A 55,771-nucleotide genomic window follows, 5' to 3' on the forward strand; every position below is an offset into this window, starting at 1 on the left:
CCCGCCGGCAGCGCCCGCCCCCGGGACGTCCCGTACGTCCCGGCCCAACTGCCGCCGCGCCGTCTCGGCATAATGCGCCAGCGCGGCGTCAAGCTGCGCCGCCATCACGGCGGTGGCGCCCTTCTGCGGCCCGAACACGCGGGACGCCCCGCGCTCGCCGCAGAGCGGGTTGTCGACGTCGCAGGCCACGATCAGGCGCGTCTGCTGCAGCCGGGGATCCAGGGCGGATACGTCGATCCGCGCCAGCTCCCCGAGGCAGCCCCCGCCGCGCGGCAGCGGTCGGCCCGACGCGTCCAGGAACCGCGCCCCCAGCGCCTCGGCCATCCCCGCACCGCCGTCGTTCGTGGCGCTGCCGCCAATGCCGACGATGATGCGCCGGACGCCCCGGTCCAGACTGGCGCGGATCAGCTCGCCGGTGCCATACGTCGTGGCCAGCAGCGGGTTGCGCCGTTCCGGCGGCACCTGCTGGAGCCCGCTCGCCGAAGCCATTTCGATGGCTGCCGTCTCCCCGTCGCCCAGCAGCCCGTACTGTGCCGTAACCGGTTCCCCGAGCGGTCCCGTCACCTCCAGCGAGAACAACCGCCCGCCCGTGGCGTCAACCAAGGCTTGAACGGTTCCTTCGCCGCCGTCGGCCATCGGAACATGAATATAACGCGCCTCCGGGAACGCTTTACGCAGTCCCTTTTCCATCGCCAGACAAACTTCCTTGGCGGTCATGCTCTCTTTAAACGAATCCGGTGCCAACACGAACGTGGGTGGAGAGACTGCCGAGTTCATCAGAACGATCCGCCTACCCCTGCATCCGCTTCGCGGCCGCTTCCATCGCCCCGACAACCCGGTCGCACCAGGCATCGAACTCCGGATCCGTCACTTGAAGCTCAGGATGTGCAAGGATATGCTCCACCGTCTGCCGGATACCTTGATCCACGCGCACCGTCGCCGTAAAGCCAGGTACCAGCCGCTTCAGCTTGCTGTTGTCGAAGACGACCGTATTCGCCTTGTCCCCTAGCAGCCCGCCGCGGAAATCGTACGGTCCGTGATCGGCAAGAAAGTCGGATGCAACATGCACTGCACGTAGCTTCACACCCAGAGCATCCGCAATGATTTCGTAAATTTGGTTCCAAGTCACACTTTCGTCCGACGTAATATGGACCGATTCGCCGATGGCATGAATATTGCCCATCAGCCCGATAAATCCTTTTGCAAAATCGCTGTTATGCGTCAAAGTCCACAACGATGTCCCGTCGCCATGGATCAGAACCGGCTTGTTCTCCAGCATCCGCTGAGCCACCTGCCAGGATCCCTTGCTGCCATGAACGCCCAGCGGAATCGAACGCTCGTCATAAGTGTGGCTTGGCCGCACAATCGTAATCGGAAACCCCTGCTCGCGGTACTCCTTCATCAGATATTCTTCGCAGGCGATTTTGTTGCGGGAATAAGCCCAATAAGGGTTGGACAACGGTGTCCCTTCGGTGATTCGGTAATCCGACAGAGGGGTTTGATACGCCGAAGCCGAGCTGATGAAGATAAACTGCTTCGTCTTCCCGGCAAACAGCCGAACATCCCGTTCCAGCTGCGTCGGCTCAAAAGCGATAAAATCCGCCACCACATCGAAGGTATGACCTTCGAGCTTCGCAGCCACTTCGGCTTCCTGATGAATATCCGCCTCAATCACCTGTACGCCGGGCGGTAACTCCCCGCTGCGGGTTCCCCGGTTCAACAGGTATAGCTCCCAGGAGCTGTCTTCCGCCAACTGACGGGTAATGGCAGAACTGATCGTCCCCGTACCTCCGATAAATAGCGCTTTCATAACAATCCCCTCCCAAGTCCATTTGGCCTAATCCCCTTCATCGTAACATCTCCCACCGCATTTTCCAAATGGCCCACCGAGCCCCTGTCTCCCGCAGTTTGGTTGCTTAAACGCATTGACATCGTTCCTTAGAAAGTGGTATCTTCAACCCTGCCCGCCCCCTGCTCTGCAGCCGGGGTTGCTCAATTGCTTTAGCCTCGCGACATAATGTCCGATAATAAGGTTAATGCGTTCCCTAACTATATGGAAAAGAATGTGATGACGATTGAAACCGATTTTCGCACGTCTGCAAAATAACGCCTTTCTGGATAAGCATCTGTCCGGCGAATCCATGGATTACCGGCAGATCTTCGCCTTGTTTCTGCCGATCCTGATCGACCAGGCGTTTATCATCGGGCTGAACCTGGTGAATACCGCCATGATCAGCTCATCCGGCGTCGCCGCCGTCAGTGCGGTCAACATCGTGGACTCGCTGAATATCTTCTTGATCAGCGTGTTTGTCGCAGTCGCGACCGGGGGGACCGTGGTGGTCGCACAATACAAAGGCAGCCGCAATGACCGCAACGTCTCCCGCGCTTCGGCGGCGACCGTTACCGCGGTGTCCTTGCTTGCCGTTGGGATGGCTCTGCTTCTGATCGGGTTTCACAATCCGCTTCTGAAGCTGTTGTTCGGCGCCGCATCCGTCGACGTGTTGGACAACGCCCGCATTTATCTGATCGGCAGCAGCATCTCCTACACCGGGCTGGCTGTAGTCCAGGCCGTCTGCTCCGCACTGCGGGGAATCGGTAAAACGAGAGCCTCGCTGACCTTATCGCTGATCATGAACCTGTTGTACGTACTGCTGAACATCCTGTTTATCACCTTATTGGATATGGGCGTCTTCGGCATGACGCTGGCGATCAATATCGCACGATTTGCAGGTGCCGGCTGCGCGCTCTATTATCTGTTCAAAATGGAAGCGACCTTACATCTGCAACTGCGGGACTTGTTCCACTTCCCGCTGGAGATGCTGCGGAAAATTATGTTCATCGGGATTCCGTTTGCAGCCGAGCAGCTGTTCTTCAACGGCGGCAAGCTGCTGACCCAGGTATTCATCGTCAGCTTGGGCACGTACGCGATTGCAACCAATGCGATCAGCGGCTCGCTCGCCGGAGTGTTCCAAATCCCCGCCAGCGCCCTGTCGCTGACCATTGTCACCGTCGTCGGTCAATGTATCGGCAGCGGCAGTGTGAGCGACGCGCGGAAATTTATCAAGTCTTTCCTCTGGTTGGGTTCGGGTTCGCTGGCGATCATCAGCCTGATCTTGCTGCCGTTGTTCCGGCCGCTCGTGAGCATCTTTGCTCCGCCGGGTGAAATTGTCGGCGACATCTTCCTTGTGCTTCTGGTCAGCTCGATCGCCCAGGTGCCGCTCTGGCCCATCAGCTTCATCTTGCCGTCCGCGCTGCGGGCTGCGGGCGACTCGCGCTTCACGTCGATGACCTCTATGCTGACGATGTGGCTGTTCCGAGTGATTCTCGGCTACATTCTCGGCATCGTGTGTGGCCTTGGCATCCTGGGCGTCTGGCTGGCGATGTGCAGCGAATGGGGCGTACGCGGGGCCCTCTTCCTCTGGCGATTCCGCGGGAAGAAGTGGTACGCGCATAAATTGATTTAGCGCGCTCACCGAACCAGCGGCACAGAGTCCGAATGGAAGCCAGAAGGTACAGCGGCTCCGTCGACTTCCCTGATAGAAGCAGAAGGCGTCTCCATGCCGAAAATCACGGCGGAGACGCCTTCTTGTACTTATCCTACAACATTTAGCCGATATACCCTTTTTCCTTCATGGCCTCATATGCGGCTTGTTCGTTCTCATCCTTAATTTGATACTCCAGCGTTCCGTCTACGATTTTCGCGCAGCGTCCGCCAAACGGCTTGAGGGATTCCTTGATATCCTTGAGATCGGCGTTCCCCTTCAATGGATAATTGACCTTCATTTGTCATCCACCTCCTAAGGTACAATTAGCAAAAGCGGAAGCTTGGACGATATGACAAACCTCACATCAAGGAGATCCCTCTGCGACCTGAGTGCATTCACCCCAAAATACAGGATTTACCCGCTGGTTCCATAATATTGGTCTAATATCTTTAGCACAGACTTTACCGCTTTTTTCGTAGTACTCATATCGGCTTTTGTTTTTGCATTTTGCGTAACGGTAACGATTAGATTTCTAGAAGCGCCAAGAAATCATGCAAAAAACCCCTGCGCCATATTCCAGGCACAGGGGTGATGTAGAAGCGCGGGATGAATCTTAACGCAGCGTTTTGAGTGCGCCGCTCCAAGCGAGCACTTGATCCAGCATGTCGTTCAAGTTCGTCAGGTGCAGGTCGGCTGGTTTGAAGACACTGAAGTTCTCGAAGTCGGTGAACAGCGACAGCGCAACATGCACGCGCACGTCCGCTACCATCAGTTCGCCGAGGATGCCGCGCAGATGCTCGGCTGCACGGGCGCCGCCGACGGAACCGTAGCTGACGATCCCGGCTGCTTTGTTATTCCACGCTTCACGCGCATAGTCGAGCGCGTTCTTCAAGGCGCCAGTGATGCTGTGGTTATATTCCTGAACGATGAACACGAAGCCGTCCAAGCCGTTCAGCTTGTTATTCCAAGCGGCTGCTTGCTCGCTTGCATCGGCTTCGCCCAGCAACGGCAGTTTGAAGTCGGCGATATCGATGATTTCATAGTTCGCGTCGCCGCGAGCGTCCGCATGTTTCTTCACCCATTCGCCGACTTGCGGGCTGACACGGCCATCGCGCGTGCTTCCCAAGATAATCCCAATGTTCAATTTAGACATCGTATTTTCCTCCTCAATTGGTTTAGATGATCTACCTAATAATTTGCCCCAAAAACCCATCTGTCACACCACCAAGCCTCATTCCCGAACTTCTCCAATCCGCTAACTTTGGATGATTCGAACTAGAATTAATGATATCCGTCTTGGTTCCCTTTGTCAAGTAGCTTACAAAAAGTTTGTGAGGTATGTCCTCCCCCGCAAACTTGATAAAGGCTGCCGAATCCGGCAGCCTTCAGGTGGGGCAGCATCGCCGCCCGAATATTTAGTGGGTTCAGCTCTCCCCGGTTCGCACCGCGGTCTGCGATCCCCGAACCGCAGATACCATGGCATACATGAAGTAGCCCAGCAGGGCTCCTCCCGTATTGAGCAGCAGGTCATCCACATCAAACTGCCCGATCGCGAACAGCAGCTGGGCGCATTCCAGACTCAAACTGAACCCAAACGCATAGAGAATCGTCTCTATGCCGCGGGTGCCTTTTTGCCGGAACATGATCCCCAGCAGCATCCCGAACGGAATAAAGAGGAGGATATTGCCGAAGACGTTGACCAAGTCATGGGGGGTCATGGCCTCCAGACTCCGGGTGATTTCCTTGAAGGGCACCAAATTGCCCGCCTGTAGCCGCCCGTATACCCGGCGGGGAGAATCCAGGCTGAACTGCAATTGCCTCCAGAGAACCCCCGGTTCGATCGTGTGAAACTTGAACAGGATGATTTTTACCAAGAGACCTAGATAGATGACAAACAGCAATCGAATACTCGTATATTTCAGCCAGTTTTCCGGTGGCACGCTTCTCCCCTCGCTTCCCTGATGTCCTGTCTTGCTGCCTGGCTACTCACGCACGGTGACGATAATGCCATCCATGTTGTTCCCGGAGATTTCGTATTCCCCCCGCGCAGGCACTTGAATCGTCTGATCCTTCGATACCGGATAGTAGAACACGCGATAGGGATGTCCCTGCACCGTCAAGCTCACCGACCCCTGTTCTCTCAAATAATCCATATACTGCTCCAGCACGAACCCATTTTCTTGGATGATCGCGCTGTGCGGCAGACCGACATACCGGAAATGCCACGGTTCAAATTGAATGCCCGTAATCGCCGTTTTGTCGTCCGGATACCGCAGGATAAACCCATACTTCCACGCATTCTCCTTCAACCACTGGCCTTCGGGAGCCTGATTCATCTCCGCCTGAGATGATCCGATGTCCAGCGACAGGCCCAGGTTATGCTCACTGTATCCGGCCGGCAAAGCCAGCTTTGAACCCATTTGACGGTAAAGCTCGTCCTGCTTCTGCTTATCCCGGTACCCGCTGCTGATCAGAAAATGAGTGATTCCTTCCTCCCCGGCGGCCTTGACCATCGTTGCAAACCGTTCCGCCATCTGCGGTGACAACGACACTTTATTGTCCAGCACTCCGAACCCGTCGATCAGCTCAGCATTCCGAATCAGGCTGACCGCCTCGGCTTCAGGATGCAGTCCTTTGGGGACAGGATAGTCTTTATTCACCAGCAGCAGGTCGCCTTGATACACCATATCCTTAGTGACGTTGATCGCTATGCCCTCGATCGCCGCATCTGACTCCTCCGGAGCGCTGTCACGTTCATCAATCTGGACTTGCGATCCTGTGTCCTGCAGCGTCCGGGCTATATTCGCTTTAAATTTCGCAACTCCAAACCCCAGCAATGCCAGGATCATCAGACTAATTACCCACTTCTTCACGTTTGGTTCCTCCCAGCTCTTCTTCCTCTTTAGGATAGGAAACATTGTTTAAGAAGAACGGTGGCTAAAAATAAAATTTTTCTTAAATCGATAAGTCGCATCCCCTGCGCACGAACTTTTCTTGTGGAAGATCATGTCCTAGCATAGAATAGGGGTACATTCCAAGAGGGGAGGCCAAGCCATGGAAGGTCATCTGCTTATGATTGAGGACGATCCCGCCATCAGCGTGATGGTCAAGGATTACCTGGCCAAAGAGGGCTACAAGATTACCATAGTTCAGGATGGCGAGGAGGCGCTCCGTCAATTCGCATCCAGCAGCTATGATCTGATATTACTGGATCTCATGTTACCCAAGCGGAGCGGTCTCGACATTCTAGAGCATATTCGAAAAGAGAGCCGCATCCCCATTCTGATCTTGTCCGCGAAGGACAGCGAAGTCGAGAAGGCGCTGGGCCTGCGGCTGGGTGCGGATGATTATATCGCGAAACCTTTTTCGCTCATCGAGTTGGCGGCCCGGGTGCAAGCCTCCATCCGCCGGGCTACTTTATATTCGAACCCGGATGAAGCCGGGCAGACGTCGAACGTCAAGCTATTGTCCATCGGCGACCTAACGGTTGACCCCGGTAATTTCACGGTCACCAAGCGAGGCAAGGAGATCCAGCTGACGCCAAAGGAGTTTCATATTCTAAGGCTGTTCCTTCAACATCCGACACGGGTGTACACCAAGGCCATGCTCTATCAACAGGTCTGGAACGAAGAATATTTCAATGATGATAACGTCATTAACGTACATATGAGAAGGCTGCGAGAGAAGATCGAGGATGATCCGTCAACCCCCCGGTATATTCGCACACTTTGGGGAATCGGGTACCGTCTGGGGGAAGGGTAAATGGCGGGTTACGGGTGGTTGCTGCTGCTAATCCCCATCGCCGTACTGGCGATATTGTACCTTCATCAATATAGAACAAACCTGGCGCTTCGCAAGGAGCTTGCTTATATCAATCGAAAGCTCACGCCCTTCCTGGATTCCCGGTATCCCCTAACGCAGGAACGTATCCTTACCCACACTTCCCTTCCCGAACTGCGGGAGTTGCTGCAAGCCATCAACGGCCTGCTTGACCGAGCAGGTCAATCGGCAACGGATTATGCCGGTACGGAACGGGCGATGCGGATGATGTTATCCAATGTCTCGCATGATCTGAAGACGCCGTTGACCGTCATCATGGGTTATGCCGAAATCCTCTCCCAGCAGACGGACCTGACGGCGGAAGAACGCCAAAGGATGCTAGGGGAGGTCTATAAGAAGACCGCTCTGGTCCAGGAGCTCATCAACACCTTCTTCGATTTGGCCAGACTGGAATCGGGGGATATGGATCTCCCCCTGTCGGTGATCGATGCCGGGGAGATGGGTCGCCAGCGGATCCTGGCTTATTTCGACCTCCTCTCCGAGCAGGGTTTTCAGGTCGATATCGATTTGCCGGAGAGCCCCGTATGGGTGTACGCCAATGAAGAAGCATTATCCCGTATTCTGGACAACTTGTTGTCCAACGCGATGCGGTACGGAGCGGAAGGCCGCTATTTAGGGTTATCGCTTCGGTCTTCGGAGAACCAAGTTGCCCTCCAGGTGATCGATCGGGGGCGTGGCATCTCGAAGGCCGAACAAGCTCGGGTGTTTGAGCGGATGTATACCATGGAAGACTCGCGCAACCGGAATATGCAGGGCAGCGGGCTTGGCCTCACCATCGCCAAGCGGCTTGCCGAGCGGTTGAACGGGACCCTCGAGCTGGAGAGCACGCCGGGTGTACGCACTTGCTTCACCGTTACCCTTCCTCGATCCAAGCGAACTTGAAGGAGAAGCTCCCGTTCCAAAGTAAGAAATAAGTAAGATCTTCGACAGAGAAAAGAGAGTTTCCCCCAGTACGCTAAGAGTAAGGGTACAGAAACAAGGGAGTGAGAGTATGAATGAAATTGTAAGAACGCGCCAACTCGTCAAAAGCTACGGGGCGGCGGAAGTGATATCCGGCGTAAATATGACCCTGCGCCGGGGCGAGATCTATGGATTTCTTGGACCTAACGGGGCCGGCAAATCAACCGTCATGAAGATGCTGCTGGGGCTGGTCAGACCCACCGGCGGCGAAATTGAGCTGTTCGGCGAGAAGCTCATACCTGGAGCTACAGAGCATCTGAAGCGCATCGGCCATCTGATTGAAACGCCGGTGTTCTACGAGAAGCTGACGGCAGAGCAAAATCTGGAGCTGCATGTCGAATATATGGGTTACTACAAGAAAGACGCCATTCGCGAGGCACTGGAGATGGTGCAGTTGATCGGCACCCAGGATAAGCCGGTCAAGCAGTTCTCTCTCGGAATGAAGCAGCGGCTGGGGATCGCGCGCGCGATCTGTACCCGGCCGGAGCTGCTGCTCCTGGATGAACCGATCAACGGTCTAGATCCCGAAGGCATTCAGCTGATGCGCCAATTATTTCGTCGGCTGCGCGACGATTGGGGAATCGCGTTGCTCATCTCCAGCCATCTGCTCGGGGAAATTGAACAAGTCGCCGACACCATCAGCGTCATCGACGGGGGGAGACTGCTTCACGAAGTCTCGATGGAATCCGTGCATGCCTCCACAACCGAATACGTGGAAATTGTGACCTCGAACGTGAATCTGGCCGCCTTTGTCCTCGTGGATACCTTGGAGGTTGAGAATATCAAGCAAATCGGCGACAACGTTATCCGCATTTATGATACGAGGCTGTCTCAAGAGGCGTTGGCCAAAGGGCTTATTGCCCACGATGTGCCGATTCAATCGATCAACCGCAAGCACCACAGCCTGGAGGAGTATTTCTTCGATCTGCTCAAAGGAGGGGAACACCATGCTCCAACTTATTAAACTGGAACTCAAGAAGGGGCGTCTGACCAGCTACCTTTGGGGGGCGCTCCTCGCTTACCTGTGCATTGCGGGAGCCATGGCGGTCATTTATTTTGCTGACTCCATGAATATCGAAGATCCTCCATTTCGGAATCAAGCCGAATTGCTGTCCATGATTGATCTGCTCGTTCGGGCAACCTTCATCATTTATGCCTCCGTGCTCTTATCGAAGCTGATTATCAGTGAATTCAAAGACAAGACGATCGCCCTGTTGTTCGCCTATCCCGTTAACCGTAAAAAGTTGATTTTCGCTAAACTGGCGATGGTGTTTGTCTGGACCTTTGTCAATGTGATTGTAGCGAACCTGTTGGTTGACGCTATCTTTCTCGGGATCAATTCAATCACAGGTTATTTGTCGGATCCGCTGCAAACGGAAATGATCCTCAACCATGGCCTCAACGTGTTGATGCAAGCTTTCGGGGCCGCCGGGATGTGCTTATTGCCTCTGGCCATCGGCCTGCGAAACAAGTCCGTTCCCGCCACAATTGTATCGTCGATTCTGATCGTCTTGATCGTATGCTCCAGCAATCTCGGCTTCAGCCTCAGTTCCATCATTGCGGTTCCGCTGTCCCTGTCGGTGTTGGGGATCATCATCACTTACCTCAGCTTCCGCCATATCGACCGGATGGATGTGGGCTAAGCCCAATCAGATGAATGAAGTGGCCGCAGCGCATACAACAAGCGCAAGTACCCGGGATCCCCTCCCTCGTACTTGCGCTTGTTGGATTGTGGGCTTGTTACATCCTGCCGTTGTCAATAACCCTCCGCTGGCAGCTTCACTTGGATGCGGTACGTCTTGCCCGGCTGCACCTCCCGCAGCACGCCATCCGGCAACCGCTTGCCTTCCGCATACACTTCCGTCTGCTTCGCTGCCGCATCCCGGCGGATGTCGACCTGCAGCGTGGCCCCGCGGAATTCGCGCGTGACCGCCGCTTCGTTCCAATGGCCCGGCAGCTGCGGATTCACGCGGATGCCGTCCTTCGTTCCCTGCAAGCCGAACAGCCCGTCGATCAGGCAGCGGTATACCCACGGCACCGTCCCCGTGTTGAACAGATGGCTGGAACGCCCCGCTGTGCGCGGGAATTGCCGATAGGCCCCCCGGTAGTAGTTCGGGATGAACACAGGCAGCTGCCCGCGTTGCACGATGTCCCGGGCATCCGGGCCGGGCAGCATTTTGCGCAGCAGCCGGAACGCATCCTCGCGCTCACCTACAGCATATAGGGCATAGATGTAGAAGGCGGCGGCATGATTGTACACCGCGCCGTTCTCCGCCGAGCCCGGGTGCTTCTGCGTCACCCGGCCGACGTCCTCGCGCATCGCCGTGTAGGAAGGGGCGAGCTTCTCCACGCCGTACGGCGTCTCGAGCTGCTCGCGCACCGCCTGCATCAGCTTCGCCCGCTTCTCGTCATCGGCCGCACCGCTCAGCATCGACCAGCCCTGCGGGTTGATGAAGATTCGGCCCTCCCGGTCCGCGCTGACCCCAAACACGACGTTATCGTCCGTGATGCCCCGCGCGTACCACTCGCCGTCCCAGAGGTAGCGGTTCACCGCGTCGTTCGTCTCTTCGGCAGCCGCGCGGTACTCCCGCGCCACTTCCGGTCGGCCGCTGTTGTCGCAAATGTCCGCCCACACCTGGAAGGCGTAAGCTGTGGCGATCGTCAGCCAGCCGGATACGCCCTTGCCCTTGTAGCCGACCATATTCATCGGGTCGCACCAGTCACCCTGATTGATATAGTTAAGCCCCCGCTCGTCGCGGTCGTTCATCAGCCAGCGCATCGCTTTGTCCACATGGACATACACGGGTTCGACCTGCTCGCTGTCGGCGTAGGCTGCCTGCTCCTGCAATATCGAGTCATCTCCCGTTTCATCCAAATACGTGCTGAGGCAGATCGGAAGCCAGACGCAGTGATCCGTATGCGGCACTTGGTTGATATATTTCAGCTCGGCGTCCGGGTGCAGGACAATGCCGTCCGGCATGGAGCCGTTCGCCTTCTGCTGACTGAGCGCCGTCAGGAACGAGGCCCGGGCCACCTCCGGCTTGATATAACTCATGCCCATGTGATCTTGCAAATAATTGCGGGTTTGCGGATCCGTGGTCAGACGGTTCGTCTGCCCGTGGTAATAGATCTGCCGCGGCAGCCAGCGATTGACGAACAGATCAAGATCCTTGTCGGGCGTCGCGATCGTCAGGCAGCCCCGTCCTTCCCGGATATACCGGTCGTATTCGCGTTCGGCCGCCGCGAACCCGTCTTCTCCTGCCCCATCAGCCTTGCCGAAGTAGGTCTCCCGGATCTGCGCAATTTCCTGCTCATCCCGAGCCGGTCCGAACAGGAAGCGGTATTCCCGCGTTTCGCCGGCCGCCAGCTCCATCCGGTATTGCATGACCGCTACCGGCGTCTCGTAACGCGCGTCCCCCTTCGCCAGCTCCGGCAGGTCCAGGGCAGACGGGCGGGTGATGCCGCCTTCGCCCTCGAAGGCCTCCTGGTTCACCTCCCAGGAAACGGGCGGCTGTTCGGCAATCAGGAACGTTTTGTCGCGGAAAAATTTGATTTTATCGTAATCCTGGTATTTCTGGTACGGCGTCACCGAAGAGCAGACAATCGCCTGCAAATCCTCAAGATATTCGCCGGATTGGTTCATCCAGGACATATAGCCGACGGTAAAATAAGGATAGACGCACAGCTTCCGCGCCCGCTGCGACACGTTCGTCACCTTGACACGCCACAGCTCCAGCGGATCCTCCTTCGGCAAGCCGAGGCTCATCTCGATTAATACGCCCTCGTGTTCTACCTTCCATCCGATCCGGCTCTGTCCTAACGCAAAAGAGTAGCTGTCGGTCTTCACCCGCATCGGTTCATACGGAGCCGAAAACGCGCTGCCCTTCTCCTCGTCCTTCACAAACACGAAACGGCCCGGGTGGTGCGCATAATACGGCTGTTCCGGCTGCATGAACGTCTTCGCTTCCAGGTTCGGCGCATGCGAATATTTCGCCGGCTCCGGCTGCATGAACTGGGCGATCGCATATCCGCGGCAGTTCATGTGGATCATCATCGTTTCGTTCCATAGGAATCCCGACGCCTTGGGCAAGAGCGTAGGGCTCAGCAATTCGTAGAATTCCTGGTCCTCCGTGGCTCTGAACATGGTTTAACCTCTTTTCCGCGTGATCTTGTCTACTTGTCTACAACTAAGTCCATTATACAATGGAACGCCCTCCTTTGAAGCGTTTTCTTCCATCTCGCGCAAAAAAAAGAGCCGAATTTCGCCGAAACGAAATTTGACTCTGAGAGCCTGAGGGCCGCAAACCCCGCATCTTTATGCTGTGTGAGTTTTGGAGCTAGATGAAGAAAAACGGGATCAGGAACAGCAAAGCCAGCGCTGCCCAATCCAACGCATAGTCGCCGTAACCATACCCGTAACCCGGAACCCCCGGCCCGTAGCCAAACGCTTTCGTATGCACCGGGGCATCGGATTTGACGGCGGCTTTATGGCCTTTGGATTTGGACTTGAGCTGTTGGAGCTGCTTCTTGGCTTTGGCGGGCTGGGTGGAGAGAACCGTGGCTTCCGGAGCGTATCCCCCGTTCAGTTGGATGCCGTTCTCGTTCACGTCGGTGATCGTGCCGATGTAATAACGGCCGTCCCGAAGTACGGCGCAAACGGTCTTGCCGATGTGCGGTTTGCAGGCCTCTACGCCAAGCGGATAAATCTGCTGCATGGACTCGTGCCTCCCCTCTCGAATGCTCATTTATCCTATTCATCTCGCCGGTGATTTGCACAGGGCGAATGCCCGATCCTGGAAGAATGGAAGAAGCCGCCGTCCTCTCCCGGGGTGAAAGCCTATCTTAAGCGCACCGGAGATGCGGCGGCATATTCTGCTGTTGAGAGGAGTGGCGGAGCTTCATAAAGGAGGGGCAACCAAGGGATGAATTATCACGAAATCATCGCCGCCGTCGGAGAAGGCTCGGCGCATCCGGGGGGCTATCAGGGCACGGTCGATTTTATCCGAGAGGCCGGTATTTCCCCCGGTCTGCGAGTGCTGGAAGTGGGCTGCGGCACAGGCAGAACCGCCTGCCTGCTGGCGCAGCTGGGGGCACATGTTACCGCGATGGATCAAAGCGTCGCCATGCTGGAGAAGGCCGGGCAGCGGGCCCAGCGTCAACAGTTGCAAATCGAGTGGATTCAAGGCGATATTACCGCGATCCCGCTCAGATCGGACACCTACGAGGCGGTCCTTGCCGAGTCGGTGACGGTGTTCGCCGCTGATCCGGTTAAGGCGTTCCGCGAATATCACCGTGTTCTGCGCAAGGGCGGGCAGGTGTGGGACCGCGAGCTGTTCCGGACGCAGCCCCATCCGGCGCTGGAGCGGGAAATGCGCGAGCTGTACGGCAACCCGTACTTGCCTGATGCTGGCGCCTGGATGCGAATGCTGCAGGACGCCGGCTTCCGGAGCGTTCGGCAGTGGGAGCCGGGGACCGGAACGAGCGGAGTTTCCTCCTTCGATTGGCAGAACGCCTGGGACCCGCATCGCATCCTGGACCTGGAGGCGCTGCAGGATCCCGCCGTCCGGACGTTCTTCAAAGAGAACGAGCGCTTCCTGCAGCGTTACCAGGCGCATCTGTCCTACGGCGTATTTATGGCCGAGAAATAATACTCCCTTCCGCAGCGCGGCTTCTCGCTTTCAGAAAGACGTTCAGTCGTTCGGAGAACAACCACATCGCTGCAGCCGACAACACGATATACAACGGGAAGACGCCGATCGACGTGTGAGAGGCCAGGAACCCGAGCAGCGGCGGCATAAACGTACTGCCGGTATAGGCCACGGCCATCTGATAACCCATGATGGTCTGGGATGACTGCTTCCCGAAGCGAACCGGGGTTTCATGCAGCATGCACGGATAGATTGGGGCCAGACCCAGTCCGATGACCAGAAGCCCGATCAGCGACAGGACCGCAGGCAGCGGCAGAATCAGCAACACCGCGCCAACCAGCGCCGTGATTTGACCGGTGCGGATCATGACGCGGTTGCTTACTTTAAACGTCACGAATCCTGCGATGAAGCGCCCGACGGTGATGCCGGCGAAATACATCGACACCCAGCTGGCAGCGGTTCCCGCATCGATCCCTTTGATCCCCACGAGATAGCTGCTGCCCCATAGACCCACCGTCGCTTCCACCCCGCAATAGAATAGGAAAGAAACCAGCGCCAGCTTGACGCCGGGGATGCGCAGCGGTCTTACCGGGCCCGCGTCCGACTGGGCCGCTTCCTGTTCGCTGAGCTCTTCCTTCCGGGAATCGCCGGCGGCTTGTGCCACTCGGTCCCATAACGGGAGGGTGAAGAACAAGATCACGACCAGGGCGAATTGAATGATCGACACGGTGAAATAACCGTTGCGCCAGTGACCCCCGCCGGAGATGAACCCGGCCATAATGACCGGCCCCAGCGTCGCGCCGACGCCCCAGAAGCAGTGCAGCCAGCTCATATGATGCGCTTTATAATGCGCGGCCACGTAATTGTTGAGGCCGGCGTCAACCGATCCGGCGCCCAATCCAAGCGGGATCGCGCAGACGCCCAGCCAGAACACCGAGGGCGACGCCGAATAACCGAGCAGGGCCGCGGCCGTCATCAGACAGCTGATCAGAGTCACCTTCCCGATGCCAAACCGGCGCAGCACGGCACCGCTGGCCAAGCTCGATACGATCGTACCGGCGGCGACGATCATGTACAATACGCCGGCGGTTCCAAGCGGCGCTCCCAGGTCGCCCTGCATGATCGGCCAAGCCGAGCCCAGCAGCGAGTCGGGCAGCCCCAAACTGATGAAAGCCAAATAGATAATCAATAAAAAGAATGTCACCATGTTTTCGATCTCCTTCTTCCTTCTCCTATCCGATGCTTGTAATTAAGAGCTGAAGCCCCAGATGCGTAAGGCCGTTCAAATAATCGCGCCGCCAGTCGCTCATCATCAGCCGCGGGAGATGCTCGGCCGGAACGTAAAACGCGCTCCTTGCCTTGATGTCGTTCAACAAGGACACGCTGACTTCATCCTCGCAAAACACGATCGTATGCGGGTTAATCAGTGCAGTACAAGCCGCCACCAGCCGGCTGACCGCATCCGTTCCAGCGCCGCCAACCCTGGGCCGACCGCCCCCGATCAACGGCCCCGGCGCCAATGCCTGCCCGAAGTTCCGGTCTTCGTATTGAGGGAGGTAAGAGACCTCTCCCGAGAAGAACGTGCTGCCTCGAACGACATCGCCATTGATCAGGATCCCTGCCCCCGGGCCGTTCTGACCGAAATAGAGGTAGACCAGCGACGGGTTCTCGCTTGGATCCAGGTTGTTGTAATATCCCAACACCGCGGCGTTCATATCGTTCTCCACCACGGTTGGAAGCCCAAACCGCTTCTCCAGGGACCCCTTCAGGTCGAAGTTCTGGAACGCCTCGTGCTCAGGGATATGAATGACTCGCCCTTGATTAACTGACCCGGGGACCCCTACTGCCAGTGAACGGATCTTCGGATACCGCCTGATCTGCTCCTCGATCAATGCAGCCAGGCCGTGCCCCGCATCTCCCAACAGGCTAGCGGCTCGGCCTTCTTCCTTCACATCGCCGGAGCAGTTGTAGATGACGTAATTCGTTTCCGTCCGCTCCAGGAATACGGCAAGCCCCAGCATCACATCCGGATTATACACATACCGCTCCGCCCGTCTGCCGCCGCTCGAATCGTCCATTCCGATGGCCGTGATCTCCCCAGCCTCCTTCATCTCGGTCAAAAACTTGCTCACCGTCGGAAAGCTGACGCCCAGCTTCCCGCTCAGCTCCGCCTTCGTCGCGCTGCCCATCGTCAGCAAGGCGGAGCGGATTCCGCTGCGAATCACCTGCTTCATCTCTTTAGGGGTAGCCGGCATATCGGTCATCAAGACACCTCCGCCCACTTTTTAAACATCTTTAATAAGTCACCATCAGGGTACCACAACCCCCCGGGAAGAGGAAGGGGGTGGAAGAAATTTTCTGCCCCCTACGGCTCGTATTCGCTTAGCTTCCCTTCATAAACGAGCTGCAGCCGCTCGCATTGCCGGAAATCCTCCGGCGTCACCAGCGCAGGCAGCTTGTTCCACAGTTTAATGCCCGATCGCTCCAGGATCTCGGCCACGAACTGCGAGCAGAAATACGAGTTGCTGAATTCGATCGGCTCTTTCAAGGCGATGCCGATCACGCCGAGGATGTTGTACAAGAACTTCTGCCGTTTGCGGATGAACAGCTGAAGCACACGCTCCATTTTCTCCACCTCGCGCGGGCTGACTTTCAACTCGTAAATGACGCACGTCGTATTCGGATATTTGCTGAACGTGCCGGTCTTGATGTCCTCCTTCACAAATCCGCCGTTCAGCGGGTTGTTCGGATGCTTCCGCCCGAAGCTGTACAGCTCTGACAGCTCCCGGTTAAACGAGATCGAGGCATGATTGTAGGGGGCTCTGGTGTATCCCTTGATCACCTTGGTAAAGAGCGTACCCGTATTCGTGAGTAAAATAAACACCGAGCGATCCGCAGCCATCGACATCGACTTCCATTCCCCTTTATCCACAGTAGACTATTTGTAGACTATTGCTCCATAATAACATATGATTCCTTTGGCGGAATCTACCTCCTGAGGAAGTTGGGATTTAACATGTTGAACAACCTGCAATGGACGATGATCGTGATTTTCGTAGTCCTAGCTGTCATTCATATCATCTGTTTCATGCAAGACCGGAAGCACCCCGGCGAGGGGTATCCGGCCTTTCGGCAACGCCTGCGCACCTGGTGGGGCATGTGGCTGATCCTCTGCCTGGCGACCTTGTTTAATCCGGTCGTCTCGCTGCTGGCGGTGATGCTGCTGTCTTTTTTTGCGCTGAAAGAATACTTCTCCATGATCCGCTCCCGCAAATCCGAACGTCGGCTTTTCCTGTGGGCGTATCTGGCGATTCCGGTCCAATTTTACTGGATCCTGATCGAGTGGTACGGCATGTTTATCGTCTTCATTCCGGTGTACGTATTCCTGTTCCTGCCGCTTCCCCGCATGATCAATAAAGGAACGGCCGGGTTCCTGCGCAGCGTGAGCCGGGTCCAGTGGGGACTGATGCTGATGGTGTTCGGTCTGAGCCATCTCGCGTATTTTCCGTTCGCTACGCCGCCGTATGGTGCAGGGCTGGTGCTCTATCTGGTCGTGCTGACTCAGTTAAACGATATCGTCCATTATGCGGCTTCGTCGTACCTCGGCAAACGCAAGGTGGTGCCAACGGCCAATCCGTTCGTGACCTGGGAGGGATTCCTCTGTTCCTTTGCAGTGACGTCCATCGCGGCTTACTTCCTGGCTCCGGTCCTAACGCCGCTGGGCTCCTCGTTTGGCCTGTTCGCCGGCATGCTGATCGGGCTGGGCGGCTTTATCGGCAGCACCACCGTCTCCGTCCTGAAGCGAGATCTGCTCATTGGGGATGACGACAAGGCGCAGGCCTTGAGGAAGAGCTACCTGAGCCTGGTCGACGGTTTGACGTATACGTCGCCGGTCTTTTTTCACGTGACGCGGTATTTCTTTGATTTCATGTAGGGGGGATCGCCAGGGACCTTCGGACCCTCAACTCGTGGAATCTCCGCTGTTCAAGCTCCTCAAGCCCCGACGCATTCCCTATCTAAGTTTGCGCTGCTATCCGATCACCGAATCACTGCCAATTATTTAAACTGAAATTGCGCTTCAAGCGCGGCGCTCGCCGGGGGCAGCTCGATCCCTTGCTCCCAGAGCAGGATCGGCTCTTCCGGTGGCCCGTAATAGATCGCCCGAACGTCCGGGGACTTGCCCATCGCCTTCCGGTTCGCGCGGATCTGCTCAAGATTGAGGGTGTCGTACGTATTGGCAAGGGAAATGTCGGCGAATTTCCGCGTTTTGATCAGTGGACGCATCGGAACCAAGTATAAACGGTCGGCAGCCCATACCCCTTTGACCTGGTTAACCGTGTACCCGTCTGTCATTTTGACGTGATAGGCAATGTTTCCGTTCTGCAGTCGGCTTACCTCCGTGATCTGAATGACTTTCGAAGGAACCCGCGTGACATTCCATTCGGTTAAGCCGAGGTACCCCAGATAGAGCAAGGCGCAAGCGGCGGCGGCCAGAACAAAACCTTTGACGAAGGCAAACATCTTGGAGCGTTTCCAGGAGGCTTGAATTCGGCGCAACCCGTTTTCTTCCATTTGACGCGTACTTAGGCTCACCTCGGTATCCGGCAGGGTCAACGCGATATCCCGGTTCATTTGGTCCAGCCATTCCCGGCAATCGGCACATTCGGAAAGATGCTCCTCTACCAGGACACGAGAAGCCGGACTGCAGACCTTATCGTAATAGAGCGGCAGCAAATCCTGAATGACCTCGCAAGAGATCTGAGTCATGCTTCTTCCTCCCTCCATAATTCTCTGATTTTGTGCTTGGCGCGGTGAAAGGTCACCCGGGCCCAGCTCTCCGTTCTTCCGAAGATTTGAGCGATCTGATCGAACGATAATTCCCCGAAAACCCTCAGCATGAACACCTCCTTATAGGGCTCGTCCAAGCTATGCAGCAGCTTATGCAAACGAAGGGCATCCGCTTTGTCAACTAGCCGCTCCTCGAAGCTGCTCCCTCCATCTGCCCATTCCTGCCCGCCCTCTGGTTCCAGCCTTCGCTGCTTGTCCAAATAAGTGAAATAGGTGTTCTTCGCAATTTGGCACAGCCATACGCTGATTTTGCTGGCTCTTTGGAACCGGTCAAGCTGCTGGAGCGCTTTGAAGAACGTCTCCTGCGTAATCTCCTCCGCCACCTGTTCATTTCGACTTAACGACAAGACAAATCGGTATACGTCCCGGAAATAGGCATCATAAATTTGTTCAAGTTCAATTTCAAGTTCGTCCAAGGATTCACCACCTTACCTAACATAAGACTCGCGGATTGCGATTTCGTTACAAGCTAGGGGGCGATTCTGTTCGTGCCTTTGGTGTCTCTCAGGCTGCCTTTGCACGATTATCCCCTTCATTCAGGGGCAGGGTGGGCAGGAGGGGCAGGGGACTGGAGGGGCAAGGTCCGGAGGGCAAGGGGCCGGAGTTAGGCGAGTTCTTCTCCAGTTCTCGCAACCTGATCAAGGGGGATAATCATGCAAAGTGTCCCCCTCAAATTACTTTCTGACATCAAAAAGCAGCCCCCTTCGAACGTAAATCGTCCTCAGGGAAGCTGCTTTGAGGCCCATGCTTGCGACTACGGGTTGATAATTCACTAATCTGGTCGTCCGTCAGACCCACCAGGTCTCCTTCGGGTAGGTCGGGTCCCCGATATAGACCGGTTCGCCGATCTTCGGCGTGGTGACAGACACGCCCTGGCGTTCGGCCTCCGCGGTCGCGCGGCGGACCGGATCATTCCAATCGTGCAGCGACAAGGTGAATGCCCCCCAATGAATCGGCAGAAGCAAGCTGCCTTGAACGTCCCTATGGGCCTGGACGGTCTGTTCCGGCAGCATATGGATGTCGCTCCAGCGCGGGTCATATTGACCGCATTCCATCAAGGTCAGATCAAAGGGGCCATACTTCCCGCCGATCTGCTTGAAATGCGGACCATACCCGCTGTCCCCGCTGAAGAAGACCTTCCGCTCCGGCGAGGCGATCACCCAGGAGCACCATAAGGTGCCGTCCCGGTTCGTGAGCCCTCGGCCCGAGAAGTGTCGGGCCGGCGTGCAAGCCAGCCGCAAGCCGTTCCATTCGAGTTCCTCTCCCCAGTCATGCTCGCTGATCCGCTCCGGCGCCACGCCCCACCGCTCAAGGTGACTCCCCACGCCCAACGGGACGAAAAACCGCCCCACCTTATCCTTCAGCTTCTTGATCGTGCCGTAGTCCAAGTGATCGTAATGGTCGTGGGACAGCAGCACGGCATCGATCACCGGCAGGTCTTCCAGATCGAGCGGCAGTTGCCGGTTATACCGCTTGCCGCCAAAGGGAGGGACCGGCGTGGGCGAAGGTCCCAGCATCGGATCAAGCAAGAGGCGCTTCCCCCCAAGGTACAGCAGCAGCGCCGAGTGGCCCAGCCAAGCCACCCTGTCGCGGTCCCGATTCTCCAGCGCCTCGCGCCCCAACTGTTCAACCGGCAGCGTCCGATCCGGCCGGACCCGCGGATTGCCGCGCAGGTAATCCCGCAGCAATGACACCATATTGCCCGACGAAGGTTGGAACGAAGATGTCGGCTCCGTGTAGGCAAACTTTTTGCCTTGCCACTGAGGGGACTGCGCGTACCGCGCCCGGCGCGCGGGCGAAGCTTTCCCGCCGAAGGCCGGGTAGAACCTTAGAAACAGTATAATGCCAATGAGGGCAACCAAAACGATACCTAATGCTATATACATGTACAATACCGCCTTTTCCTGTATGAAGAGTGGATAATGGATGGATTCAATTCAATGAGAGTATACTGCAAGGCGAGGGGCATTGCCAAATAGGGTTGGATTGTGATGTGATTTCAATGGGTAGTGTGATCCAAGTAGAAAACGAAATAGACCGCCCCTTCACACCCAAGGAAGCGGTCTATTTCTGATCATTCAGCCCCAAGAATGGAGCCGAACGCCTATAGGCCTTATCTCGGATGCAGTGCCGAGGAGGTTAGCCGCATCCTGCCGAACTTATAATAGGCATAGTCGAAAGTTAGGCGGTTCACCGCACCCAGGTCACGATATCGTCCAGCGCTTGCCGCGATTTCGGACGCGGGTCTTTCACGCGGTAGCCAAAAGCAGCGAAGCAAGCGATGCCGAAGCGGTCATCTTCCAGCAAACCTTCTTCCCGAAGAATGTGCTCTGCCTTCTCCCGGTCAAACCCTTCGATCGGACAGGAGTCTACACCGATCAGAGCTGCGGCCGTCAGCATGTTGCCAAGTGCGATATACGCCTGTTTGCAAGCCCAGTCGAACATCGCGCGATCGCTCTCCAACAGATGGAAATCGGACTCTTGAAAAGTACGGTAATTGCTGTTCAACATCTGATCGACGACTTCTTCAGGGATGTGGTGAACCTCTTTCATCATATGAATGACGTAAGGAGCGTCATATCTCAGATCCTTCTTCGTGCGAGCCAAAATGACGACAAAATGGCTGGCCGTCGGCAGTTGCCCCTGAGCCCCCCAGGAGATGGCGCGCAGCTTCTCGCGGAGCTCCGGCTTCTGAAGGATGAGGAATTTCCACGGTTCCAGGCCTACCGAACTGGGCGACAACCGAGCGGCCTCCAAAATGAACCGGAAATCTTCCTCAGGAAGGGCCCGGTCGGGATCGAACTGCTTACAGGCATGCCGAAACTGATACGCCTCCAGGATTGCTTGTTTGACTTCGGCTTTGTCTAATTTAGAGATCAAGCTCATCACGTAAATTCACTCCTCTAAAGTTAAAATGTGGCCGGGTTCTTGCCGATTACGTCCCGCAGAACGTGCGGTACGGCCGGTCGCAAGCCTCCGGGAGTTCCGCGTATTCCGCCTGCTCCGGCGTATGGGCGAAAGGTTGCTCCAACGCTTGCAGCAGGCGTTCCATCACGCTATAATCGTCCCGCTCCACGGCGGCTTCGAGCGCCTCCTCCACCCGGTGGTTGCGCGGAATCACCGCCGGGTTACTGCGGCGCATCAACTCGCGAGCCGCCTCTAGCGATTCGGTCTGCGCGGCGAGCCGCGCCTGCCAGCGCTGAAGCCAACCCGACCACTCGGGGGTGCCGGCCATCGGCGGCTCTTCCAGACGGCCAAACGTCAAGGCGAGGAACGTGTTGGTGAAATCGGCACGGTGCTGGTGCATCAGGTCGAGCAGGTCTTTGACGAGGGCGGCATCCTCCTCCTGTTCGCCGAACAAGCCCAGCTTCGACCGCAGGCCTTGCAGCCAGGCCGCTTCAAATTGCCAGGCGAAGCCATGAAGCGCCTCCTCGGCAAGCCGGACGGCCTGATCTTCCTCTTCGTGCAGCAGCAGCAGCAGGCTCTCGGCGAACCGGGACAAGTTCCATACCGCGATGGAGGGCTGATTGCCGTAGGCATATCGGCCATGACGGTCGATGGAACTGAACACGGTCGCGGGGTCGTACGCGTCCATGAAGGCGCAGGGCCCGTAGTCGATCGTCTCGCCGCTCAAGGCCATGTTGTCGGTATTCATCACGCCGTGGATGAATCCGACAAGCTGCCACTGGGCGATCAGCGCGGCTTGACGCTGGATCGCCTCCCGCAGAAGCGCCAGGTAGCGGCCGGACTCGCCGGTATCGGCGAGCTCGGCCAGCCCCGGGTAATGGCGCTGGATCACGTAGTCGGCGAGCGTGCGGACATCCGCCGGCTCGCCGAATTGCGCGGCGTACTGGAACGTGCCGACGCGCACGTGGCTGGCGGCTACGCGGGTGAGAATCGCCCCGCGTAAGCCCTGTTCGCGGACCACCGTCTCCCCGGTGGTCACCACCGCCAAGCTGCGGGTAGTCGGGATGCCCAGCGCGTGCATCGCCTCGCTGATGATGTACTCCCGCAGCATCGGGCCCAGCGCGGCGCGCCCGTCGCCGCCGCGCGAATACGGGGTCCGGCCGGAGCCCTTGAGCTGGATGTCGAAGCGATCGCCGCCAGGCGCGATCTGCTCGCCGAGCAGCAGGGCCCGGCCGTCCCCCAGCATCGTGAAATACCCGAACTGGTGGCCCGCATACGCCTGGGCCAGCGGCTCCGCCCCGGGCGGCAGCTCGTTGCCGGCGAAGACGGCCACGTTCTCCTCGCGGCGCAGCGCCGCGGGGTCCAAGCCAAGCTCCGCCGCCAGCTTGTCGTTCAGCACGGCCAGCTCGGGCGAGCGGACCGGCTTGGTCTCCTGCTTCGTGTAGAAGAACTCCGGCAAGCGGGCATACGTATTATCGAAATTCCATCCGGCTTGCAGATTTCCGTTTGATTGGCTCATCGGCTTCTCCTTCCTACTCGGTTATCGTCCCGGCGAAATCACCTGCAGGACGTGACGAATGTTACTTCATGGTGCGGGAGGGACGGGCTCCGCGGTACCCTCGTGCCTCCCGGGACGATTCGAACGTTTGCCACCAGGCTTCGGTTGGATACGGTTCGGATGCCCCGATTTGAACGGGTTCCCCCAGCTTGGGCGTCGTTAACGGAATCCCGCGCTGCTTGGCCTCCTCCGTTAGCTGACGAACCGGGTCGTACCAGCTGTGCATCGCCAGCGAAAAGGCGCCCCAATGAATCGGCATCAACACGTTCCCTCTGACCTCGAGGTGAGCCCGCGCCGTCTGCGCCGGGAACATGTGGATATCCCCCCACCGGTCGTCGTATTGGCCGCACTCCATGAAGGTGAGGTCGAACGGGCCGTATTTTTCACCAATTTCCTGAAAATGAGGGCCATACCCGCTATCCCCGCTAAAATAAACCCGCTTCTCCGGCGTGGCGATCACCCAGGAGCACCATAACCCGCCCCCGCCTTGCTTGAACAGACTCCGCCCCGAAAAATGCCGGGCCGGCGTACACGCCAACCGAACGCCTTGGAGCTCCAGCTCCTCCCACCAATCGGTTTCTTCGATCTGTCCGGGAGCCACTCCCCACCGTTCCAGGTGGCAGCGGATGCCGAGCGGCCCGATGAAGCGCCCCACCCGATCCTTCAATTGCCGAATGGTACCGTAATCTAAATGATCATAATGATCGTGGGACAGGACGATGGCATCGATCGGCGGAAGCTCATCCAGGCTGCCGAAGGGCAGCTCACGGTTGAATCTTTTGCCGCCTCCAATCGGCGAGGGGGCGTCACCCAGCATCGGGTCCAGCAACATCCGCACTCCCCCCATCTGCAGCAAAAGAGCGGAGTGGCCGAACCACACCACCGTATCGTCCTGCAACGCTTCGATCAACTGCCGAGTCAACTGGACCTGGGGCAGCGGGCGGTCCGGCTTCAACCGGGGTTTGCGCTGCACATATTCCCGCAAGGCCGTAATCCAGCTGCCCGGCGAAGGCGTGAACATTTTCGTCTCCAGCGGATATTGAAATTTCGTCCCTCTATAATTCGGTGACTTCCGGTAGCGCTTCATGTCTTCGGGCGAGGGCTTCCCGCCAAACGGAGGGTACAGCTTTTGGAACAAATCCATTCCAACGGCAAGGAGCACGACGAGACAAATCAGGACAAATAACCCCATCATCGGGGGACCACCTCCACTGAATGAATGACTTTCATCCAGGAAGGTTGTGCCAAATCCCGGGGATTTATGCAATAGACGGAGTTGCTGCGAGCTACTGCTACTGCTGCTGCTGCAATCCTCGCTCCTGACGATAAGCCTCAATCCGCTCCCGGTTGTTCGCGTCGATCCGCAGCGAGATGCCCCGACAGTTGAGGACGATGCCATCCATGTTTCCGGACACCGCCAGCAGGTCGTCGTAAGCCGCGATGTTGCTGCTCCAGGTCGTTTTGTCGTACACCTTCTCGAACTCCGGCCAATCCGTAAACGCCGGGAGCCAAGCCGAGCCGTCCTCCGCGCTTAGCACGCCAAATTGAAGCATCGTCCCTTGCTTCAACGTCTTCACGCCTTGCTCATTCGCAGGCGAAGGATCGGATTCCTTCAATTGCATGGGCAGCAGAAACCTCGCCTGCAGAATTTCATCAAGCATCTCCGCCTCCAGCGCATTCAGCTCCCGCCCGCGGGCTTCCTGGTCGTTCGTTGGCGCATGCAGCGTCTGGAAGAACCGGATCATCGCCCGCTGCAGCCCCGGATTCGTCACGGGAATGCTGATCTCCGGCGTCCCGGTCCAATCCGGCGGCGGCAATACATCGTCACGGTTCAACTCGATATGATATTGCCCGTTATCCACGAGAACCTTCGGCAACCCCCAAATATGAAGCTGCCCAAACGTCTTCAGCACGTCCTCCCCGCCGATCGGTTTCATCTCCAGCATCAAAAACTGCTGCCGAAAATAATCCTCCGCGTTCGCGGCATACGCCTTCTGCGAGAACATCCACACCCGATCTTCCCCGTCCACGTAGGGATATCCGGTCGTCTGGTCGCAAGCGAGGTACAGCGCGTCGGCATTTTTTATTTTTTCAGACAGCTCGCCCGTAAAGACCTTTATTCGTTCATCCAAATATACGTCCGGAAAAGCCTCCTCCGCCTTAAACCGCTTGGCCGTATGCACCAAGAAAATCAGCTCCTGAATCTCCAGCCCGCCAAGCTCCTCACGCGAAATCTCCGGCGTTAACAGAAACCTCCGCCCGATTTCGTCCTTCCGTTCCTCGTTCATCTGGCACCCCATTTCGCACATTGTTTGTATCTAGTATAGCTTATAACGATGTCGAGAAAGTAAATGATTGGTATAATAATTTCAATGATGAAAGGAGGAATGATTTGTGAATGACGATCATGGAAAACCCTTCTCCCATTCGGCCGACCCACATGGTGCAAAGGCTCATTTTGATACGGATGAACGAAAAACACGCTCCACGGGTGTGCCCGGGTTTTGGCGACAAACCACAAACCTGCTGATTTTAGCCGGGGTCATTGCTGTAATTATTTTGATAAGCAGAATGCTATAGACGAACATACAAATGGGGGGCTGATTGAATGCATAAATACAGCCATATCAGTCGAGTATCATTCTTCCAAGTTGGACTGAACGACGAGTGTGAAGGGGGAAGTTATTTATGGATTTGCGTCTGAAGTTTAACGAAGACGTCGTGAACTACGAGAAGATGCGCCCCACGTATGTGGAGGAGCTATTTCAGGATGTGATACGGTTTGCGGAACTGACCCCGAACAAACGGGCCCTGGAAGTTGGGATCGGGACGGGCCAAGCTACCCTCCCTTTTTTGAACGCCGGCTGCGAGGTGACCGCTATCGAACTTGGGGCGAATTTGGCTAGGTTTTCAGCGGAGAAGTTCTCAAGGTTTCCTCATTTCAGCGTAATTCAGAGTGATTTCGAAAGCGTCCAATTGGAAGCAAATCATTATGATTTAGTCTACTCCGCCACGGCGTTCCACTGGATCCCGCAAGAGATTGGATACCCTAAAGTGCATCAACTCTTGCGAAGCGGAGGCGTTCTCGCCTTATTCTGGAATCGTCCGTTCCCGGCCCGGAAAGACGAGTTGCATGCAGCCATGCAGCGAATCTATGCAAAATATGCGCCCTCCTCGAAAGAACCTGCCCCACATACCGAACAGAAAAGCTTAGAAATGGTACATACCCTCGAACAATATGGTTTTGTCGATGCGAATTTCAAATTATATCATCACACCCGAACTTTTGACGCACCAAGCTATGTGGCCCTCCTCAATACGTATTCGGACCATCGGGCTTTCCCGGAGGAGCAACGCGTGCGTCTAGAACAGGAGATGATCGAGGCCATCAACCATTACGGCGGCAAGGTTAACTTACACGATACCCTCGATTTGTACTTAGCCAGGAAGCCGTAGCGGATTAGGGAAAGGACGACGACAGTTGAAACGGAGATTGATCCTCATAACGATTGTGTTAGGCGTTAGTGCCATTATTCTTTTCCTATACTTGTACCCTCAGCTCGTCAGAAACACAAAATATGATCTTCAGCTCGGATACGTCCAAAATCAGGAGTTCGCGAGAATGAATGATCCTTCGAATCGCTTTAAAAATAACGCCAGACTCGTCGCCATGGCCATCTACCCGGACAAGAAAGAAAGTCTGCGTCAAGCTCAGTTATACGTAACCAAACGCGGAGACAGCGAAATTCTTCAAGTTCAAAAAGAAAGAGAAACGGCTGACTTAGCGGCCTTTGAAATGCGGCTCAAAAATTTGGAGTGGGAGCCTGGGGAGTATACGCTGTACTTCAAACGCGGATGGGATATTCAGATGAAGCTTGATTTTACGTTGGAGTAAATCAGGCTTTTTTCGATTAGCTTCAGCGATCCTTATCAAATTCTTAGAATTGACTCGTACACTAGGTTCCAGAACAAACGAAAAGGATGAAGAAGCATGAACAACCCCCTTATTCTGCAGACTCGGAACCTATGCAAAACCTTCAAGAAGCAGCAAGCGGTCAACAACGTTTCCCTCTCCATTCAGGAGAACTCCGTTTACGGGCTGCTTGGTCCCAACGGAGCCGGTAAATCCACCCTGCTGAAAATGCTGACCGGCATGCTGCGCCCGACTTCCGGCGACATTCTATTTCAGGGGGCCCCCTGGTCGCGTGAGCATTTAACCCACATTGGCGCTCTGATTGAGTCGCCTCCGCTTTACGAAAATTTAACGGCCCGTGAAAATCTCAAAGTGCGGACAACCCTTCTCGGTCTACCGGAGTCACGGATTGACGAAGTGTTGCAAACCGTCGGATTAACGAACACCGGAAGAAAACGCTCCGGCCAGTTCTCCATGGGGATGAAGCAACGGCTAGGTATCGCTATTGCCCTGCTGCAACGCCCCAAGCTGCTGATTCTGGACGAGCCGACCAACGGCCTCGACCCGTTCGGCATTCAGGAGTTGCGCGAGTTGATCCGCTCTTTTCCGGAACAGGGAATCACCGTCATTCTATCCAGCCATGTGTTACCCGAGGTAGAGCAGATCGCGGATCATATCGGCATCATTTCGGGAGGCGTTCTGGCTTATCAAGACGTGGTCACCCCCGGTGAAAGTTTAGAGTCGTTATTTATGCAAATTGCTCGGGAATACCGGAAAGGGGGCGAATAGGATGACGGTCTGTATTCGTGCGGAGTGGTTGAAAATCAAACGAACGTTTACGAAAAAGCTGATCTGGCTGGCCCCCCTTCTCACTTTGCTGCTATGCGCAGGACTGATGGCCGGCTCCTTCTTTCAGATCGCCAGCTACAATTGGTGGTATACGATGCTGCTCCCCGGGGGACTTACGCTGATGTGTGCCGGCGTCGTTCAGAAGGATGGGAAGAAGCTGAAATACCGCGCCGTGCTTGGACTTCCTATCCCCCCGCACCATATCTGGCTCGGCAAAATCGGAGTTGTCGCGGGCATGCTCTTCGCCTCCGCTCTCATCCTGTTCATCGGCGTCACGCTCAGCGGTTTGGTTTTCCCGGCCGGCCTGACTTTGGCGGACAGCGCAGCGGGCAGCTTGCTGCTGTTTCTCACCTTTCTCTGGCAGATCCCGCTCTGCCTGTACTTGACGGACCGGATCGGTATGCTTGCGACCCTGATCTTGAACCTGCTCGGCAACGTAGCCTGCAACATCCTGTTTGCCGCTCAAGATAGCTGGTGGTCGGTTCCTTACGCGATCCCTTCCCGGCTCATGTGCGCTACGATCGGCGTACTTCCGAACGGTCTTCCGGTTCCGGCGGGCCATGCCTTGTCGGACAAAAGCGTTATCCTGCCAGGTGTGTTGATCACGCTGGGGTTATTCTTCCTGCTGGCTTTACTGACTACGCTGTCTTTTCGCAACCGGGAGGCCAGGTAATATGCTCATGTACTTCCGCAGTCTCCGATCGGAGCTCATCAAACTGAGAAGGCAACCGATGCTGTGGGTGCATCTCCTCGTCCCGCTGGCGGGGATCGGCATTTTCCTGGGTTATTATGCCTATACTCCCTTCTTGCCGGCCTCTAAGGTCAGCGGCTATTTGCAGGTGCTGGCCATCGCTTATCCTACCCTGATCGGGATGGTGTGCGCCATCGCCACCGATCAGGAGGCTGCCGCAGGTCGGTACCAACAGCTATTAACTTTGCCGAGCCGACTTGTCCCCCTCGCCAGCAAGCTGACCTTGCTTCTGATTCTGGGCTTGGGCAGTACGTTGTTGGCCGCCGCAGGGTTCGGAGCCGGCTTCCTGTATCTGTTAAATCAACCTCTTTATTCGCTTGAGTTCTACGTGAAGGCCGCCGGCATCTTGTTCGGCAGTTGCATTTTTCTCTATGCACTGCACTTGTATGTGAGCCTGCGATTCGGCAAAGCCGCTTCCATCGGTTTGGGGATCCTGGGGAGCCTGATTGCGGCCCTGCTGCTCACCGGCCTCGGCGATCGGAACTGGATCTACATCCCCTACGCCTGGGCGGCCCGGTTTATCACCCTCTGGATGCAATACGGGAGCACGGGAGTTCGCGCGATTCCGGCAGAACAATGGGCTTGGCCGGGGATTCTCTGCTGCCTAAGTGGAACGGTCGCAATCATGGTATTATTAGGAGGTTGGTTCCGGCGCTGGGAAGGAAAGAAGTCGCTGGAATAAAAGCCGCTAGGCAAAGGAAGTGATTTACCTTGGCTAACCTGCTTGCTGTAGACGATGATCCCGCCGTACTGGCTTTACTTCGCAATATTTTGCAAAAAGAAGGGCATATCGTCACAACCCTCTCCACTCCCTCCGAGGTGCCGGGTCTGCAACTGGGCCAGTACGACCTCATTCTGTTGGACGTGATGATGCCGGAACTCGACGGGTTCGCCCTCTGCCGGCAAATTCGCGGCAAGGTAGACTGCCCGATTCTGTTCCTGACTGCCAAATCCATGGAGAATGATGTGGTGGAAGGCCTGGCCATCGGAGCGGACGATTATATCGTCAAGCCGTTTGGGGCAGGGGAGTTACGCGCGCGCATTGGCGCTCATCTCCGCCGGGAGAGCCGGGAACGACGTACCATCCACTGTGTCGGGGAAGTTCACTTTAACTTGTCGGGCAAGGAGATCCGCGTGCAAGATACGGTCATCGCGCTAACCAAAAGCGAATATGCCATCTGCGAGTTTTTGGCGTTAAACCGGGGGCAGGTGTTCTCGAAGGATCAGATCTATGAATCCGTTTTTGGATTTGACGGAGAGAGTGAGGCTTCCACCATTGTGGAGCATGTTAAGAATATTCGGGCCAAATTGAGCCGAATGCATGTCGCTCCGATCGAAACCGTGTGGGGGATAGGATACCGATGGAAATAACCCGCGTAAAGTCAGAACCTAAATTAACCAAGCTGCGTACGTTGTTCCTCAGATATCTAGCTGCTTTTTGTCTGGGAACGATCGGGATCGTTCTGTTGCTGACCCTGATCTTGATGAGGTTGATGTTCACCGGAGCTGTTCTTCCGGCGAATTATGCCGAGAAGCAGGTGATAGAGGCGAAGAACCAGATCATGCAGGGGCAGATGCCCCCGTTAGACACCTCGTCTGCATTGTACAAATATGCAAAATACACGCTGGATGGGAGGCTGCTGGAACACAGTTTAACCGCCGAGCAAGGAAATGCGGCGTGGAAGCAGCTGGAGGGAAGTCTGTCTTCGTATACCTATCCCTATTCCTATATGAAAGTCACCTATGGCGAAGAAGTCTATATTTTCCGATACTCCATTGTCGCCCGATTTAGCGATGCTACGCTGCGCCGTGTTCTGCCCGGTGTAGAATTGACTTTTATCGTCCTGTTCTGTGTCCTTTTTCTAATAGGGACCAGCTTGTTGGCCTCTTCGTTCGGTCGGAAGCTAGCCCGCAAAATGAACGGGCTGCAGGAAGCAACCCGGCGAATTCAGGAGCAGGAGCTGGACTTCTCGATGCAATACAGCGGGATTGCCGAGATTGACCGGGTGCTCCGGTCCGTGGATCAGATGAAGGATGCCCTGAAAAACTCGCTGGAGCAGCAATGGAACCTGGAGCGCAGCCGCCGGGCTCAAATCTCGGCGCTCGCCCATGATATCAAAACCCCGCTCACCATTGTTCGCGGCAATGTCGAGCTCCTCTCCGAAACGGATCAAACTGAGGAGCAGCGGGAGTACACCGATTATATCGCCCACAGCGCCCGCCAGATGGAAGCTTATATCAAGACCTTGATCGAAATGACGAACACGGAAACTGCCGCATCCTATCAGCCCGTCAACCTGGATCTGAAGGAGTTCATCCGCACGATCGAAGGGCAGGTGCAAGCTTTGGCTGCCGTCAAAGAGCTCTCCCCGGTCGTCACTGCTCAGGGCTTGCCGGACAAGTTGTATGCCGATCCGGGCTTGTTGGAGCGGGCTCTCATGAACATCCTTGTTAACGCCATGGATCATGCCCCGGTAAAGAGCAAGATTACGTTATCGGTCGAAGCGGCGGACGATCGGATCCGATTCCGCGTGACCGACGAAGGTCCGGGCTTCTCGCCCGAAGCGCTCAAACATGCGGCCGAACAATTCTACATGGGCGACCCGTCCCGCCAATCCAACGGCCACTACGGCATGGGCCTCTATATCACTGAGTTTATTGCCCGCCTGCATGGGGGCGAACTGCTTATTGCTAATTCTGAGGTGACTGGCGGGGGTGAGGTGAGTGTTGCGGTGTCGGTGCGATTTTTGTNAGTGTTGAGGTGCCGGTGCGATTTTTGTGAAATTGTAAGCCTATTTAAAGGTAGGTTAAAGCACGGTTCAGGGCGAACCGCGCCAGGAATATTTATTATTGTAACGTACCGTTGCCTTTACCATTACCATCCGCATAGGCTTCAGCCAACATATACGCTACGCAAGCGCCTACCGCTGTAATGATACCCGTGATTTGAAGCGTTGTGTTTTCGGACGCACCCACAGCACCTAAAATAGATGTAGCAAGCGCAGCAATCAAAGCCCAAAACTTGCGTGACGACAACTTGGTTTTCCAATTGATCTTCATAGTTGCTTTCCCTCCCACTTTACCAGGACTGAACCAGGCCTACAGAAGGGAACTGTTTGCTGCCCTCCTACAGAACCTGAACTCCTAATAGAATAACAGAGCAAAGAATTCAGCCTGGTCATATTTTTTAATCCTATGGATTCATTTGCATAAAAAGCACCTCTCGGCGTGTCCTAGTAGCTATTGTGTTGTTGACTCTGTTGGAGGGTCCTCAACGTAGTTTTCCTGCACCCAATCAAATCCGCATACTCCGACCGTACCTGTGCTAGTTTTGTAAACATATTGCCCCGGAGCTGCTACAATAGTTGCCGTTCCATTTTTTTGTAATGGATTGGAGAACCCCTGTATTAGAAAAATCAACAAACTCATGAGCTTTGTACATAATCTTTGCTTCTAATCATTCTTATCATTGTCAACAACCTTCGTTTCAGAATTATTCCCCATAAATTGTGTAGGATACTGTTTGGTACGGACGCACAGCTGCTCCGTCTATTGTTAACTCGACACTGTTCGCTCCAAATGAAGCATACAGATACGCTCTTATTTCTTGCGATCCGTAAATCGGGCTAAATACAGACCCATCAAACGGATAATACTGAGCACCAGTTGTTGCGATGAGATTTACCATTAACCGATATCCATTACCGTTTTCGATATACCCATCTCTTACCAGTTCGACCTTAAGAATAATTAATTTTGGTGTAAAGACTAGATCAGATATTGTGCGCCGATCAAGAGTTCCCGTATATGCTAAAAAGCCTGTAGAACTTTTCATTCCTGTCACAATCTGCCCAATCTTCCCCGCCAGCCCCGCAAACGTATCGCTACCTGATGCCGGAACGCCTTTGCCAGTGATAGCGGCAGCGATCGCGTTTTTTCCATCACTGACATTTGTAAAAAGCTCGTTGATCGCGGTAACCGTATTGGTTTTGGCTGATGTGAGCAAAGAGGGCAGCGGGCCAACCGCGTTGTCGACGGTACTTTTCAATGCAATATCATCCGCTGCTGCAGGAGCTGCAACCTTTGCCCTGCCAGCTGCATCTTTGACGATTAGCCGATTAATCGCGGCCGTATCCAGTTCCTGCAAGGTTATTCCTTTTGCCATAGCGTTTTATCTCCCCTCTTATGACTTAGTGATGAGCATGGTCAGCTCAGCAATGGCTTGTTTCAGTTCGCTTACTTGTTCCGAGAGCGGCGGCTGGTAGACGAGTTCTTGCGGCTCTTCGCCCGACTGTCCGGGTTCGGTATAGGTAAATTCAAGCTCTTGCGTATCCGGGTTTACACGGTAGCCGCTGCACGCAATAAAGTCCTGCTTATATTGTCCAAGTTCCAAATGCAGCTCCCCGATGGTTTCACGATTACGTTCGGATAAAGTCTTGATATTCGTATAATCAAGTCCTATCCTGATTTCTTCATAATTATCTAGGCCGAAGATATGCGGTTCCCCAGAATCATATAAAACCGACCCAATTGCTTTATCATAATAAATTATTCTTGGGTATCGCTTCATTTTGCCCCCCCCTTTATACATAAGCCTGTACACGAAAATTTCTTAACAAGTAATAGTCAGCCCAAGACAAGTCATCTGATGCAAAATAAACGTCAAATGATGAGGGGATCGCTTCTGATGATACATTACCTATTTCAGTACTTGTCCCGACTTTGTAGAATTTTAATCTTAGGCCTAGCGAAGTAGCTAAATTCCAGTTGTAATACGACAAACCCAATTCATATGTGGGAGTCTCTGCAGTAGGAGCAACTTCGGACATCAAGAAACCTGAACGAAATATAAAATGATCGTACTTTGAGGTGGTAGTGTTGTATATATTAGATGTAACATAGAGCAATTTTGGCATAAATGGTATATTTACTGTTGCTCTCGTCCCCATTTTAGTATTAGGAAGTACTACGGAATACACCTGCTTATATTCTAAATTCCCTATAACATTAAATAAATTCACATCTTTCTTGATGTTACTTGCCACAAGATTAGCATCTCCCAAAATCGTAATCGGACTACTATAATACCCCTCAGCCTTTGTTTGATTTGCCGTCCCCGGTATTACTGTGCCGCCCGCACCACGATTGATGATCCCGTTCAGTTTCGAAATCAACACATCCCAACTCTCCCCCGTGGACGCCGAAATCCCCAAGGCAACGAGGGCGTCCACGACTTCCTGCTTCCGCTCATTGCCAGCTTGAAAAACCTCGTCCAACTGCGTTTGCAGCCCGTTTACGCGGTTGATCGGGACGCTGTCGACCGCCAGCACCGCACCGTTGATCGCTCCGTCCTCGCCGAGCGGGACATTTTTGAGGACGACCATCGTCATTTCGGACGTCGCGGTGATGCCGGACAATAACGTGATCTTCGCCCGCTGCGTGACTTGGCCTGCCCCATCGCGGATGGTGTTGGTCACGGTATATTGCGTCGGGTCGAGCACGGCGCGGTTAATCGCGACCATCAACGTGTCGGTGTCAGCATCAAACAGGTCGAGCGGAATCTCGAATTCGGTTTGATTATCGACCGTGGCCGTGACCTTCAGCGGATAGCTGACTAGCTTCGGGATGCCCGTCTCCGTGACCAGGTTGATTTGCTGGTCGGTGTAGGCCTTCGCTTGAAGCGCCACGTCTTTCACCGCCCGCGGCGTAGCCGCCGTATCCTCGGCCGTGCTGTCCGTGGCGTTGGACAAGCGCACGATCCCGGGTTCCGACAACGAAGCCGGCGGAACCTCAATGTTGTCCACCTCGGTGCGCAGCTCGTTGATTTCCTCGCCTATTGCGTTTAAGTCTTCCGGTTTTACTGTATCCGATAACGTCCAATCCGATTTCGCCATCAGTTCTTGACCTCCTTGATTTCCACTGTCTGCAGCATCAGCGTATCCGACGGCACCGGCACGTTTACCGCGTTGCTGGAGATGACACCGCCGGTTTCATCCCGCAGTTCGATTTGGTTAATCACCGGCAGCTCGGCTGCCGGGATAATATAATTAAGCGCCACGGTGGAGTCGGTCACCGCTTTTTGCTGAAACTCGGTAATTTCCAGCGATCCGTTCAGTACCACCTTGGCGATGCGCGAATTGACGTATTCCGCGACCTCCCGCTTAAAAGGTGCCGTAATCATAACACTTGTACCCCCGTTCCCAACGTTATAAACGGCCTTTCCCCCAACCGCCACGAACCGTCCAGCTTGTAGTTCCAGGCGATCCCGCGCCCCGTGATATGTTCTTCCAGCCCGATCCGGTCATATAGCGCCGTATTTTGCTGATAGACGATATTCGCGGGTTTGACCGTTTGCACCGTGTATTGGACTTCCTTGAATACGTTGGCATTTTCGATGTTCGTGGTGACGTAGAGGATAAACCGCTCCGCGTCGACCGACACGATGGTCATGCCGGGACCGACCAGGCGGTCGAGCTGCTCCTGGAGCCAGCGCACCGTAAACGGCGGTTTTGTTCGGTAGCGGTTCAAGATCCGCTGCTTGCGAAAATCCAGCGTCTCCAGGCCCGGATCCGCCTGAACCCCCAGCATCCGCTCGCGGCGCTTGATCGCCTGAACGCCGGAGGTTAACACGAACTGGTCGTCAAACAGTTGCTCCACCGCCGCCTCCAGGCTGTCCAGCTCGGCGTCTTCGGTGCGGGCGAGCTGAATGAAATCCAGCACTTCCCCGTAGTAGGACGGCAAATATGGCAGCACGCGATCAGGCATGAACGGTCACCGTCCCCATTAACGGGATTTCCTCGGCGGAGAGCGTCAAGTTGCCCGCCGTCCCGTTCAGCAGCGTACTCGCCACATCAATAACGCCCGGCACGTTCAACATAGCCGCTTCAATCAGCGCTACACGAACGATGATTTGCTCCGATGTTGCCCAACTTTGCCGCAAGCCTAGCAGGTATGCGGCAATCGCCTCCTCGATCGGCCCCTGCACCTGGCCGGCAGTGCTTCCCGCATCCAGCGTGACGGTGGTCGCCACGTCGATGGGAACACCGCTAACGCTTGCGACCGTTACCGTATGTCCGATCGGCGCCGTGCCATAGCCTTTGCCTTGGTTGGCCGTCGGGTCCACCGCCGACTGCACCTCGGAGATCAACGCTTCTGACGGCACGTTCCAATCGGAGGCGATCACGGTGCATTTCACCGTCCCACCGCCGTTCCAGACCGGAAACACCTTGGTCGCCCCGACGCCGTCCATACCATTGACCGTTTGCTCATAATCGGAGACGTTCCCGCCGAAGGCGGGCTCGTTGACCGTCTCATAGTAGCGCGCTCGCAGCGTATCGTCGCTTTCTTCGTCCTCGCCGGGAACGATGACGTCAGCCAGCTCCGCCCGCACCAGGCCTGGCACATAGTCGATCGGCAGCAAAGCGCCGAACTGCCGGTTCCCGGCCGCTCCCACCGTTTCACATTCGAGCACCCACTCTCCAAGGCCGATCCGGCTAACCGCCGTATAATCGAGATCGTTCAACGAAAACCGACTGCCCTCCGCCACATCGACCGGCACATCCTGCGCGCCGTAAAATCGCCCCTTGCGCTGCGCCTTCGTGGCCGACTGCCGCTCGATGCCGAACTCGGCCGTCCGCCGGGATAAATACTCGCCGCTGGCAGTGTCGGCAAAAGCCAGATTGAAGCTTGTATCGAGCTCAATGTACATTTGCGCCAGCTCCGCCGCCGCGGGAGCAAGCGCGTCGTAGATCACACTCCCCTCCCGTTTGTCGATCGTATCCGGCACCCGCTCCAACATGCGGGATAAAATCGCTTCATAGGTCTGATGTTCATACATTTGCATTCACCTCCATGCGGAAATCACCGTAAACGGAGTTTACCGTAAAGCTGATATCCGCCTCGTCGCCCTGTACGCCAATCGCAAAATCGGCCACTTCCGAGATGCGGTCATCCTGCAGCAACGCTTCACGTATCCGCCTTTGCAGCTCCGAGCGAATCAAGCCGGGGCTTGCTCCAATCAGTCCTTCCCGCTCAAAGCCGTAATCGCCCGTGTATATCAGATGGGCGAACCGCTCCGTATGCAATATTTTGTAAACCGCCTGTTTCACCGCGCCCAACCCATCCGTCATACCGTCCATCCGCCCTTGCTGCACATTGAGCTTGTACGTGCGGCTCGGCATCGCCACGGGGACCGTATCCGGCAACAGGCTTGCTCCTTGAGGGATCATCCGCTCACCACCTTGTCCCACACGATGTATTTCTGGCCGCCTTGCATGCGCAGCAGCAGCACGTTATCGCCGGCCGCCAGACCCTCCCGGATAACCGCCTTCGGGGCCGACGGCCCGGCGACTTCGGGCGGCCAATCCAACTCATAACGGGTCAGGTAGGCAGGGATCACCAAAAAATCCCGGTCGATTGTAAATCGCTGATCGACCTGAATTTCAAGCGGAGCCGTATTCGTTACTTTGCCGAACAGCACGGCCACCGGGCTTGCGGCATCGACCGCCCCGGCGCCGAGCTGGCGGATTTTGTTCGCCAACCCCATCAAATCACCTTCAAATCTATGGAAATGGTATAATCTCCCCCACGAAACTGGTGGGAGCATTCGTCGATCAAGAAGTACTGATCGATGCCCAGCGCGCCGATCTTCACCGCCACGTAACAGCCCGCCCGCACCTGCGGCTGGCCGAGCGCCTCCAGCTTCAGCCGCTTGGTTTCCCGATTTCTCAGCTTCTGGAGCTGATCCAGCAGTTTGCCGATCTGCGCGGCATTCTGGTTGTCGTCGACCTTGTCATAATAAATCAGCCGGCCCCATTGGGCGATCGCTGCTTCATCCTTAGCCATATAAACATCGCGGTGTCCCGTAGTTTGGTTGTCTTGCACCAGCTTGAACTGGTTGTACGTGTCGCTGTCGATGCTTTGTTCAAACGAGTAGTCATGAAGCAGGCTGTCGTCGCCGAGCTGCAGATCGAGCCGCATGTCCTCAGCGGCATCGCGCACCGCCAGCGCCCCGAATTCATCGTAAAAGTTGTATATTTTCCCGGTATGGATCAACGTGTGGTCAAACGCCTCCGAAATGAGATCAAGCAGCTTCTTCCCGTCCCCCACCAACGTAGGAATAACATACTTCGTATCGGCGATATGCCCCCATTTAAGGCCGACATCGCCGGCAATCCGTTTCACGACCGCGGCGGCGGTGATATTTTTGAACACGTACGTATCTTTGGCGTTCAAATAACGGATCTGGTCGTAGCACTTGACGGAGACTTCTTCGCTCTGTCCGCGATTCACGGTAAACACGTATCCGTAGAAAAGCGGACGATCCTCCCATTTGGCCCAAACGACATTGCCGTTCGCGGCCGTAATATTCGGGACGGCGACCATTCGGAAATCCAGACTGCTTGGCTGGGCGGTGCGCGAGGTTTTCCAGGTGGCCTCCGTCACCAGGCCGGAAATGTCCCACACGGTGCCCAGCTTATCGTCAAGCCAAATCTGCAGCAAGCGATTCACCTCTTCTCATGGCAGCTTCAACACCTTGCCCACCGGCAGCCGGCGCAGCTCGCTGTCTTGAATACCGTTGAGCTTCTGAATTTCCTTGTATCTGGCGCCGTTGCCCAGCACTTTTTGCGCCACCTTCCACAGGCTGTCGCCGGACACCAACGTATACGTCTTCGGCTGAACCCGGGGGGCGGGCCGGGTCGGACCGCCGCCCGCCGCGGCCTTGCCGCTTCCCTTCTGCCCGGTGAGTACTTTTTGCGGCGTGTAGTAACGGTATTCCTTCAATTTAAGGTCATAGCTGATGTCACCCACGGCCCCGCCCGATTCCGAATATGTGAAGCTCTCGATGCTGACCGGTAAATTCAGATTGAGCGTTGAGCCGGTAAAGACGAGCTGCAGCGGCTTTTGATAGGAGAGCCAGCGTTCAATCGATTCATAATAATGGATAGGCTCCTGAAAAGACTCGGCTGCCCGCTCGCCGGCATATAACGGATGGGCCGGAAAGATCCCGGAAAACGAGATCTCCACCAGCTTATGCCCCGTGAGCACATGGATTTCGCCAAGTTGGGAAATCTCGTACGTCTTGCTGTTCCCCGCTTGCGACACTTCGATCTTCTCCGGCAACACCGGAAAAAGGATGCTTTCTTCCCGATTGTTATAGGACAGTTCCAACGAATAACTCATGCGTACACCCCCGCTGCGCTTGTGGCGATTTCCTCTTCCAGCATCTGCTCGATCTGCGTAACGATGCTGTGGATATCCGCCTCTTTGGCAACCGGCCCGGTGTTCACGGTGACGGTCGGCGTCAGTGTCGTAAAGTTCTGGATTGCCGTCACTTCCGCCAGCTCCCGCATCATCTTAAGATCCTCCGAGGAAATATCCACGGTTTCGTTAATGCGATCCACGCTGCCGACATTCCCGACGCTGCCGATATTGGCGACATTTGCCCCTTGCCCCGCGGCCGATGTCATATTTTCGCCCGGCGTCTTCTCGAAACCGGACTTGACCGAGTTCAGGGTATTGGCCATCTTATCGAACGCCTTCGCCCCGATGGCATTGCCGCGGTTGTATGCGCCAGCCAAGTTTTTATAATCCATCCTGCCTAACTCAAAGGCATTTTCGGGCTTGTCCGGAGGTTTCAGGCTGTCTAGCTTATTTTTTATCTTGTCGCTAAGCGCATGGATATTGGTCTCGTCAAACAACTCCATTTGCTTTACATTCGTACCAAACAGATTATTGAATCCTTCGATCAACTTATTGATGCCTTTCAAAGCTCCGTTGATCGCTTCAAGGATCACGCTCATGAACCCCCCGGCGAAATCTTCGGCGGATCGCAACATGTTGTACATATACCCGCCGAACGTCATCGCCAAGTCGTAAATCAGCTTTTGGATGGCATAAACCGGGTCGATGAACAGATTCAACAAAAACTCCACGAAGCTGATCAGCAGGTTGTAGAGTAACGCGACCTGGTTGTGCAAATAAGCAAACAAGCCGTAAAACAAGCCAACGACAAACCCGACGATCTCTTGGGCGGACACCCCGAATTTCATCAGGACAGCCACGAGTATCCCGATCACAGCAATGATCAGCAGCACCGGCCAATAGGCGGCAAGCCAAGCGATCCCCTGTGCCACGATCGGCGCGACCATCGACCAGAGAAGCACCCCCATCAGAGCCAAGCCAGCGCCGATCCCGAGAAGGATCATGTTGGTGGAAGACCCGTTTGCCGTCAGCGTCTCGAAAAACGAAGCCGCCCCTTGAACCAAGTCGCTTGCAAAAGTCCCCACAATGCTTAGCCCCGCTCCCAAGCCGCTGATGAAGTTTTTGAATGCATCGCTGTTGAAAACCTCAAGCATGGCATCAAACATCGGACCGAGGGCGTTCAGGCCTTGACGGCCTATGGAACCGAGTTGGAAGTTCAGGGTGTCCACCGCCCGCTTCCACTTCACCGCCGGCGAGTCCATCATCGACTCCAAGGCGGCCTGCGTCATCTGCCGCTTGTTCAACAGCCCGTCCATCGCCGCGATCATTCCGCTTACGTCTCCCTGCTTGACCGCCGCTTGGACCGCGCCGTTATCCAACGCGGCTGCCGGAATCTGATAGTCCGAGCTTAAAGCCTTCGTATCGCCGGACAGCATTTGCGAAAGCGCGCCAGCCGCCCCGCCAAGCCCTTTCCCGGGGTTTAGCTGCGAAAGCCGTATCGCCAGAAGGTTCAGCTTCTCCAACTGTGCGGGATCGGTCGTTTTCGCCATAAACTGCTGCGTGCCGGTCAGGGCAGCGTTGACGTTCTGCCCATACTTCAAGGCTTGGGCCGCCGTCCGGTCGAAAATCTGCTGTCCCGCCGCCGGGCCTCCAGCTCGCAATGAAATTTGATCCAGCGCAGTTTGCTGCTCAGCCCCGTCGCTGAGGATGCGGCCGAGGAAAGACTTGCCTGTTGCCGCCACTTTCTTCAGATCGATGTCCTTCCATGCCTGAACGAATTTGTTGCTTTTCCTGGCGGACTCATCCGCCGCTTGATTAAATTCTCGCTGGGCTTTTGTCGCCAGCATGATCTCCCGATGCGCTTGCATTTCGGAGGATATGACTTGCTGGATGGCCTTTACGAACGCCTGCATCGCCAATGCGCTGCGGTTCATCGCTTGCTCGGAGGCGTTCCAAACGGTTACCGTCCGCTCGGTCTGCTGAATGACTTGGGGAAGCATATTGCTCATCCCGTCGTACGCTTTGAGCATGGATGTTGCACTTGCCAAGGCTTCACCTTCTTTCCTGGCAGGAAATTCACTTTTTCTTCGCCGCTTTTTTCTCGGTTTTTATGATCTCCTGAATCATCGCAATAAGCGCCGCTTTCTGCTTCAGGCCCAGGGCGGCAAAATCCCACGGCATCAAGTTGAAGCGATTCAGAGCGAAGAGGGCGCAGACCGTTTCGCCGTCGCCCTCGTCGATCAGTTTTTTACCTCATCCGCCAGTTCGTTAATGCTTTTGTCGAAACCGTTGATTTCCTGCACCTTCTGTACGAGAGTGGCGTACTCGCCGGGGAGCAGCATTTTGCGCAGACATTGGTCCGCACCCATCACTTGGTAGGATTGCTGAAGGTCGGCATTCTTCAAATCCGGGAACACGACGCTGGCGACCGCCAGCTTGGCCAGATATTCGTCGGTGTTCGTCTCGAAGCTGACCATCCCTTTGTCCTTGACCTTGCGCTGGCAGGATCTGCGGATCGCCTCGTTCTCCTCCTCGGTCATACTGCGGAGCCGCCATGGCACCGATGCGCCTTGCTCGTCCTTAAAGCGCTCGGACACGACGACTTCCTCCACTAGGCCGGCGGCGGCATTTTGTGCAAAAAAAGCAGATAAAGAGCTCATTCGTGAATCTCCTCCTGTTTCGGTTGTTTATTGGATTAGTTGGTCGGCGCGACCGTATTAAACGATTCGATGATGTCGTAGTCTTCGAACGTAAACGGGATTTCCTCGTCGAGCATATCGTCGGCGGTGGCGTCGAATTTGGCCGCGATGATGCTGTCGATATTACAGCCCCGCAAGAATACGGTTTGTTTGCCCGCGCCGCTGCCCGGCTGCTCGTTCGTAATCATCAGGTCGAACCAGAAGTCGGTCCCGTTCTTCACGTAGTCCTTCATCAAATTGCGGAAAACCGAGGAAACGTAATAAATCGTCAGCGTGCCCGTGCCTTTCCAGCCGGCCGAACGCTGCGGCGTGCTGGTTCTGCCCAACGTCGGGACGTCCACCTTCGTCTTCTCGATCGTCGATTCCAGCGTTTTGGCGTAGAACAATTCCTCCGTCCGCCCGTTGATTTTCATGAACGCCTTGGCTTGTTTCCCGCTAACTGCATCCTTCACATTAAAAAAAGAACCTGCCATCGCTTCGTCCTCCTTAGTTGACCGTGACGGTCATGTAGATTTTTTCGATGCTGTCTACCGGCTGCACGTTCAGGTTGATAACGACGGCATCCCCGTCGATGCCGGGCAGCACTTCGAGATCGCTCTCCGCGTCAAAGTTCTGGATCGCCCCGATGCCCTGCAGACTGTCCAAGTAGCTGAGCACCTCGCCTTTCAGCAAATTGCGGCCGTCCGGGTTATTGCCGATTTTCCCGATGTAGCTTGCCGTGAACGTGCGCTGAATGTCGCGCGCAATTGTGTCGAGCACCCGTACGACACGGTTTTTGCCGAAGTGCTTGGCTTTATCGGCCGTGAACGTAGTCAGCGTATTGATATCCTGCTGGATTTGCACCTTGCCGTTGGCTGCCGTCAGCACCAGCTCGCCGTTTTGCAGCGCCCGGATCATCTCGCTGTACGTGAATTTCGGCGATACATCGACCGCATTCGGAATTTCCGCATAGGTGAGCGATTCATTGACGGCCGCCGCCGCTTCCATCGCGGCGATTTCCCACAGCAGGTAAATCGGCTCCACCGTCAACCCGTCCTTCGTCACGACGCCGTTCTTCAGACTGATGACCCCTTCGTAGTCAGCTTGCGGGTAGTTATAGAGGACGGTGACGATCTTCTTGCCCTCCTGCTCACGCAGACGTTTCGTGTAGGCCACGGCCAACTGCTTCAGCGCCGCATCGTCGGTCGGCAAGCCCAGCACGTCGAACTCTTCCGCCTCCAAGGTCGTTAATGCTTCGGTCCAGTCGCCGACGCCACCGGTGCCTTCCTTGCCGCCTGCCAGTATCGTTCCCGCCGTTTCGGTCAGTTCACCGCTGCCCACGAATGTGACGAAGTCGTTACTCGCAAGTTCCTCGGCTGTGCCGACGGTTTGCGCGTCCACTTCTTCGCCTTCCAGCAGCGTGCGCACTTCGTAGGCGTTCGGCAGATCCACGCTGGCCTGAACGACGATCTGCAAGTCGTTGCCGCGCGTTCCGCCGTATTTGGCAGTAGCCGTCAAATTGCCGATCGTGGCGGTCGCTTGTACGGAATCCTTCGCCCCCAGCCGATAGATCAGCACCTTACTGGCGTGCGCCATCGCCGCTCCGATATGGCGGATTCGCGCATCGGCCGCATGATAACCCAATAACTTCAGGGCGTTTTGCAAATATGATTCCGCCTCTAGCTTAATCACGCCGCTGGGCCCCCAAGGCAGCGGTGCCGGAAAGGCTACCACCCCGCGCTCACCGACCGTGCCTACCGCACGTGCTGCCGATTTGAAATTGATGTACGTACCCGGAGATACTTTGTTTTGCGTTGTCCATGTGCCGTTAGCCATGTTCCTTCACTCCTCTTTGAATAAATGAATGTACTGCCTGCTCAGCCTGGGCCGCCGTATAGAACGCCCCGTCCGCCAACGCGACGTGCAGAATGTCCTTCTCCACGCCATTAAACCGTTTGGCCGCGAGCAGTTGCGCCTTGGAAAACGTCCGTTCCGCCGGTTGTGCCGGCTTGTCCGCTTTCTTCTTAAACCCCATGCTTGATCTCCCCCTCCTGCCGGAGCATCCCCATCTTCACCACTTCGCCGGCCGGCGACCAGACGATCTGGGTGAACGTCAGATCCAGGTGCAGCGTGCCGTCCTCCTTCCATTCGGCGCTCATTCCCGCCCCGTGGGTCAGCCCCTCCGCCGCCGCAACATCTGCGAACAGTCCGTAGAGCTGCTCTGCCATGTCGTTGGCGGACGCCCGACTACTGTCGCCGGAAGGGACAAACTGCACGTCGAGCGAATACGTCCGCTTGAAACGGCGGTTCATCTCACGTTTTTGCTCTGATTTCGACAACTGCACGAACAAGCTCGGCGCCGGCAATGGTTCCGAGCTCCGCTCGGTGTAAACCGGCAGCTCCGGAAACCGAGCCGTGAGTGCGGAAGCCACGCTTTGCACCACGTCATTCAAAGTCATTTGCGTCAAAATTCCACCTGCCTTCGCATGCTCTTGCTTTTCCCACCTGTTCCAGGGACCGCTCGGCCGTCTCTTGGTTCGGCGAACCTCCGCTTGCCTACTGTTCGCACGCCCTTCCTCTATAGCGCCTACCCGGTTATCTTCAACCCATGCAAGGGGCTCGTCCGAAGCTGTGACTGGCTGTATTGCAGGGTCCCTGAACCTGGCGAGAAAAAAGCAGGGCCGTGAAAGTCTCGTTCACGGTCCTGCTTAAGGATGAAGTTTTATCTTCTTCGACACTATCATTGTATCTTGATTCGGCGACGATCATCGGCCTTTATGCGGACAAACATCGGACGGTAGGAGGCCAGATAGAGGTCAGGAATATTCGGATCGTTCCAATGGAGACTTGATGACTTGGGATAAATTCGCCATTGCCTTATAATGATTTGAGGTTCCTAATATTGGGGGTGAAGGGGGAATATCCTTGGATCTGCGACTGAAATTTAATGAAGACGTTGTGAACTACGAGAAGATGCGCCCCACGTATGTGGAGGAGCTTTTTCAGGATGTGATATTGTTTGCGGAGCTGAAGCGTCATTCAGAGTGATTTTGAAAGCGTCCAATTGAAAACGAATCATTATGATTTAGTCTACTCCGCCACGGCGTTCCACTGGATCCCGCAAGAGATTGGATACCCTAAAGTGCATCAACTCTTACGAAGCGGAGGCGTTCTCGCCTTATTCTGGAATCGTCCGTTCCCGGCCCGGAAAGACGAGTTGCACGAAGCCATGCAGCAAATCTACGCGAAATACGCGCCCTCCTCGAAAGAACCTGCCCCACATACCGAACAGAAAAGCTTAGAAATGGTACATACCCTCGAACAATATGGTTTTGTCGATGCGAATTTCAAATTATATCATCAGACCCGAACTTTTGACGCGCCAAGCTATGTGGCCCTCCTCAATACGTATTCGGACCATCGGGCTTTCCCGGAGGAGCAACGCGTGCGTCTAGAGCAAGAGATGATCGAGGCCATCAACCATTACGGCGGCAAGGTTAACTTACACGATACCATCGATTTGTACTTAGCCAGGAAGCCGTAAAAGAAAGGAGGACAACCTATGAACCGGAGAATTATCCTCCCTATCACATTGGTTCTAGGCGTCTGCGTCGTTGTTCTTTGTCTAAGCCTTTACCCTCTGCTCGCCAGAAACACAAAATATGATCTTCAACTTGGACACGTTCCAAATCAGGAGTTCGCCAGGATGAACGATAACTCGGATCATTTTCAAAACAATGCCGTTCTCATCGCCATGGCCATCTACCCGGACAAGAAAGAAAGTCTGCGTCAAGCTCAGTTATATGTAACCAAACGCGGAGACAGCGAAATTCTTCAAGTTCAAAAAGAAAGAGAAACGGCTGACTTAGCGGCCTTTGAAATGCGACTCAAAAATTTGGAGTGGGAGCCTGGGGAGTATACGCTGTACTTCAAGCGTGGATTGATTATTCAGATGAAGCTTGATTTTACGTTGGAGTAAACAAGGCTAAGAGAAACGCACTCACAAGAAGCGCGATTCCCACCAGAATCAACATGAGTTGTATGGTCTCATCGGACTGTAATACAAAAAAGAAGCCCATATTAGGCTTCTAAAGATGGTATGAATGATGTGTGTTAATCCTTAACCAAACTCAGGCGTGTGCGTAAGCTGCGGATTGTTCTTCGTGAGCCTTAAAGGTTACTGTCAATCCCAAAGAAAGTCCCACTTTAATAACAGTCTCCATGGATGGTATTGAAGAACCTGTCTCGAGCCTAGCTACTTGGGCTTGCGTGATTCCCGCTCTTTCCGCTACCTCTCGTTGGGTGAGACCAAGAGTTTTCCTTTGCCGTACAATCTCGTTGACGAGATGTGCCAACTCGGTAATGACCTCTTTTTCCAGATCAGATTTGTACTTAAGTTCGCGCTTTAAATTTTTCCAAGTTTTAAAATTGGGTGTATCGATATCAATCACCTCCAATATGGTTAGGATCGGGGGCATACGCCCCCACCACCTATTTGCCATACCGCTTGACCCAGTCTTTCATCCGCTTAACCGCACGGATTACTTCATGGTCAGGAGTTGGCCCGGTAGATTTTCGGAAATACGTCAGTAGCACCATCTGTCCGCGCCACTTGAAGTATGTAATCCGAAAGGGACCCGGCCGTAGCTCCCGAATACCATCTCGCAATACCCGCGAGTGAGGCATTCCATCCTCAACCCGGTCAATTGCGTACTGGACTCGACTCATTAAGTCGTCCGCTTCGGCATCTCCCTTGACCGCCCGTGCATCAAGGTCGCTAATGAAATCCCAAACATCAGAATTCCCTTTAGCGGTAGTGTAGAACAGCACATCATTCATACTATAAGTCCTTCTTTCTATTTAGTTGTCAAGGTTCCCGAACGATTTTGATATCGTTCTCGATATAAATATATCACAAACGATATTAAGCTGCAATATTTCCTACCCCTAACCCACCTAGTTTTGAGGAAATTCAACCTTCTTACCTAAGGCTAGGAGATCCCCCTACCCGCATCAGGCACAGATACATGCCAGAGTCCCCTAAGCACCGACCTTCACGGTAAAAGAAGCACGAAAAGAAACGCACTCACGGGAAGCGCAACTCCCACTAGAACAGCAATGTAGGGATATGGAGTTCTAAGGTAATCCTTAAACTCCCTTGCTTCTCGCTTCTTGAAATCCTGGAGATCCGCTTGCTGAATTGCATGATTTGGGATTTTAGAAAAATGTGAACGTCTCCAGTTTCTCGCCTAGTCCAGGTTGCCAGGCTACGATTGATACGTTGCGATTTGGAACATTTGGACATACAATGGAACGGAAAGCTCTGATTTGGAGCACTCAGATGCAGGGAGGGACTTAGGATGAAGAAAGCATGTTCAATAGTTGCTGTACTGTTTTTGCTTGTGTCCTGTTCAGTCTCAAACCAATCCAGTTCCCAAAGTTGGGCATTTGATGTTGTGACCTGGAACCATGGAGTTTATAAAATTACAAATGAAACCGTTACGGAGATCGAAAAACAAATTGGCACAATAAAAAAACATTCCACACGTGAATCCAGCGATCTACCAAATCTATTTTCCAATAAATACAAGAAAGGAACAAAGCTATTCAAAATTAAAAGTGTCGAAACGAATGAGTATATTGCAGTTCAAGATAATGATGTTTACTATAAAGCTGAGAAAATGGACGGAATGAGTGTACACTATTCCCCTTTCTTCAACCCCCCAACCCATGAATCAAAGTCTGCACGATCGGACTACTCCCAACCACCACAATTGCCAACCAACCACTAAGCACGATCCACGACCATATTCTTCTTCTCATAACTCTTTTCCACCTCACAGAATAGATATTTGTATTGCTCCTGAACCTCCCCGGATGCCTCATGCCTGAACTGCTCAAACAACTGTGCACATCGAATCAACATCGATTCATGATTGAACCTCAGAGCCAACCTCATTCCTTCAAAAAGCTGCCGGAACCCCATCTCATACCGCCGATTGCGAAAGAAGTACTGGGCCAGCTCCGACAAATACCGAACATACTGATCTGTCACAATCTGCGCGTTGTATGGTCCGAAACGACCCGACCGTTCTTGGTATCCCAGCTGTGTGCGAAACCGATCCAGCAGATGATCCACGTTCAACTCAAACCGGTTCGCCGCCTGTAAAATCCGATACATCGCCGGAACGATCTCCGGCGTATTCGCCGCGATCCACTCCGCATATTCTGCCAGCACCTGAACCTCACCGGACATCAGGCGGTACAAATACGCATTGGCCTGCCCCCATTCTTGAAACTGTTCCACAACCCGCCGCTCTTCTTCGTTTTCTACCCCAATTCCAAGTAGAGCGCCGCCGCGATACATAGCAACATACTCCAAAGCCCGTTCGTACTCTTGTCTGGCATCGCAAACATTCGCCTGCAACAAATACGCATACAGCAGATAAAAAAGCTCCGGCCGAGACACTCCTTTATCCGTCACCTCCTTCCGTTTTCGATTTACCCGATGGTGGTATTGAATCGCCGCCTTCTGCTCCAGCTTCTCCGCCAGGGACTGAACCCGATCCCACTGATGCAAAGAAGCGTACACATCCGCCAAGTCCTTCACCGCATCCAATTGAATCCCCTCATCCAATCGGTCTACATAGTCTTCAAACAAGACGGCGGCTCGTAAATTCTCCTCTTGATCTTCCCCGAGACGAATCGTAAACAAGCGATACCGGCTGAACGCCAATCGCTCGGAATGCTGGTACTTCTCACATTCGGCAACGCAGTGGTAGAGCAGGGCGGCTGCTGTTCTTTTTCCTTCCCCAAAAAACTGCTCCGCCAACTCAAACAACAACGGCATATACGGCAATCGATCCGCCACCGCCTGCACTAACCGCTCTAAACAATCCAACTTGTCCAACTCCGCACACCGCTGGAGAAACGGCCCTAACCGCCTCCAATGCAGCGGCACGCCATGCAAACATTCCTCTAAGTAAATCTCGTACAGCGCCCCCTCTTCCAACCCCATCCCCTCCGTGATGAGATCCAAGTTATGGATGGAAATCTGCCGATACCCGCTCAACATCGCACTGATCGTCCCCGGATTGACGCCGGAAATCTCAGAAAATTGCTGGAGCGTAAGCCCCGCCCGCTTTATATAGCTCTCCAACTCTTGTCTGACCGTGGTTGCAGGTTTCATGGGAATACCTCCCCCGCGTCCAAATCGTAAACCCTTCTTTTGCGTCCCCTTATTTATCCATTTCAGCCTGATTGTATATCTTTTTTAAAGGCTAGTCAATGAAAATAGTACGTATAAGTACTGTTTAACTATATTAATTTCTAGTATACTTATCTGTATTTGCCTAACCACCTTACCTAACCTAAAAGAAGAGGTGGTAATCCATGAATTTACCAGAAATCGTTGGAAAACGAATCCGTGAATATAGAAAACAAAAGAACTGGACCCAAGAGCAACTAGCTGAAGCGGCTTCGCTTCACTACAGTTACATAGGCGGCGTGGAGCGTGGGGATCGGAATATTTCGTTGGAGACGTTGGAGAAAATTGCGACTGCCTTGGATATTCCGGCTGGGGATTTATTTCGTCCGGAAGTGGTACTCGATAAGGAGCAATTACTTGATGAACATATGAAATTGGTAAGCGACAGAAGTGCAGAGGAGATTGCGTTGATTACGCGGATCACGCGGGATGTGATTTGGGGGATGGGGATGAAGCGTTAGAAGCTTTTTTATAGAAACTCCCATACTGAGGTGATGTTATGCCGCTTTTGCACAATTTTCTAGGAAACCGAATCCGAGCTATACGAAACGCAAAGGGCCTCACCCAACAAAACTTAGCCGATTTGTCCGGTTTGGACTATAGATACATCGGAGCTATTGAACGGGGAGAACGAAACTTCTCTATTGATACCTTGGAGAAGGTCCTGACAGCACTAAAAGTTTCACTAAACGAACTTGCTTATTCGGATGTAGAGCAGAGTGAAAAGGAATCCGCACGCTGGGAAGCAATTGACCAGTTCATTGCGAATACTGAGGGGTTGACCGAAGAACAGATTGAGATCTTGCGGCGAGTGAATCAAGAGGTTTTGAGGGCGTTTAAATAGCCTTCTCACAGTCACATTATTTTAAGCGGACAACGTTAATGATGGAGGTTCCATGAATTTACCACAAATCGTTGGGCAACGAATCCGTGAATATAGAAAACAAAAGAACTGGACCCAAGAGCAACTGGCTGAGGCAGCTTCACTCCATTACAGTTACATAGGTGGCATAGAACGAGGAGATCGGAATATCTCGTTGGAAACATTGGAGAAGATTGCTGCTGCCTTGGATATTCCTGCTGGGGATTTACTTCGTCTGGAAGTGGTACTCGATAAACAGCAGTTACTTGATGAACATATGAAATTGGTAAGTGGTAGAAGTGCAGAGGAGATTACGTCGATTACGCGGATCACGCGAGAGGTGATTTGGGGGATGGGGATGAATCTACATAAGTGATAAAACTATTAAAAATTGAGGCACTGAACCCAAATATGTAGCGCTCTTCTTTACTTCACCTGATCTTTTATGAGTAAAAAGAAAAACCTCTCCATTTCGGAAAGGTTTTCATTCACGCCACACTCCATTATGATGCCAATACCCTTAAAAAACATTTAAATACTGTTGGAACAAAACACTAAATCCCTGGATCCCATTTTTCATTTGCCAATAACTATTTCATTTTTAATCTTAGTTGCCAATTCAATAGGTGTGTATAAATCAATATTTGTTGCGGGTGTCGATAGACTTATAATCAGGGAATATCTAACTTCCCTATCCCAACGATCTAACCACGGGCGCTTAGCCCACCACCCACTGATTGGATAAATCCCAACAATATTACTTGTGGCCAATTCTGATGCAGTAGTTTCCCAGATATCACTATGAATAGAACCCTTATTTCTTGCATTCGGACCTAATGTCCAATTTATGTTACTAGATTCAGAAGAAACCCCATCCTCCTCATCTTTTGCAGCCTGATTAATTCGCTTTATGAACTGTTCCTTTGTAGCCGTACCGTTCATGTCAAATCTTAGAGCATGTGACGCATAAGAATATCTGCTCTTCCACCCAACTTCCCCAGGGCTAGGTTCAATATAATAAGATAAAGTAATTTTTAATTTAACTTCAAGTTCGCCAAGTTCTAGTAATACTTCACTCGGAAAAGGTAATTCGTGAAGATGCATCTCATTTAAAGATATAGTTCCATTTGCCTTCTTGAATGGTGTTATTTTTGTTTGAATAACCATGCTTACATTATTTTTCAAACACCATAATGCCTTTTCTAAATTAGGGACTCCATAACCACAGATCCTAGCAAGGTCATGATAATGTCTCTTGTCAGTCCCCATAAGAAACTGTTCCTTTTGAGTTTGAGTCCATTCTGCTGAGTGTACAAGCAAGCCCCTAATAGTTTCAGGCCAAGCATTTGGATATTGTGCCTGAATCTGAGCTGCCATCCAAGCAGCAGAGGCTGTGGCTGCACTTGTAGCTTGAATCGTAGTAAATTGTTCCTTGTGAACATTATGTGACGTAGTCAGTATACTATGATTTGTATCAGACCATACTCCGTATGTATCAATGACCATATTACCACCCTCTAAGACAATTTCCGGTTTAATTGGCCATTTGTTTTTATCCCAAGTAAAAGATGTAGTACTATACGGTGATAGACCTCCCTTAGGTGCTAATGGAGTATAGTTAGAATAAGGAGCAAACTTATCAGTGTATGCACCAACTGTTAACGCATTCCACGATTGGCCTGGATTTTCTACGACACTCGTATAATTGCTGTCAGGATATTGATCCATGTGTTTAATATGGTTATTTCCTGCAGAAATCAAAATTAATTTATAAATTTCATCAATATAACCTGAAGTCAGTTCGTCTATAGCAGCCGACCAAGACGACGGACGTCCATCTCCTGTTTGATAATTTGGAGCAGTTACTGCCATACACAAAATCCGATCTCTTTCTGGGTTATCAATTATTGCTTCACTTACTATCCTTTGAACAATATCCCCATATAGTTCAGGTGGATTAACTCCTCTATCCGGTAAAATTTTCAAAGATTCAATTTTATGTTGGATTGTAATAGAATTAGACCCTAATAATGCCTCTTTAAGATCCCCATAAGTAATAACTCCACTCATATTGGTTCCATGACCGTTAAAATCAGCAGCAGACCAACTAGGATCGTAGGTCTTGCAATCTTCATCACTTAGCACTGGATTTAATAATATATGTCCATTGTTTACTCCTCCATCAAGTAAACTTACATATACCTTTGTATCATCTTGAACTATTAATCGATCCAATAAATCTCTAGACCAGTCAACTTGATCTGCATTTTCAATATCAACAAAGAAAACAATTGCCTCCGAAGCTCTTCTCATCTCCGCTATGTAACCACAAGAATTGATTATCTGCTGTAAATTTTCACGAGTACAATTAACTAAAACAACTCTCCGTTCCGGGAATTTAATCGAGTTTTTCTTTATCTCAATTTTTATTTTGTTTTCAATAATTGAAGAAAAATCATTATAAACAGCATCACTGTCACTACTTAACCAAATTTCACACCATTTTGGTTCATCCCCAGGTATCCAATCTCTCTCGCTCTCAGCCCAGAAGGATTCTAATATAGCTTGATTTATATCTTCTATTCCATCAATAAGAGAAGCATTTTTAGGTCTTCCTTTTGTGGTTTCCTCTGTCATGTATTTCTCAAGTTTATTAAGAAATACATGCCTTTTCTCTTGAGGTATAAACACTGTTGCAATCCGCTCAGTTAATCCATCTATCTTCTTCTCTCTAATATTCAACAATTTTATACCATCTCTGCGGCTCTCAAGGCTCTCAACCTTCAAGTCATAGCCCGGCAAATTACGAAACTCTACATAAACACCATCTCGAGACTGCACAGAAACAGCAGATTTGTCATTAATTGATTGATCTACCCACAATGCTTCAAACTTGTTCATTAATTTTTCACTATGAGTCATACGGTTTCTTTGAGGCATTTTAGATGATCCTTGACCTTTGCCCTTGTATGTAAAAGATGAAGTAGTATCTAGGAAGAAAAGAGAATAATGTTCTTTTGCCATATACTAGTTCCCCCTTATATATAGGCACTAATCTTTTCTTTAATCATCTTTAAAAGCAGGTCAGACTGAACAGTCTTCTTATCGTTTATAATAGTCTCTTTAACAGCGTCATCACATGCTTTTGATAATTCAGCATGACTAAGGTTCTTCCCGGTGGATATAAAATTCTCCATGCTTTTATCTAAATCATTTGGTGCAAATTGACCGAGTCTGTTTTTTAATAGATTTGGAATTTGTTCTTCATCTGGTAGTGAATAATGAATTACATCATCAAATCTTCGAAATAAAGCTGGATCAAGCATTCTTGAATTGTTAGTAGCTGCTATAATTATACTCTCCGAATCATCTTGCTCAATAAACTGCAAAAATAAATTGAGAACTCTTCTTATTTCTCCTACATCATTATCTACGTTTCGGTTAGTTCCAATTGCATCAAATTCATCGAAAAAATATACCGCTGAATTTTCATTAATTGCATCAAATATTGCTCTTAATTTTGTCCCAGTCTCTCCCATGTACTTAGTCATTAACTTATCCATTTTAATAGTGCAGAGCGGTAAACCTGTCTCCATAGCAACTATAGATGCTGTCATAGTCTTTCCAGTACCTGGGGGGCCCTCAAGAAGGATTTTTCTCCTATGGACAAGACCATGCCTTCTTAATTTTTCCCTTGACTCATATTCATTCAGTATTCGTCGAATTCTTTCCTTAATCTCCTCAGATACAACCAGTTCTGTCAGCTTATGATACTCCAGACTAATGCCTATTAGTTCATTAACGTCCTTATTAAATTGAATAATTGGTATGTCTTTATTCTGCGGTTTATTTAAGATATCACGTAATTCACGAGCGAAAGATGTGTGTCCGAGTTTCGCCTCATGCGCAGCTAGCTGCAGGACTATAGTCCTAAATCTTTCTTCATTATTTAATACGTGGGCCTCGACTAACATTTTTATTTGATTTGCAGTCGCCATTTTTATATCCCACCCCTTAATAATACGTTTAATACTGTTATTTTAACAGAAATCCTGACGAATAATACGGATTCCGAAACAAATCCTAAATGCCAGATCTTAGGGTTTACCATACCCGTACCGCTGGTTTTGAGAACCTATACGCAAAGGACAACAAAATAGCAATATTTCAATTAGAACTATAGAAAATTAATCAATAACAAAGTAAACTCATTCAACTATCCTATTAGAGTCTTGTACCGTTCACGTCACTTAAACCCTCCCCAACATCCCCTCCAAATACCCCCTCAACTCCGGGTCCCGACAATACAAATAACACCCCTTCATCCCTCGCGAAATCAGCACCTTGTAGATGTTTTTGATCAGCTTGGTAAGCTGGGCGGGGTTGTTTTTGAGGCCTCTTTTGCCCATGGTGTCTTTGTATTCGTTGTAATCGGCATAGAGTTCCATAGTCGTTGGATCATATTTCAGATCGTTGCCGATAATGACGCCGACGTAGTCGAATTCCAGGCCTTGAGAAGTGTGGACGCAGCCGATTTGTTCGACGCCGGCCTCGTGGATGGCCCAGGTGCTGGAGATAGAGCGACCGTTCCACGGCATTTGGAAGCCATGTTCCGGAATAGTGACGTCCGCGACTTCGCCGTTGCGGTTGCCTTCGGTGTCTTTGGTCCAATCCCAGGCGAACCCGGCAAGCATCCGTGCTTTGTGCCCCGCCGCTACCTTCGCTTTGATCTCTTCATAAACCGCGTTCGGCGTGTCGAACAGCTTGAACTCAAACGTGTCCTGGTCCCAACCGCTAAAGTTAGCTGTTGGACGGATTTGCAGCACGTGATCAATCCAGTTGATGAAGCCTTCGGCTCCCGAGCAGCGGAACTGGGCCGACAAGGTGTACTCGTGAACCTCGGAACCATAGTCAGCCGCGATACGCTCAATTTCGGCCACGGTGCCGATGTCGTCCGGACGGATTCGCTGGAACTCGTCGATGAAAAAGACGTTGACCTTCGAGGCCTTGATAATATCCTCGATTTGGTTCACGCCACGGTATTGGTAGGCCCCTTTTCCTTTCAGGCGGTGAGCTTCATCAACGATCAGTACGTCAAAAAAATTCTCCGGGCTATCGACAAATTGCCCCGATCCCGCAAACAATCCGCGAACCCGGGCTTTGTTCTTCGGTTGCTGCTTCGCCAGTGTCTCCACCATGACTGTTCGGAAGGAGGCGTTAGGCGCGACAAACTTGGCGTTCAGCTTGTGCTTCAACAAGCCGCCAAGCGCATTCATGGAGATGACGGATTTGCCGGTGCCCGGTCCGCCTTTGATGATGATTGTTTTTTTGCGGCTAGGGTCTTTGGCCAAGCTGAGAATCGTCTCGTAGGCGACCTTCTGCTCGTCCAGCAAAATGAACTCGGCATTCCCTTTGAACAACCCATCTACGTGATCGATGAGTTTCTTAGAAGGACGGATTTTACCGTTCTCGATCAGGTAAAGCAGGTTTATGCCGTTCCCCTTACCGACGTGTTGATGCAGAAACTCTTGGAGCTTCGCCGTATCGTCCGCCATAAATAAGGGGGCTTCCCGGATGATGTTCTGATAGCGTTCGCTCTTGAGCGGATCAGGCTCCGGCACGCGGTAGTTATGTAAATAAGCACAGGAATAGCTCTTGAGATCGCTGCTGTGAATCGCTTCGTTCATATCCTCCAGAAATTGGCGGTACGACCATGCCTGGTAAGACGGATGCGGGATCTCGCGCTGCCGGCCGTTGATATAGGCCACAACCACGTCCTCCCGATCCGTTGCCCGGGCTGCATCCCACTGCTTCAGCTCTACGATCACAAAATTATCCCGGCCCTCCGTGTCCTGCCCCGCCACGATGAAATCGATGCGCTTGCTGGTCGCCGGGATGTTGTATTCGATCATGACGCCGCAATCGTCGGCAATATTGGAATTGCGGATGACGCGTTCCATGAACTGCATGGAGTTGTTCCAGGCTCTTTTTTCGCCCGGGCT

The 55,771-nt window shown here is 53.4% G+C and carries 62 protein-coding genes (1 of these 62 cut by a window edge); 22 read left to right on the forward strand and 40 right to left on the reverse strand.

Annotation, left to right across the window (positions count from 1 at the left end):
* Positions 1 to 777: glycerate kinase (locus BN3795_RS07425; protein ID WP_068784084.1), on the reverse strand; the 777-nt coding region annotated here is incomplete at its 3' end.
* 13 nt (positions 778 to 790) lie between these two features.
* Positions 791 to 1,810 carry an SDR family oxidoreductase gene (locus BN3795_RS07430; protein WP_068784085.1) on the reverse strand — a complete coding sequence of 340 codons (1,020 nt, stop codon included), beginning with the start codon at positions 1,808 to 1,810 and terminating at the stop codon, positions 791 to 793.
* A gap of 331 nt (positions 1,811 to 2,141) precedes the next feature.
* Here BN3795_RS07430 and BN3795_RS07435 point away from each other — a divergent pair, with 331 nt between their 5' ends.
* A complete protein-coding gene (locus BN3795_RS07435; RefSeq protein ID WP_232729884.1) occupies positions 2,142 to 3,464 on the forward strand; it encodes an MATE family efflux transporter in 1,323 nt (440 codons plus the stop codon).
* 142 nt (positions 3,465 to 3,606) lie between these two features.
* Here BN3795_RS07435 and BN3795_RS25495 read toward each other — a convergent pair whose 3' ends face one another.
* From BN3795_RS25495 to BN3795_RS07450, 4 genes are all read right to left on the reverse strand, one after another.
* Positions 3,607 to 3,783 carry a hypothetical protein gene (locus tag BN3795_RS25495; RefSeq protein ID WP_198524673.1) on the reverse strand — a complete coding sequence of 59 codons (177 nt, stop codon included), beginning with the start codon at positions 3,781 to 3,783 and terminating at the stop codon, positions 3,607 to 3,609.
* A gap of 315 nt (positions 3,784 to 4,098) precedes the next feature.
* Positions 4,099 to 4,638, reverse strand: coding sequence for an NADPH-dependent FMN reductase (locus tag BN3795_RS07440; RefSeq protein ID WP_068784087.1), 540 nt, complete (start codon positions 4,636 to 4,638; stop codon positions 4,099 to 4,101).
* A 271-nt stretch (positions 4,639 to 4,909) separates the two neighbouring features.
* Positions 4,910 to 5,425 (reverse strand): VanZ family protein, encoded by a 516-nt coding sequence (locus BN3795_RS07445; RefSeq protein ID WP_068784088.1) that lies wholly within the window; start codon positions 5,423 to 5,425, stop codon positions 4,910 to 4,912.
* 42 nt (positions 5,426 to 5,467) lie between these two features.
* Entirely contained in the window at positions 5,468 to 6,358 is an 891-nt protein-coding gene (locus tag BN3795_RS07450) for a M15 family metallopeptidase (RefSeq protein ID WP_068784089.1), read from the reverse strand.
* Between the two features lie 181 nt (positions 6,359 to 6,539).
* On the opposite strand from BN3795_RS07450, the gene BN3795_RS07455 reads away from it, so the two are divergent.
* From BN3795_RS07455 to BN3795_RS07470, 4 genes are all read left to right on the forward strand, one after another.
* A complete protein-coding gene (locus tag BN3795_RS07455; protein WP_068784090.1) occupies positions 6,540 to 7,247 on the forward strand; it encodes a response regulator transcription factor in 708 nt (235 codons plus the stop codon).
* Complete coding sequence (locus BN3795_RS07460) at positions 7,248 to 8,207, forward strand: sensor histidine kinase (RefSeq protein ID WP_068784091.1); 960 nt, start codon at positions 7,248 to 7,250, stop codon at positions 8,205 to 8,207.
* A 109-nt stretch (positions 8,208 to 8,316) separates the two neighbouring features.
* The gene (locus BN3795_RS07465) at positions 8,317 to 9,249 is read left to right on the forward strand and encodes an ATP-binding cassette domain-containing protein (protein ID WP_068784092.1); all 933 of its coding nucleotides are present in this window, start codon (positions 8,317 to 8,319) and stop codon (positions 9,247 to 9,249) included.
* Positions 9,233 to 9,928, forward strand: coding sequence for an ABC transporter permease (locus BN3795_RS07470; protein ID WP_068784093.1), 696 nt, complete (start codon positions 9,233 to 9,235; stop codon positions 9,926 to 9,928). The genes BN3795_RS07465 and BN3795_RS07470 overlap by 17 nt, the downstream gene beginning before the upstream one ends.
* Positions 9,929 to 10,041: 113 nt before the next feature.
* Here BN3795_RS07470 and BN3795_RS07475 read toward each other — a convergent pair whose 3' ends face one another.
* Positions 10,042 to 12,429: a GH36-type glycosyl hydrolase domain-containing protein gene (locus tag BN3795_RS07475; protein WP_068784094.1), complete on the reverse strand. Its 2,388-nt coding sequence runs from the start codon at positions 12,427 to 12,429 to the stop codon at positions 10,042 to 10,044.
* Positions 12,430 to 12,622: 193 nt separating this feature from the next.
* Positions 12,623 to 13,000, reverse strand: a complete 378-nt coding sequence (locus BN3795_RS07480) for a hypothetical protein (protein WP_068784095.1) — start codon at positions 12,998 to 13,000, stop codon at positions 12,623 to 12,625.
* Positions 13,001 to 13,207: 207 nt separating this feature from the next.
* Here BN3795_RS07480 and BN3795_RS07485 point away from each other — a divergent pair, with 207 nt between their 5' ends.
* Positions 13,208 to 13,933 (forward strand): class I SAM-dependent methyltransferase, encoded by a 726-nt coding sequence (locus BN3795_RS07485; RefSeq protein WP_068784096.1) that lies wholly within the window; start codon positions 13,208 to 13,210, stop codon positions 13,931 to 13,933.
* On the opposite strand, the gene BN3795_RS07490 is transcribed toward BN3795_RS07485, so the two are convergent.
* From BN3795_RS07490 to BN3795_RS07500, 3 genes are all read right to left on the reverse strand, one after another.
* Positions 13,917 to 15,140, reverse strand: a complete 1,224-nt coding sequence (locus tag BN3795_RS07490) for an MFS transporter (protein ID WP_068784097.1) — start codon at positions 15,138 to 15,140, stop codon at positions 13,917 to 13,919. The genes BN3795_RS07485 and BN3795_RS07490 overlap by 17 nt on opposite strands.
* 25 nt (positions 15,141 to 15,165) lie before the next feature.
* Positions 15,166 to 16,197 carry an ROK family transcriptional regulator gene (locus BN3795_RS07495; RefSeq protein ID WP_068784098.1) on the reverse strand — a complete coding sequence of 344 codons (1,032 nt, stop codon included), beginning with the start codon at positions 16,195 to 16,197 and terminating at the stop codon, positions 15,166 to 15,168.
* A gap of 101 nt (positions 16,198 to 16,298) precedes the next feature.
* Positions 16,299 to 16,835, reverse strand: a complete 537-nt coding sequence (locus BN3795_RS07500; protein WP_068784311.1) for a hypothetical protein — start codon at positions 16,833 to 16,835, stop codon at positions 16,299 to 16,301.
* A gap of 117 nt (positions 16,836 to 16,952) precedes the next feature.
* On the opposite strand from BN3795_RS07500, the gene BN3795_RS07505 reads away from it, so the two are divergent.
* Positions 16,953 to 17,867, forward strand: coding sequence for a phosphatidate cytidylyltransferase (locus tag BN3795_RS07505; RefSeq protein WP_068784312.1), 915 nt, complete (start codon positions 16,953 to 16,955; stop codon positions 17,865 to 17,867).
* A gap of 122 nt (positions 17,868 to 17,989) precedes the next feature.
* On the opposite strand, the gene BN3795_RS07510 is transcribed toward BN3795_RS07505, so the two are convergent.
* The 7 genes from BN3795_RS07510 to BN3795_RS07540 form a co-directional block, all read right to left on the reverse strand.
* Entirely contained in the window at positions 17,990 to 18,700 is a 711-nt protein-coding gene (locus BN3795_RS07510; RefSeq protein ID WP_068784099.1) for a zf-HC2 domain-containing protein, read from the reverse strand.
* Positions 18,697 to 19,197 (reverse strand): RNA polymerase sigma factor, encoded by a 501-nt coding sequence (locus BN3795_RS07515; protein WP_110945075.1) that lies wholly within the window; start codon positions 19,195 to 19,197, stop codon positions 18,697 to 18,699. Before BN3795_RS07515 ends, BN3795_RS07510 begins: the two co-directional genes overlap by 4 nt.
* Before the next feature lie 372 nt (positions 19,198 to 19,569).
* On the reverse strand, positions 19,570 to 20,667 hold the full coding sequence (locus BN3795_RS07520; protein WP_068784100.1) for an MBL fold metallo-hydrolase: 1,098 nt from the start codon (positions 20,665 to 20,667) through the stop codon (positions 19,570 to 19,572).
* Between the two features lie 304 nt (positions 20,668 to 20,971).
* Positions 20,972 to 21,667: an NAD(P)H-dependent oxidoreductase gene (locus BN3795_RS07525; RefSeq protein WP_068784101.1), complete on the reverse strand. Its 696-nt coding sequence runs from the start codon at positions 21,665 to 21,667 to the stop codon at positions 20,972 to 20,974.
* 49 nt (positions 21,668 to 21,716) lie between these two features.
* Complete coding sequence (locus tag BN3795_RS07530) at positions 21,717 to 23,207, reverse strand: protein adenylyltransferase SelO (RefSeq protein ID WP_068784102.1); 1,491 nt, start codon at positions 23,205 to 23,207, stop codon at positions 21,717 to 21,719.
* 61 nt (positions 23,208 to 23,268) lie between these two features.
* Complete coding sequence (locus BN3795_RS07535) at positions 23,269 to 24,441, reverse strand: MBL fold metallo-hydrolase (protein WP_332835594.1); 1,173 nt, start codon at positions 24,439 to 24,441, stop codon at positions 23,269 to 23,271.
* A gap of 97 nt (positions 24,442 to 24,538) precedes the next feature.
* The gene (locus tag BN3795_RS07540) at positions 24,539 to 25,534 is read right to left on the reverse strand and encodes an SseB family protein (RefSeq protein ID WP_232729877.1); all 996 of its coding nucleotides are present in this window, start codon (positions 25,532 to 25,534) and stop codon (positions 24,539 to 24,541) included.
* Positions 25,535 to 25,640: 106 nt separating this feature from the next.
* Between BN3795_RS07540 and BN3795_RS07545 the strand changes: the two genes are divergently transcribed.
* The 8 genes from BN3795_RS07545 to BN3795_RS26310 all read left to right on the forward strand — a co-directional run bounded on the left by BN3795_RS07545 (position 25,641) and on the right by BN3795_RS26310 (position 31,692).
* A complete protein-coding gene (locus BN3795_RS07545; protein ID WP_068784103.1) occupies positions 25,641 to 25,826 on the forward strand; it encodes a hypothetical protein in 186 nt (61 codons plus the stop codon).
* Between the two features lie 108 nt (positions 25,827 to 25,934).
* Positions 25,935 to 26,702, forward strand: a complete 768-nt coding sequence (locus BN3795_RS07550) for a class I SAM-dependent methyltransferase (protein ID WP_068784104.1) — start codon at positions 25,935 to 25,937, stop codon at positions 26,700 to 26,702.
* Positions 26,703 to 26,868: 166 nt separating this feature from the next.
* Positions 26,869 to 27,141, forward strand: a complete 273-nt coding sequence (locus tag BN3795_RS07555; RefSeq protein ID WP_068784105.1) for a hypothetical protein — start codon at positions 26,869 to 26,871, stop codon at positions 27,139 to 27,141.
* A gap of 96 nt (positions 27,142 to 27,237) precedes the next feature.
* Positions 27,238 to 27,948, forward strand: a complete 711-nt coding sequence (locus tag BN3795_RS07560; protein WP_068784106.1) for a lantibiotic protection ABC transporter ATP-binding protein — start codon at positions 27,238 to 27,240, stop codon at positions 27,946 to 27,948.
* A gap of 1 nt (position 27,949) precedes the next feature.
* A complete protein-coding gene (locus BN3795_RS07565) occupies positions 27,950 to 28,681 on the forward strand; it encodes a lantibiotic immunity ABC transporter MutE/EpiE family permease subunit (RefSeq protein ID WP_068784107.1) in 732 nt (243 codons plus the stop codon).
* Between the two features lies 1 nt (position 28,682).
* Positions 28,683 to 29,441 (forward strand): lantibiotic immunity ABC transporter MutG family permease subunit, encoded by a 759-nt coding sequence (locus BN3795_RS07570; protein ID WP_068784108.1) that lies wholly within the window; start codon positions 28,683 to 28,685, stop codon positions 29,439 to 29,441.
* Positions 29,442 to 29,470: 29 nt separating this feature from the next.
* Positions 29,471 to 30,130, forward strand: coding sequence for a response regulator transcription factor (locus tag BN3795_RS07575; RefSeq protein ID WP_068784109.1), 660 nt, complete (start codon positions 29,471 to 29,473; stop codon positions 30,128 to 30,130).
* A gap of 656 nt (positions 30,131 to 30,786) precedes the next feature.
* A complete protein-coding gene (locus BN3795_RS26310) occupies positions 30,787 to 31,692 on the forward strand; it encodes a sensor histidine kinase (protein ID WP_456319969.1) in 906 nt (301 codons plus the stop codon).
* Between the two features lie 560 nt (positions 31,693 to 32,252).
* Here the strand turns inward: BN3795_RS26310 and BN3795_RS07585 are convergent.
* From BN3795_RS07585 to BN3795_RS07660, 16 genes are all read right to left on the reverse strand, one after another.
* Entirely contained in the window at positions 32,253 to 32,924 is a 672-nt protein-coding gene (locus BN3795_RS07585) for a hypothetical protein (RefSeq protein WP_068784110.1), read from the reverse strand.
* A gap of 18 nt (positions 32,925 to 32,942) precedes the next feature.
* Positions 32,943 to 33,329: a hypothetical protein gene (locus BN3795_RS07590; RefSeq protein WP_068784111.1), complete on the reverse strand. Its 387-nt coding sequence runs from the start codon at positions 33,327 to 33,329 to the stop codon at positions 32,943 to 32,945.
* A 13-nt stretch (positions 33,330 to 33,342) separates the two neighbouring features.
* Complete coding sequence (locus tag BN3795_RS07595) at positions 33,343 to 34,653, reverse strand: phage tail protein (RefSeq protein WP_068784112.1); 1,311 nt, start codon at positions 34,651 to 34,653, stop codon at positions 33,343 to 33,345.
* Entirely contained in the window at positions 34,653 to 34,940 is a 288-nt protein-coding gene (locus BN3795_RS07600) for a ketopantoate hydroxymethyltransferase (RefSeq protein ID WP_068784113.1), read from the reverse strand. Before BN3795_RS07600 ends, BN3795_RS07595 begins: the two co-directional genes overlap by 1 nt.
* A complete protein-coding gene (locus BN3795_RS07605) occupies positions 34,937 to 35,524 on the reverse strand; it encodes a putative phage tail protein (RefSeq protein ID WP_068784114.1) in 588 nt (195 codons plus the stop codon). The genes BN3795_RS07600 and BN3795_RS07605 overlap by 4 nt, the downstream gene beginning before the upstream one ends.
* Positions 35,517 to 36,596, reverse strand: a complete 1,080-nt coding sequence (locus tag BN3795_RS07610) for a baseplate J/gp47 family protein (RefSeq protein WP_068784115.1) — start codon at positions 36,594 to 36,596, stop codon at positions 35,517 to 35,519. Before BN3795_RS07610 ends, BN3795_RS07605 begins: the two co-directional genes overlap by 8 nt.
* Positions 36,589 to 36,987 carry a DUF2634 domain-containing protein gene (locus tag BN3795_RS07615; RefSeq protein ID WP_068784116.1) on the reverse strand — a complete coding sequence of 133 codons (399 nt, stop codon included), beginning with the start codon at positions 36,985 to 36,987 and terminating at the stop codon, positions 36,589 to 36,591. Before BN3795_RS07615 ends, BN3795_RS07610 begins: the two co-directional genes overlap by 8 nt.
* A complete protein-coding gene (locus BN3795_RS07620; protein ID WP_408635015.1) occupies positions 36,984 to 37,298 on the reverse strand; it encodes a DUF2577 domain-containing protein in 315 nt (104 codons plus the stop codon). The genes BN3795_RS07615 and BN3795_RS07620 overlap by 4 nt, the downstream gene beginning before the upstream one ends.
* A gap of 5 nt (positions 37,299 to 37,303) precedes the next feature.
* On the reverse strand, positions 37,304 to 38,260 hold the full coding sequence (locus BN3795_RS07625) for an XkdQ/YqbQ family protein (protein WP_068784118.1): 957 nt from the start codon (positions 38,258 to 38,260) through the stop codon (positions 37,304 to 37,306).
* Positions 38,261 to 38,275: 15 nt separating this feature from the next.
* On the reverse strand, positions 38,276 to 38,941 hold the full coding sequence (locus BN3795_RS07630; RefSeq protein WP_068784119.1) for a LysM peptidoglycan-binding domain-containing protein: 666 nt from the start codon (positions 38,939 to 38,941) through the stop codon (positions 38,276 to 38,278).
* A complete protein-coding gene (locus BN3795_RS07635; RefSeq protein WP_198524674.1) occupies positions 38,938 to 41,010 on the reverse strand; it encodes a hypothetical protein in 2,073 nt (690 codons plus the stop codon). The genes BN3795_RS07630 and BN3795_RS07635 overlap by 4 nt, the downstream gene beginning before the upstream one ends.
* Before the next feature lie 192 nt (positions 41,011 to 41,202).
* Complete coding sequence (locus BN3795_RS07640) at positions 41,203 to 41,622, reverse strand: phage tail assembly chaperone (protein ID WP_068784121.1); 420 nt, start codon at positions 41,620 to 41,622, stop codon at positions 41,203 to 41,205.
* 35 nt (positions 41,623 to 41,657) lie between these two features.
* Positions 41,658 to 42,134 (reverse strand): phage tail tube protein, encoded by a 477-nt coding sequence (locus BN3795_RS07645; RefSeq protein WP_068784122.1) that lies wholly within the window; start codon positions 42,132 to 42,134, stop codon positions 41,658 to 41,660.
* 13 nt (positions 42,135 to 42,147) lie between these two features.
* On the reverse strand, positions 42,148 to 43,476 hold the full coding sequence (locus BN3795_RS07650) for a phage tail sheath family protein (protein ID WP_068784123.1): 1,329 nt from the start codon (positions 43,474 to 43,476) through the stop codon (positions 42,148 to 42,150).
* On the reverse strand, positions 43,469 to 43,675 hold the full coding sequence (locus tag BN3795_RS07655; RefSeq protein ID WP_068784124.1) for a hypothetical protein: 207 nt from the start codon (positions 43,673 to 43,675) through the stop codon (positions 43,469 to 43,471). Before BN3795_RS07655 ends, BN3795_RS07650 begins: the two co-directional genes overlap by 8 nt.
* Complete coding sequence (locus BN3795_RS07660) at positions 43,665 to 44,099, reverse strand: phage tail terminator family protein (RefSeq protein WP_068784125.1); 435 nt, start codon at positions 44,097 to 44,099, stop codon at positions 43,665 to 43,667. The genes BN3795_RS07655 and BN3795_RS07660 overlap by 11 nt, the downstream gene beginning before the upstream one ends.
* A 466-nt stretch (positions 44,100 to 44,565) precedes the next feature.
* Here BN3795_RS07660 and BN3795_RS26065 point away from each other — a divergent pair, with 466 nt between their 5' ends.
* The 3 genes from BN3795_RS26065 to BN3795_RS07670 all read left to right on the forward strand — a co-directional run bounded on the left by BN3795_RS26065 (position 44,566) and on the right by BN3795_RS07670 (position 45,619).
* Complete coding sequence (locus tag BN3795_RS26065; protein ID WP_269800211.1) at positions 44,566 to 44,688, forward strand: hypothetical protein; 123 nt, start codon at positions 44,566 to 44,568, stop codon at positions 44,686 to 44,688.
* Between the two features lie 16 nt (positions 44,689 to 44,704).
* Positions 44,705 to 45,184: a class I SAM-dependent methyltransferase gene (locus tag BN3795_RS07665; protein ID WP_068784126.1), complete on the forward strand. Its 480-nt coding sequence runs from the start codon at positions 44,705 to 44,707 to the stop codon at positions 45,182 to 45,184.
* Between the two features lie 162 nt (positions 45,185 to 45,346).
* Positions 45,347 to 45,619: a hypothetical protein gene (locus tag BN3795_RS07670; protein ID WP_198524675.1), complete on the forward strand. Its 273-nt coding sequence runs from the start codon at positions 45,347 to 45,349 to the stop codon at positions 45,617 to 45,619.
* A gap of 151 nt (positions 45,620 to 45,770) precedes the next feature.
* Here the strand turns inward: BN3795_RS07670 and BN3795_RS07675 are convergent, their stop codons facing one another.
* On the reverse strand, positions 45,771 to 46,118 hold the full coding sequence (locus BN3795_RS07675; protein WP_068784128.1) for a helix-turn-helix domain-containing protein: 348 nt from the start codon (positions 46,116 to 46,118) through the stop codon (positions 45,771 to 45,773).
* 13 nt (positions 46,119 to 46,131) lie between these two features.
* Positions 46,132 to 46,479, reverse strand: coding sequence for a type II toxin-antitoxin system RelE/ParE family toxin (locus tag BN3795_RS07680; RefSeq protein WP_068784129.1), 348 nt, complete (start codon positions 46,477 to 46,479; stop codon positions 46,132 to 46,134).
* 521 nt (positions 46,480 to 47,000) lie between these two features.
* Between BN3795_RS07680 and BN3795_RS07685 the strand changes: the two genes are divergently transcribed.
* On the forward strand, positions 47,001 to 47,432 hold the full coding sequence (locus BN3795_RS07685) for a hypothetical protein (protein WP_068784130.1): 432 nt from the start codon (positions 47,001 to 47,003) through the stop codon (positions 47,430 to 47,432).
* On the opposite strand, the gene BN3795_RS07690 is transcribed toward BN3795_RS07685, so the two are convergent.
* On the reverse strand, positions 47,429 to 48,829 hold the full coding sequence (locus tag BN3795_RS07690; RefSeq protein ID WP_068784131.1) for a helix-turn-helix domain-containing protein: 1,401 nt from the start codon (positions 48,827 to 48,829) through the stop codon (positions 47,429 to 47,431). The genes BN3795_RS07685 and BN3795_RS07690 overlap by 4 nt on opposite strands.
* A 203-nt stretch (positions 48,830 to 49,032) precedes the next feature.
* Here BN3795_RS07690 and BN3795_RS07695 point away from each other — a divergent pair, with 203 nt between their 5' ends.
* The 3 genes from BN3795_RS07695 to BN3795_RS07705 are packed head-to-tail and all read left to right on the forward strand — an operon-like array spanning position 49,033 to position 50,145.
* Positions 49,033 to 49,368, forward strand: coding sequence for a helix-turn-helix domain-containing protein (locus tag BN3795_RS07695; RefSeq protein WP_068784132.1), 336 nt, complete (start codon positions 49,033 to 49,035; stop codon positions 49,366 to 49,368).
* Between the two features lie 38 nt (positions 49,369 to 49,406).
* On the forward strand, positions 49,407 to 49,751 hold the full coding sequence (locus tag BN3795_RS07700) for a helix-turn-helix domain-containing protein (protein ID WP_068784133.1): 345 nt from the start codon (positions 49,407 to 49,409) through the stop codon (positions 49,749 to 49,751).
* Between the two features lie 52 nt (positions 49,752 to 49,803).
* Positions 49,804 to 50,145: a helix-turn-helix domain-containing protein gene (locus BN3795_RS07705; protein WP_068784134.1), complete on the forward strand. Its 342-nt coding sequence runs from the start codon at positions 49,804 to 49,806 to the stop codon at positions 50,143 to 50,145.
* 200 nt (positions 50,146 to 50,345) lie between these two features.
* On the opposite strand, the gene BN3795_RS07710 is transcribed toward BN3795_RS07705, so the two are convergent.
* From BN3795_RS07710 to BN3795_RS07720, 3 genes are all read right to left on the reverse strand, one after another.
* Positions 50,346 to 52,793 carry a S8 family peptidase gene (locus BN3795_RS07710; protein WP_068784135.1) on the reverse strand — a complete coding sequence of 816 codons (2,448 nt, stop codon included), beginning with the start codon at positions 52,791 to 52,793 and terminating at the stop codon, positions 50,346 to 50,348.
* A 14-nt stretch (positions 52,794 to 52,807) separates the two neighbouring features.
* Positions 52,808 to 53,767 carry an AAA family ATPase gene (locus BN3795_RS07715; protein ID WP_068784136.1) on the reverse strand — a complete coding sequence of 320 codons (960 nt, stop codon included), beginning with the start codon at positions 53,765 to 53,767 and terminating at the stop codon, positions 52,808 to 52,810.
* A 252-nt stretch (positions 53,768 to 54,019) separates the two neighbouring features.
* On the reverse strand, positions 54,020 to 55,771 hold the 3' portion of the coding sequence (locus BN3795_RS07720; protein WP_068784137.1) for a DUF2075 domain-containing protein. It continues 108 nt past the right edge of the window; 1,752 of the gene's 1,860 nt are visible here — the last part of the coding sequence; the start codon falls outside the window, past its right edge — the gene reads right to left on this strand; its stop codon occupies positions 54,020 to 54,022.

The sequence above is a fragment of the Paenibacillus phocaeensis genome (assembly GCF_900021165.1).
GTDB classification, from domain to species: Bacteria; Bacillota; Bacilli; order Paenibacillales; family Paenibacillaceae; genus Fontibacillus; species Fontibacillus phocaensis.

Bases quoted from the DNA above. Each gene is read 5' to 3' on its own strand.
- BN3795_RS07430 (WP_068784085.1), bottom strand. From the start codon at position 1,810: ATGAAAGCGCTATTTATCGGAGGTACGGGGACGATCAGTTCTGCCATT.
- BN3795_RS07435 (WP_232729884.1), top strand. From the start codon at position 2,142: ATGGATTACCGGCAGATCTTCGCCTTGTTTCTGCCGATCCTGATCGAC.
- BN3795_RS25495 (WP_198524673.1), bottom strand. From the start codon at position 3,783: ATGAAGGTCAATTATCCATTGAAGGGGAACGCCGATCTCAAGGATATC.
- BN3795_RS07440 (WP_068784087.1), bottom strand. From the start codon at position 4,638: ATGTCTAAATTGAACATTGGGATTATCTTGGGAAGCACGCGCGATGGC.
- BN3795_RS07455 (WP_068784090.1), top strand. From the start codon at position 6,540: ATGGAAGGTCATCTGCTTATGATTGAGGACGATCCCGCCATCAGCGTG.
- BN3795_RS07460 (WP_068784091.1), top strand. From the start codon at position 7,248: ATGGCGGGTTACGGGTGGTTGCTGCTGCTAATCCCCATCGCCGTACTG.
- BN3795_RS07465 (WP_068784092.1), top strand. From the start codon at position 8,317: ATGAATGAAATTGTAAGAACGCGCCAACTCGTCAAAAGCTACGGGGCG.
- BN3795_RS07470 (WP_068784093.1), top strand. From the start codon at position 9,233: ATGCTCCAACTTATTAAACTGGAACTCAAGAAGGGGCGTCTGACCAGC.
- BN3795_RS07475 (WP_068784094.1), bottom strand. From the start codon at position 12,429: ATGTTCAGAGCCACGGAGGACCAGGAATTCTACGAATTGCTGAGCCCT.
- BN3795_RS07480 (WP_068784095.1), bottom strand. From the start codon at position 13,000: ATGCAGCAGATTTATCCGCTTGGCGTAGAGGCCTGCAAACCGCACATC.
- BN3795_RS07485 (WP_068784096.1), top strand. From the start codon at position 13,208: ATGAATTATCACGAAATCATCGCCGCCGTCGGAGAAGGCTCGGCGCAT.
- BN3795_RS07490 (WP_068784097.1), bottom strand. From the start codon at position 15,140: ATGGTGACATTCTTTTTATTGATTATCTATTTGGCTTTCATCAGTTTG.
- BN3795_RS07495 (WP_068784098.1), bottom strand. From the start codon at position 16,197: ATGACCGATATGCCGGCTACCCCTAAAGAGATGAAGCAGGTGATTCGC.
- BN3795_RS07500 (WP_068784311.1), bottom strand. From the start codon at position 16,835: ATGGCTGCGGATCGCTCGGTGTTTATTTTACTCACGAATACGGGTACG.
- BN3795_RS07510 (WP_068784099.1), bottom strand. From the start codon at position 18,700: ATGACTCAGATCTCTTGCGAGGTCATTCAGGATTTGCTGCCGCTCTAT.
- BN3795_RS07520 (WP_068784100.1), bottom strand. From the start codon at position 20,667: ATGTATATAGCATTAGGTATCGTTTTGGTTGCCCTCATTGGCATTATA.
- BN3795_RS07525 (WP_068784101.1), bottom strand. From the start codon at position 21,667: ATGAGCTTGATCTCTAAATTAGACAAAGCCGAAGTCAAACAAGCAATC.
- BN3795_RS07530 (WP_068784102.1), bottom strand. From the start codon at position 23,207: ATGAGCCAATCAAACGGAAATCTGCAAGCCGGATGGAATTTCGATAAT.
- BN3795_RS07535 (WP_332835594.1), bottom strand. From the start codon at position 24,441: ATGATGGGGTTATTTGTCCTGATTTGTCTCGTCGTGCTCCTTGCCGTT.
- BN3795_RS07540 (WP_232729877.1), bottom strand. From the start codon at position 25,534: ATGAACGAGGAACGGAAGGACGAAATCGGGCGGAGGTTTCTGTTAACG.
- BN3795_RS07550 (WP_068784104.1), top strand. From the start codon at position 25,935: ATGGATTTGCGTCTGAAGTTTAACGAAGACGTCGTGAACTACGAGAAG.
- BN3795_RS07555 (WP_068784105.1), top strand. From the start codon at position 26,869: ATGAATGATCCTTCGAATCGCTTTAAAAATAACGCCAGACTCGTCGCC.
- BN3795_RS07560 (WP_068784106.1), top strand. From the start codon at position 27,238: ATGAACAACCCCCTTATTCTGCAGACTCGGAACCTATGCAAAACCTTC.
- BN3795_RS07565 (WP_068784107.1), top strand. From the start codon at position 27,950: ATGACGGTCTGTATTCGTGCGGAGTGGTTGAAAATCAAACGAACGTTT.
- BN3795_RS07570 (WP_068784108.1), top strand. From the start codon at position 28,683: ATGCTCATGTACTTCCGCAGTCTCCGATCGGAGCTCATCAAACTGAGA.
- BN3795_RS07585 (WP_068784110.1), bottom strand. From the start codon at position 32,924: ATGGCAAAAGGAATAACCTTGCAGGAACTGGATACGGCCGCGATTAAT.
- BN3795_RS07590 (WP_068784111.1), bottom strand. From the start codon at position 33,329: ATGAAGCGATACCCAAGAATAATTTATTATGATAAAGCAATTGGGTCG.
- BN3795_RS07595 (WP_068784112.1), bottom strand. From the start codon at position 34,653: ATGGCGAAATCGGATTGGACGTTATCGGATACAGTAAAACCGGAAGAC.
- BN3795_RS07600 (WP_068784113.1), bottom strand. From the start codon at position 34,940: ATGATTACGGCACCTTTTAAGCGGGAGGTCGCGGAATACGTCAATTCG.
- BN3795_RS07605 (WP_068784114.1), bottom strand. From the start codon at position 35,524: ATGCCTGATCGCGTGCTGCCATATTTGCCGTCCTACTACGGGGAAGTG.
- BN3795_RS07610 (WP_068784115.1), bottom strand. From the start codon at position 36,596: ATGTATGAACATCAGACCTATGAAGCGATTTTATCCCGCATGTTGGAG.
- BN3795_RS07615 (WP_068784116.1), bottom strand. From the start codon at position 36,987: ATGATCCCTCAAGGAGCAAGCCTGTTGCCGGATACGGTCCCCGTGGCG.
- BN3795_RS07630 (WP_068784119.1), bottom strand. From the start codon at position 38,941: ATGAGTTATTCGTTGGAACTGTCCTATAACAATCGGGAAGAAAGCATC.
- BN3795_RS07640 (WP_068784121.1), bottom strand. From the start codon at position 41,622: ATGAGCTCTTTATCTGCTTTTTTTGCACAAAATGCCGCCGCCGGCCTA.
- BN3795_RS07645 (WP_068784122.1), bottom strand. From the start codon at position 42,134: ATGGCAGGTTCTTTTTTTAATGTGAAGGATGCAGTTAGCGGGAAACAA.
- BN3795_RS07650 (WP_068784123.1), bottom strand. From the start codon at position 43,476: ATGGCTAACGGCACATGGACAACGCAAAACAAAGTATCTCCGGGTACG.
- BN3795_RS07655 (WP_068784124.1), bottom strand. From the start codon at position 43,675: ATGGGGTTTAAGAAGAAAGCGGACAAGCCGGCACAACCGGCGGAACGG.
- BN3795_RS07660 (WP_068784125.1), bottom strand. From the start codon at position 44,099: ATGACTTTGAATGACGTGGTGCAAAGCGTGGCTTCCGCACTCACGGCT.
- BN3795_RS07670 (WP_198524675.1), top strand. From the start codon at position 45,347: ATGAACGATAACTCGGATCATTTTCAAAACAATGCCGTTCTCATCGCC.
- BN3795_RS07675 (WP_068784128.1), bottom strand. From the start codon at position 46,118: ATGCCCCCGATCCTAACCATATTGGAGGTGATTGATATCGATACACCC.
- BN3795_RS07680 (WP_068784129.1), bottom strand. From the start codon at position 46,479: ATGAATGATGTGCTGTTCTACACTACCGCTAAAGGGAATTCTGATGTT.
- BN3795_RS07685 (WP_068784130.1), top strand. From the start codon at position 47,001: ATGAAGAAAGCATGTTCAATAGTTGCTGTACTGTTTTTGCTTGTGTCC.
- BN3795_RS07690 (WP_068784131.1), bottom strand. From the start codon at position 48,829: ATGAAACCTGCAACCACGGTCAGACAAGAGTTGGAGAGCTATATAAAG.
- BN3795_RS07695 (WP_068784132.1), top strand. From the start codon at position 49,033: ATGAATTTACCAGAAATCGTTGGAAAACGAATCCGTGAATATAGAAAA.
- BN3795_RS07700 (WP_068784133.1), top strand. From the start codon at position 49,407: ATGCCGCTTTTGCACAATTTTCTAGGAAACCGAATCCGAGCTATACGA.
- BN3795_RS07705 (WP_068784134.1), top strand. From the start codon at position 49,804: ATGAATTTACCACAAATCGTTGGGCAACGAATCCGTGAATATAGAAAA.
- BN3795_RS07710 (WP_068784135.1), bottom strand. From the start codon at position 52,793: ATGGCAAAAGAACATTATTCTCTTTTCTTCCTAGATACTACTTCATCT.
- BN3795_RS07715 (WP_068784136.1), bottom strand. From the start codon at position 53,767: ATGGCGACTGCAAATCAAATAAAAATGTTAGTCGAGGCCCACGTATTA.